The organism is Pseudomonadota bacterium, assembly GCA_039028935.1.
GTDB lineage: Bacteria > Pseudomonadota > Gammaproteobacteria > Steroidobacterales > SZUA-146 > SZUA-146.
In genome coordinates this window covers 115,343-171,550 of sequence record JBCCHD010000005.1, presented here as the reverse complement: position 1 = coordinate 171,550, position 56,208 = coordinate 115,343, and the positions used below count along the sequence as shown (strand labels likewise).

General features: G+C 53.4%; 50 protein-coding genes (1 of these 50 running past the window's edge). 37 read left to right on the top strand and 13 right to left on the bottom strand.

Annotated elements, in window-relative coordinates:
* The first annotated feature begins 103 nt into the window (after positions 1-103).
* From AAF465_04325 to AAF465_04200, 26 genes are all read left to right on the top strand, one after another.
* A complete protein-coding gene (locus AAF465_04325) occupies positions 104-631 on the top strand; it encodes a L,D-transpeptidase family protein (protein ID MEM7081936.1) in 528 nt (175 codons plus the stop codon).
* Between the two features lie 116 nt (positions 632-747).
* Complete coding sequence (locus AAF465_04320) at positions 748-1,260, top strand: hypothetical protein (protein MEM7081935.1); 513 nt, start codon at positions 748-750, stop codon at positions 1,258-1,260.
* 102 nt (positions 1,261-1,362) lie between these two features.
* A complete protein-coding gene (locus AAF465_04315) occupies positions 1,363-1,884 on the top strand; it encodes an O-acetyl-ADP-ribose deacetylase (GenBank protein ID MEM7081934.1) in 522 nt (173 codons plus the stop codon).
* 82 nt (positions 1,885-1,966) lie between these two features.
* Positions 1,967-2,542 carry a hypothetical protein gene (locus tag AAF465_04310; GenBank protein ID MEM7081933.1) on the top strand — a complete coding sequence of 192 codons (576 nt, stop codon included), beginning with the start codon at positions 1,967-1,969 and terminating at the stop codon, positions 2,540-2,542.
* An 86-nt stretch (positions 2,543-2,628) separates the two neighbouring features.
* Positions 2,629-3,054 carry a hypothetical protein gene (locus AAF465_04305; GenBank protein MEM7081932.1) on the top strand — a complete coding sequence of 142 codons (426 nt, stop codon included), beginning with the start codon at positions 2,629-2,631 and terminating at the stop codon, positions 3,052-3,054.
* Positions 3,055-3,731: 677 nt separating this feature from the next.
* Entirely contained in the window at positions 3,732-4,046 is a 315-nt protein-coding gene (locus AAF465_04300) for a hypothetical protein (GenBank protein ID MEM7081931.1), read from the top strand.
* 867 nt (positions 4,047-4,913) lie between these two features.
* Positions 4,914-5,465: a hypothetical protein gene (locus AAF465_04295; GenBank protein ID MEM7081930.1), complete on the top strand. Its 552-nt coding sequence runs from the start codon at positions 4,914-4,916 to the stop codon at positions 5,463-5,465.
* Positions 5,466-5,668: 203 nt separating this feature from the next.
* The gene (locus AAF465_04290) at positions 5,669-6,238 is read left to right on the top strand and encodes a hypothetical protein (GenBank protein MEM7081929.1); all 570 of its coding nucleotides are present in this window, start codon (positions 5,669-5,671) and stop codon (positions 6,236-6,238) included.
* 76 nt (positions 6,239-6,314) lie between these two features.
* Complete coding sequence (locus AAF465_04285; GenBank protein MEM7081928.1) at positions 6,315-6,803, top strand: hypothetical protein; 489 nt, start codon at positions 6,315-6,317, stop codon at positions 6,801-6,803.
* Positions 6,804-7,061: 258 nt separating this feature from the next.
* Positions 7,062-8,561 carry a tetratricopeptide repeat protein gene (locus AAF465_04280; GenBank protein MEM7081927.1) on the top strand — a complete coding sequence of 500 codons (1,500 nt, stop codon included), beginning with the start codon at positions 7,062-7,064 and terminating at the stop codon, positions 8,559-8,561.
* A 164-nt stretch (positions 8,562-8,725) separates the two neighbouring features.
* Entirely contained in the window at positions 8,726-9,136 is a 411-nt protein-coding gene (locus AAF465_04275) for a hypothetical protein (GenBank protein MEM7081926.1), read from the top strand.
* Between the two features lie 372 nt (positions 9,137-9,508).
* Positions 9,509-11,515: a DUF1800 family protein gene (locus AAF465_04270; protein MEM7081925.1), complete on the top strand. Its 2,007-nt coding sequence runs from the start codon at positions 9,509-9,511 to the stop codon at positions 11,513-11,515.
* 17 nt (positions 11,516-11,532) lie between these two features.
* A complete protein-coding gene (locus AAF465_04265; protein ID MEM7081924.1) occupies positions 11,533-12,924 on the top strand; it encodes a DUF1501 domain-containing protein in 1,392 nt (463 codons plus the stop codon).
* A gap of 300 nt (positions 12,925-13,224) precedes the next feature.
* Positions 13,225-14,019, top strand: coding sequence for a dockerin type I domain-containing protein (locus AAF465_04260; GenBank protein ID MEM7081923.1), 795 nt, complete (start codon positions 13,225-13,227; stop codon positions 14,017-14,019).
* Between the two features lie 319 nt (positions 14,020-14,338).
* On the top strand, positions 14,339-15,478 hold the full coding sequence (locus AAF465_04255; GenBank protein ID MEM7081922.1) for a serine hydrolase domain-containing protein: 1,140 nt from the start codon (positions 14,339-14,341) through the stop codon (positions 15,476-15,478).
* A 49-nt stretch (positions 15,479-15,527) separates the two neighbouring features.
* The gene (locus tag AAF465_04250; GenBank protein MEM7081921.1) at positions 15,528-16,136 is read left to right on the top strand and encodes a hypothetical protein; all 609 of its coding nucleotides are present in this window, start codon (positions 15,528-15,530) and stop codon (positions 16,134-16,136) included.
* A 142-nt stretch (positions 16,137-16,278) separates the two neighbouring features.
* Entirely contained in the window at positions 16,279-16,809 is a 531-nt protein-coding gene (locus tag AAF465_04245; GenBank protein MEM7081920.1) for a sel1 repeat family protein, read from the top strand.
* A 640-nt stretch (positions 16,810-17,449) separates the two neighbouring features.
* Entirely contained in the window at positions 17,450-22,897 is a 5,448-nt protein-coding gene (locus AAF465_04240) for a PKD domain-containing protein (protein ID MEM7081919.1), read from the top strand.
* Positions 22,898-22,992: 95 nt separating this feature from the next.
* Positions 22,993-23,340, top strand: coding sequence for a helix-turn-helix transcriptional regulator (locus AAF465_04235; protein ID MEM7081918.1), 348 nt, complete (start codon positions 22,993-22,995; stop codon positions 23,338-23,340).
* Positions 23,337-23,876 carry an SRPBCC domain-containing protein gene (locus tag AAF465_04230; protein ID MEM7081917.1) on the top strand — a complete coding sequence of 180 codons (540 nt, stop codon included), beginning with the start codon at positions 23,337-23,339 and terminating at the stop codon, positions 23,874-23,876. The genes AAF465_04235 and AAF465_04230 overlap by 4 nt, the downstream gene beginning before the upstream one ends.
* 12 nt (positions 23,877-23,888) lie before the next feature.
* Positions 23,889-24,434, top strand: a complete 546-nt coding sequence (locus AAF465_04225) for a DUF5655 domain-containing protein (GenBank protein ID MEM7081916.1) — start codon at positions 23,889-23,891, stop codon at positions 24,432-24,434.
* 68 nt (positions 24,435-24,502) lie between these two features.
* Positions 24,503-24,799 (top strand): hypothetical protein, encoded by a 297-nt coding sequence (locus AAF465_04220; protein ID MEM7081915.1) that lies wholly within the window; start codon positions 24,503-24,505, stop codon positions 24,797-24,799.
* Between the two features lie 38 nt (positions 24,800-24,837).
* Positions 24,838-25,527, top strand: coding sequence for a hypothetical protein (locus tag AAF465_04215; protein ID MEM7081914.1), 690 nt, complete (start codon positions 24,838-24,840; stop codon positions 25,525-25,527).
* 150 nt (positions 25,528-25,677) lie between these two features.
* Positions 25,678-26,649, top strand: coding sequence for a hypothetical protein (locus tag AAF465_04210; protein MEM7081913.1), 972 nt, complete (start codon positions 25,678-25,680; stop codon positions 26,647-26,649).
* A 92-nt stretch (positions 26,650-26,741) separates the two neighbouring features.
* Positions 26,742-27,152 (top strand): hypothetical protein, encoded by a 411-nt coding sequence (locus AAF465_04205; GenBank protein MEM7081912.1) that lies wholly within the window; start codon positions 26,742-26,744, stop codon positions 27,150-27,152.
* A gap of 190 nt (positions 27,153-27,342) precedes the next feature.
* Positions 27,343-27,924, top strand: coding sequence for a potassium channel family protein (locus tag AAF465_04200; protein MEM7081911.1), 582 nt, complete (start codon positions 27,343-27,345; stop codon positions 27,922-27,924).
* A gap of 105 nt (positions 27,925-28,029) precedes the next feature.
* On the opposite strand, the gene AAF465_04195 is transcribed toward AAF465_04200, so the two are convergent.
* Positions 28,030-28,794: an SDR family oxidoreductase gene (locus AAF465_04195; protein MEM7081910.1), complete on the bottom strand. Its 765-nt coding sequence runs from the start codon at positions 28,792-28,794 to the stop codon at positions 28,030-28,032.
* Positions 28,795-28,899: 105 nt separating this feature from the next.
* Between AAF465_04195 and AAF465_04190 the strand changes: the two genes are divergently transcribed.
* Together AAF465_04190 and AAF465_04185 are read left to right on the top strand one after the other, a co-directional pair.
* Positions 28,900-29,241 carry a helix-turn-helix domain-containing protein gene (locus tag AAF465_04190; GenBank protein MEM7081909.1) on the top strand — a complete coding sequence of 114 codons (342 nt, stop codon included), beginning with the start codon at positions 28,900-28,902 and terminating at the stop codon, positions 29,239-29,241.
* 300 nt (positions 29,242-29,541) lie between these two features.
* On the top strand, positions 29,542-30,999 hold the full coding sequence (locus AAF465_04185) for a DUF4397 domain-containing protein (GenBank protein ID MEM7081908.1): 1,458 nt from the start codon (positions 29,542-29,544) through the stop codon (positions 30,997-30,999).
* Between the two features lie 163 nt (positions 31,000-31,162).
* On the opposite strand, the gene AAF465_04180 is transcribed toward AAF465_04185, so the two are convergent.
* Genes AAF465_04180 through AAF465_04155 form a run of 6 tightly spaced genes read right to left on the bottom strand, consistent with a single transcriptional unit; the run spans position 31,163 to position 39,695 of the window.
* Positions 31,163-32,338 (bottom strand): glycosyltransferase family 1 protein, encoded by a 1,176-nt coding sequence (locus AAF465_04180; GenBank protein ID MEM7081907.1) that lies wholly within the window; start codon positions 32,336-32,338, stop codon positions 31,163-31,165.
* The gene (locus AAF465_04175) at positions 32,328-33,626 is read right to left on the bottom strand and encodes a hypothetical protein (protein ID MEM7081906.1); all 1,299 of its coding nucleotides are present in this window, start codon (positions 33,624-33,626) and stop codon (positions 32,328-32,330) included. Before AAF465_04175 ends, AAF465_04180 begins: the two co-directional genes overlap by 11 nt.
* A complete protein-coding gene (locus AAF465_04170; GenBank protein ID MEM7081905.1) occupies positions 33,623-34,867 on the bottom strand; it encodes a glycosyltransferase family 4 protein in 1,245 nt (414 codons plus the stop codon). Before AAF465_04170 ends, AAF465_04175 begins: the two co-directional genes overlap by 4 nt.
* Entirely contained in the window at positions 34,854-36,152 is a 1,299-nt protein-coding gene (locus tag AAF465_04165; protein MEM7081904.1) for a flippase, read from the bottom strand. Before AAF465_04165 ends, AAF465_04170 begins: the two co-directional genes overlap by 14 nt.
* Positions 36,149-37,369, bottom strand: coding sequence for a Wzz/FepE/Etk N-terminal domain-containing protein (locus AAF465_04160; GenBank protein ID MEM7081903.1), 1,221 nt, complete (start codon positions 37,367-37,369; stop codon positions 36,149-36,151). The genes AAF465_04165 and AAF465_04160 overlap by 4 nt, the downstream gene beginning before the upstream one ends.
* A 1-nt stretch (position 37,370) precedes the next feature.
* Positions 37,371-39,695: an SLBB domain-containing protein gene (locus AAF465_04155; protein ID MEM7081902.1), complete on the bottom strand. Its 2,325-nt coding sequence runs from the start codon at positions 39,693-39,695 to the stop codon at positions 37,371-37,373.
* A 209-nt stretch (positions 39,696-39,904) separates the two neighbouring features.
* Between AAF465_04155 and AAF465_04150 the strand changes: the two genes are divergently transcribed.
* The 6 genes from AAF465_04150 to AAF465_04125 all read left to right on the top strand — a co-directional run bounded on the left by AAF465_04150 (position 39,905) and on the right by AAF465_04125 (position 46,454).
* The gene (locus tag AAF465_04150) at positions 39,905-40,180 is read left to right on the top strand and encodes a hypothetical protein (GenBank protein MEM7081901.1); all 276 of its coding nucleotides are present in this window, start codon (positions 39,905-39,907) and stop codon (positions 40,178-40,180) included.
* A gap of 36 nt (positions 40,181-40,216) precedes the next feature.
* Positions 40,217-40,804: a response regulator gene (locus tag AAF465_04145; protein ID MEM7081900.1), complete on the top strand. Its 588-nt coding sequence runs from the start codon at positions 40,217-40,219 to the stop codon at positions 40,802-40,804.
* Entirely contained in the window at positions 40,801-41,349 is a 549-nt protein-coding gene (locus tag AAF465_04140; protein ID MEM7081899.1) for a heme NO-binding domain-containing protein, read from the top strand. The genes AAF465_04145 and AAF465_04140 overlap by 4 nt, the downstream gene beginning before the upstream one ends.
* Positions 41,346-43,241: an ATP-binding protein gene (locus AAF465_04135; protein MEM7081898.1), complete on the top strand. Its 1,896-nt coding sequence runs from the start codon at positions 41,346-41,348 to the stop codon at positions 43,239-43,241. The genes AAF465_04140 and AAF465_04135 overlap by 4 nt, the downstream gene beginning before the upstream one ends.
* A gap of 142 nt (positions 43,242-43,383) precedes the next feature.
* Positions 43,384-44,124 carry a sugar transferase gene (locus AAF465_04130; GenBank protein MEM7081897.1) on the top strand — a complete coding sequence of 247 codons (741 nt, stop codon included), beginning with the start codon at positions 43,384-43,386 and terminating at the stop codon, positions 44,122-44,124.
* Complete coding sequence (locus AAF465_04125; GenBank protein ID MEM7081896.1) at positions 44,124-46,454, top strand: glycosyltransferase; 2,331 nt, start codon at positions 44,124-44,126, stop codon at positions 46,452-46,454. The genes AAF465_04130 and AAF465_04125 overlap by 1 nt, the downstream gene beginning before the upstream one ends.
* 73 nt (positions 46,455-46,527) lie before the next feature.
* On the opposite strand, the gene AAF465_04120 is transcribed toward AAF465_04125, so the two are convergent.
* Together AAF465_04120 and AAF465_04115 are read right to left on the bottom strand one after the other, a co-directional pair.
* The gene (locus AAF465_04120; GenBank protein ID MEM7081895.1) at positions 46,528-47,472 is read right to left on the bottom strand and encodes an HD domain-containing phosphohydrolase; all 945 of its coding nucleotides are present in this window, start codon (positions 47,470-47,472) and stop codon (positions 46,528-46,530) included.
* 3 nt (positions 47,473-47,475) lie between these two features.
* Positions 47,476-48,015 carry a heme NO-binding domain-containing protein gene (locus tag AAF465_04115; GenBank protein ID MEM7081894.1) on the bottom strand — a complete coding sequence of 180 codons (540 nt, stop codon included), beginning with the start codon at positions 48,013-48,015 and terminating at the stop codon, positions 47,476-47,478.
* A gap of 231 nt (positions 48,016-48,246) precedes the next feature.
* On the opposite strand from AAF465_04115, the gene AAF465_04110 reads away from it, so the two are divergent.
* The gene (locus AAF465_04110) at positions 48,247-51,234 is read left to right on the top strand and encodes a diguanylate cyclase (GenBank protein MEM7081893.1); all 2,988 of its coding nucleotides are present in this window, start codon (positions 48,247-48,249) and stop codon (positions 51,232-51,234) included.
* 79 nt (positions 51,235-51,313) lie between these two features.
* Complete coding sequence (locus AAF465_04105; protein MEM7081892.1) at positions 51,314-51,685, top strand: VOC family protein; 372 nt, start codon at positions 51,314-51,316, stop codon at positions 51,683-51,685.
* Between the two features lie 155 nt (positions 51,686-51,840).
* Here AAF465_04105 and AAF465_04100 read toward each other — a convergent pair whose 3' ends face one another.
* Genes AAF465_04100 through kbl form a run of 4 tightly spaced genes read right to left on the bottom strand, consistent with a single transcriptional unit; the run spans position 51,841 to position 56,131 of the window.
* Positions 51,841-52,257, bottom strand: a complete 417-nt coding sequence (locus AAF465_04100) for a hypothetical protein (protein ID MEM7081891.1) — start codon at positions 52,255-52,257, stop codon at positions 51,841-51,843.
* 46 nt (positions 52,258-52,303) lie between these two features.
* Positions 52,304-53,857, bottom strand: coding sequence for a M48 family metalloprotease (locus AAF465_04095; GenBank protein ID MEM7081890.1), 1,554 nt, complete (start codon positions 53,855-53,857; stop codon positions 52,304-52,306).
* Positions 53,858-53,878: 21 nt separating this feature from the next.
* Positions 53,879-54,904 (bottom strand): L-threonine 3-dehydrogenase, encoded by a 1,026-nt coding sequence (tdh, locus tag AAF465_04090; GenBank protein MEM7081889.1) that lies wholly within the window; start codon positions 54,902-54,904, stop codon positions 53,879-53,881.
* A 36-nt stretch (positions 54,905-54,940) separates the two neighbouring features.
* Complete coding sequence (gene kbl / locus AAF465_04085) at positions 54,941-56,131, bottom strand: glycine C-acetyltransferase (protein ID MEM7081888.1); 1,191 nt, start codon at positions 56,129-56,131, stop codon at positions 54,941-54,943.
* 60 nt (positions 56,132-56,191) lie between these two features.
* On the opposite strand from kbl, the gene AAF465_04080 reads away from it, so the two are divergent.
* Positions 56,192-56,208: the beginning of a S4 domain-containing protein gene (locus AAF465_04080; GenBank protein ID MEM7081887.1), read on the top strand. The gene runs 388 nt beyond the window's last position; 17 of the gene's 405 nt are visible here — the first part of the coding sequence; its start codon is at positions 56,192-56,194; the stop codon falls past the right edge of the window.

The following is a 56,208-nucleotide window of genomic DNA, read 5'->3' as shown; positions in this document are numbered from 1 at the left end:
GCGCTGCAACGGACCTTTGGCACGCCCACGCATTTTGCTACCGCAAAATACACGAGCGCGCTAATGGCCGCTGAGCTTAATAGTTAGATTGTTTGGCAAGTGAATGCGGAAATTTGTACTTATCGCCTCAGGAATTATCCTTCTTCCAATCGCTGCAGTCGTATTTTTAGGCTACGCGTACTTCGAGGCTTCGCCAAGAGACTTAGGACAAGCTACAAGAGTAGAGGTTTATAAAGAGAATCGTGAGCTTGTCCTTTTGGATGGATCCAAGGAACTGGCTCGATACTCGATCGCCCTGGGAGGGGATCCGATAGGCCATAAAGTCAAAGAGGGTGATTCCAGAACGCCAGAAGGTAGCTATGTACTCGATTGGAGAAACAACAAGAGTTCGTTCTACCGCTCCATACATATTTCGTACCCGAACGCTAAAGATATTGAAAACGCAAAGAAACTTGGTGTCTCTGCTGGCGGTGATATCATGATTCATGGCCAACCCAATGGGTATGGAATGCTTGCTCCATTTACTCAGTTAAAGGATTGGACAGATGGATGTATTGCAGTCTCAGACTTAGAAATGGAAGAAATATGGAGAGCAGTTCCAAATGGTACGCCGATTGAGATTAAGCCTTAGGGTAGAACAATCTAACAAATCACTGCAACGGACCCTCGGCACGCCCGCGCATTTTGCTGCCGCAAAACGCACGAGCGCGCTAAGGGCCGCTGAGTTTAATAGTTAGCTCGATAATTATGAGTCCACATCAAACGGTAGCCTTACTTGTTCGTCTCTTTTGTGTCGGACTTGTTGTACATTCTTTTCAGACGGCCTTTTTCTCACTTGAAATGTCGGACCCTGTCTATACTAGAATTGCGATTGCCTATTTTGGAATAGCCCTGATATTTTCTGCAATATTATGGAAGTTCCCCTTGCTTATTGCTCGGAGCATGATTAAGCCTGATAGCGAGAGCGAGGAGCCTAGTGATTGGTCTAAAAACGAGTTCTACTGCTTCGGATTTGTCGTAGTTGGCCTGCTATGGCTGGTATTGGCCTTGTCCGATCTCGTTTATTGGTTTTCGTTCGCAATCTACGGATCACATTTTGACAGCTATTCGAACCAACTAGATGCGGATCAAAAGGCAGCGATCGTTTCAACTTTGTTTGAGGTGATAATTGCGCTTACTCTGATTTTCGGTGCAAAAGGCTGGTTCAGACTGGTTTCTTTTCTTAGGTTCGGAATTAAGAATAGTGGAAAATCAAGCTAACAAATCACTGCAACGGACCCTCGGCACGCCCGCGCATTTTGCTGCCGCAAAACGCCCGAGCGCGCTAATGGCCGCTGAGTTTAATAGTTAGACGGATAAGAAATGTCAGCGAAACTTGACGCCCTACAGGCTGATATTACCACCTTGCAGGTCGACGCGATCGTTAACGCTGCAAACTCTTCCCTCCTTGGGGGAGGTGGAGTAGACGGGGCCATACACAGGGCGGCGGGGTCCGAGCTCTACCACGAATGTAGACTACTTGGAGGCTGTAAAACTGGAGAGGCCAAAACGACCAAAGGCTACGATCTGCTCGCCAGCTACGTTATTCATACAGTTGGTCCCGTCTGGAGAGACGGGAAAAACTCAGAAGAGCAACTGCTAGAGTCATGCTACAGAAATTCTATTGCGCAAGCGCGAGAATATTCGGTTAAGACAATCGCGTTTCCAAGCATTAGCACTGGAATATTTGGCTTTCCTATTTCTCTTGCGTCTCGAATCGCGGTTGAGACGGTTTTAGATGAACTAAATTGGAAACCAGGCGAGATTGAAAAGGTCGTTTTTTGCTGTTTTTCCAATGAGGATCTGGAAGTATATAAGGATGTGTTTGTTGAGTTATCCGTCTAACAAGTCAATGCAACCGCCGAGAGAGGCTATGGTAATGCCCTTATTGTCATCAACGGCGGCTGATCTTAATAGTTAGAGTGCTATGAAACGTCTACTATTAATTATAACGCTCTCAATAATTTGCTCCTGCGCATCCCACAAATCAGTCGTTGTTGAGAACGAGTTACTGGTTGCACGTGTCATCTGGGTTAAGCTATTTAATAAGGAATTCGACCCCGAACGACAATTTGAGAACAATGCGGGCGAGCTTGTAAGTGTGTCTAATGCTTGCGGTAAGGCTGAAGTGCGATTTCGTAGTGCAGGTCGACCCGATTTTACTGTTTGGATGGAAATGGGTGAGTGGTGTACGACCCCGTTTAGCTCGAGACACTCCGAGCAACTGATTCTCATTGGCGATGACAGTAAATTAATCGAATATCATGGCATTGAGAAAGACTCAGATGGTAGGTCATATATTGATGTTGAGAATTGGTCCCGGTTTGCAGACCTTCGTTCGCCTTTGGCGCAGCCAAAGTTGATTGAGCAATTCGATACTTCTGAAGAAGCTCAATTATATTTCGAAGGTTTTGAGGAAGAGCTCATAAAGATTGATGGTCGGAAAGTATTTTTGCTAAAAGGAGTGTTTTTGTCTAATGCGTTTAAAGCCTTCACACACTAACAAATCAATGCAACCGCCGAGAGAGGTTGTCGTTATGAGCTTATTGTCATCAGCGTCGACTGATCTTAATAGTTAGACCGCAGAAGATGATAAAGAGTGCTGCTGCGTTTTTGCTAGGATTGGCGGCAGGAGCCGTCTATCTCATGTTGGGTGCCAAGTATATTGGCTGGAACGCATTGTATGGTTACGGCCCAAGGCTGATTGAGTGGACGCTGTTGCTACAAGCGGAAGAAAACCTGCTCGGCGGCCTCATTTATGTGCACGACGTGTTGATATTTTTGGTTCTAGCGATAGTTCTGAGTGTTCTCGCGGTCAAGTTGCTAGCGTCTAGACTCGTGCCTTTGTTTACGGTTGGTGTTGTTCTGGCGACGCTTACTGGTTCGTCTGGGTTGCTAGTATCAGCTGAGCTTTCGATAAGCTGGGTATCTGCGGTAGTTATTGTGCTAATTCCATTGCCAGTTCTGATAACGATTCGTAAGCTCTTTGTTGAGGGCGCCGTTAATGCGGCCTAACAAATCACTGCAACGGACCCTCGGCACGCCCGCGCATTCTGCTACCGCAAAATACACGGCCGCGCTAATGGCCGCTGAGTATAATAGTTATGCCTTTATCGCAAAAAACCAGATCATTGCTATCGTCCTACGATGAAGACGGCGTGTATGAATTCCCACGGGATTTCGATGAATCTGACGTAGAAAAACGGGCGCGGTCAGTATTGTGTTCATTGTCCAGCCAAGGTCTCGACGTTAAGTTTGAAGATTGGGTGCATAATCAAGATGCTAGCTTCGGTTTGGCAATTCTCTTGGAAGATTTTAAGAGGGAGGAAGGCCAATGCGTATACATTCCATGCCTCAGGTTTAGTAATTTCGGTAACCTAGTATCTTTAACTTGGATAGATATGGTTCCGAAAGCCGTCATTGATGAGGTCATAAAGTTGGTTGGCCAAAACAACTTCGTTTACGTTTCGCGTGAGGAGTTAGATTGTCCTTACGATGGTGTAATGGAGGGCCGGGAGAATCTCCCCACTTGGTGGATAAGATATTTTGATTGGATATAAGATCCAAAGGCATAACAAATCACTGCAACGGGCCCTCGGCACGCCCGCGCATTTTGCTGCCGCAGAATACACGAGCGCGCTAATAGCCTCTGAGTTTAAGAGTCATATTGACTTCTACAAAGGAAGTGCCACATGAAGTTGACCGTCATCCTTTTCATTCTTTTAGTCAGTTCAATAGGTTGTGCGACAACGGATAGCCCAGACAGCCAAGCAAAAAACCAATCTGAAAAGATCTACTTCACCGGGGCTCAAGCAAAAGTTTGGAGAAGTTTTGAAGACGCAGTTTATGAGTTTAATGCGGTACGTCAAAATCCGGACAGAGTAATTTGTACGCCCCGCAAGAGGGATGGCGGTAGATTTGCCTATATTCACTGTGAATTTCACAAAGAACTGAATGAATGGAATAAACCGGAGAGGGGGCTGGAGAGAATGCAGCGGGGTTTTTAGATGAATCAATCTCGAAAAGAGATATGCCATGTCCGATTGATACCGATGTTAATTAGATCCAGCAATATAACAAATCATGCAACGGACCTTCGGCACGTCCGTGTGTTTGATTACCACAAAATTCACGAGCGCGCTGATGACCGCCGATCTTTGTAGTTATGGGTAGTTTATGGAATATCGAGTAGCCAAATGGGTCACACATGTTGTTGGCGGTTCGTATATTGCCGCGGCAACGCTATTCGCATTGATCTGGTTGGTTGTGGCGGTAGCGCACGGAGACGTTGAGATTCTCCTGAGTAGTATGACAAGGAAGTGGCTTGTCTGGGGGGCGCTATATGTTTTCTCAATCTACTTGGTGTACTCACTTAAAGAAAAGAGCATTAGGCGCCGCTTATTGAGCTGGTCATTTTCCATTTTGTTTCATGTGTGTTTGCTGTCGTATATAGCCATAGTGCTGGACGCGGGTATTGGTGCGTTCATAATTGGCATTCCGGAAACAGTCATTATTGCTCTGAGCGTTATTGGGTTAGTAAGTTGCATAACATCACGCAATGCGCGTGACGGATGACCAATTAACGCGACCGCCGATAAGGAGTGCTGTGATGAGCGTACCGTCTTCCGCGTCGGCTTAACTCATAGGTTAGCAGGCGCGTTCAGATGTTTCCTTTCCATGGGAATATGAGCGCGGATTCGGAGTCCAGAGCGATTCGAATAGGCTATTTTGCTGTGGTTCGTGACAGTGATCAGTGCTTTTTCTCTAGAGAGGGCACAAACCGTGTGAGAAATCGCGGTACTATATTTATATAGAAGAGTGGCCAGTCAAACGGGTGGCTTGCAGATCAACATTAGGATGAGGTTATAGTAAAGATGGACGAGACGATTCGCACTATTCACGTTGGTTACCGCCGAGTTCTGAGGTTTTCGCTTTATGCGACGCTTGTGTTTTTGACGGGCTGTGCGTCGGTGGGCAATGCAAAGGAGGCTGCCCAAAGATGGGCCGAACTGCCCGGCGAACCGGCAACCGTTTATTTGATTCGCGGCAAAACGATTCCGTATGCCCGAGTTGCGACGATCCGCGTGGATAACCACGAATTGGCGAAACTAAAGTCGAAGTCATTCGTGGTGCTTGATGTGCCGCCGGGTAGCCGTGAATTTTTCATCGACTGGTCCTGGGATGTCGATCTTTATGGCGATATGGACCTCAAATTCAATCACGATGTTAAGCCTGGAGAGACGCTGTATTTTGAGTATGGGAGTGTTGAATCAAAAGGCAGTGGCGTTCGAATGGCCTCTGCAGGGAGTGTCAGCTATCCGGTCTCTACGCCGAGAACAAACTCCGCTTATTATTTATACGTGGTCGATGCCGAACGATTCGAGCAGCTAAAACGCGAAGGCTATGTAGCTCTGCCAGTCGAATAACTCAAACGAATGGTGGAGCACTGACGGTCGAGTTGTCTTAGTGTTTGGCAGATCGCTCTCCGTAAGCAATACCAGACTGTGCGATGAGAGGGGATACCTCATTCGGAAAGAGGAAGACAAGTCCATTTTCCACTTGCCGGTGTTGTCTCCAACGTGGAAATGTTGCGTTCCTTGGCGCCAATAGATGATAAGACAGTGACTGCATGAGTTTTACAATCAAGGTTGACGCCAATGGCTACCCCGTTGTCGATCAGTTCAGTGAGGAGGGTTTTATCGATTTCGTCTTTCGAATCGAAAACCTGATCGAAGAGCGCGACAAATATCGCTTCAACATGCGGGCAAGCTACGATCAACAGATTTTGGGTGTCGATGTGTCAGTCGTGAAACCGATCGGGCCAGGATTTGACGATAACATGAAGCTTATCAAGGACCACGTTTATCCGCGTGGCGTGGTGTTTACGAGATCGGGTCCTGAAAGTGATCGCTTGATTCAGACGATTGCGGTGCTATACGACAGTGACTGTAGACCCAAGCAGATGATAGAGCACGAAGCGTATACGGCAATTGCGCTCCACCAAGGTCACAAAGACATGGCGAACGAGGCGATGAAGATAAAGCTGTTTGGGTGCGATTCAGAAGAGTACGACGAAAACGACTACTACGAGTCGTTTTTCAATTTGGATTTGGCAAATGGCAACGTGTTCTGGAACGAGAAGGATCAAGCGTACAGAGAGCCGCTTGTCAGGGCGCTCGGACGCACTGGTCAAAGATAGACGTTCTAGTTGCGTGATGGGATGATAAATTTTCTTTTGTCCTGAATTAATCATCGTGTAGGAGAGTGAGAGCCCCATGTATTTTATGTGCTTTCAGGGCGAGCTCCTTAGGCGCTATTTGAACTGTCGACGTGCACTTGTCTGCCTGGCGGTTTTTACTTTTCCCGTCTTCGGTTCAGCGCTGAGTCCGTTAACGCTCGACCAGTCAGGTCAGTTCGGTTTGGACAGGGGTGCTTATCAGCTTAAAGTCGAGCTTAACGCCGATAATTATCGGCTATCGCATTTTGAGCTCTACGTCGATCAAAAGAAAATCCCAATAGGGGTGGTGAGCTTTTCGCACATTGCCCATCTTAGGCTTTCGTCGGTTAACGCCAGTTTGGGTCGAGGAGAGTGGTTGGTTGCCGAGAACGGAGAGACGCTGATTCCAGGGTTTGGTGTGCTGACGCTTTCTTTTGGTGCGGCCTCTGAAGACTGTGCACAATCCGATGCGGTAGTCGAGATCACAGTGAATACGTTCGAGGAATACGCATGGGCGGTGTCAAGTTATTGCCGTGATGTCGAGTAGAATGCCTCAGCCTGACGCTTGCGATATGGTCGGAGTGCGGGATGAGAGCACTGGGCGGAGAACGTGTGTCTTCCATAGTGTGTCTGTTAATGCGAACCGCCAAAATGCCAGTGAGTGAGCGGGACGTGAGTTCGTTTAACAGCAGTCATTCGTCACTGATTCGGAATGTAATATAGAGTCTCCGAGTAAATCATAATGAGAATTATCCTTTCAAGACTCGGCCAACTTTCTGTTCTGTGGTGTGTTGCGCTTCAAGCGTTGGGCGCCAATTTCGAGCCATATGAGCAGGAGTCTTGGATTGAACTCAAATCCGACAATTTTATTCTTCATACGTCGTTGAACCATGACAGAGCATTGGAGCGCCTGCATCAGTTTGAATTGATCCATCATCTGGTTTCACAGCTGTCGACAATCGACGTCGGAAACGGGGCAAAACCGACCCGAATTCTCCTGCTGGAGGACAAAACCGGGCTCAGACAGCTGGGCGTAGATTCCCGCTACGGTGGTGTGTTTTTAGAGAGTCTGAGAGAGAATTTGATTGTCATCAGAGACGCCAGGCTTCGCTATATGCATGAGGAGGTGCACTACCTCTATATTAAGCATCTACTCACCGCAGCAAGTTCAGAACCCATTCCAACGTGGATCACAGAGGGCATCGCTCATTATCTGCGTACGTTGACGGTCAATCACGCCGACAAAACAATCAGAATGGGTATGTTTTCTAGATTTGATGATAACTGGGCAAACTCGGTTTGCGGCTGGGCGTCAGTCCGTGAACTGCTAAACAGTTCGACGAACTTAACCTGTGATTCGGCTATCCAAGCGGATTGGCCGTTCCGAGAGATACTTCAGATACCAAAGTTACGTCGTAAGCTCGGTGATTATCTCACGCGATTGAGAAATGGCGAGAGTTCGGTGGCCTCCTTTTCCACTGCCTTTGACATTGATATTGATGGATTCGAATCTCAATTGGCGAAGTATTCGAATAAGAAGTCCATCGACACTTGGTTGTTGGATGTCAGTGACTTTCTGACACGGCTGAAAATCCAGTCTACAAAAATGAAAAAGTCACATGTTGCACTGATGCTGGGGAAAGTGGCATTGCAAACCCGCCAAGTGAATGCCGCTCGCCACTGGTCATCGATGGCGCTGAGTGATGCCGAACTGCGCGGTGAGGCGCTTGCTGTCCTCGGCATGAGCAGCCTGTATGAAAAAGACGTTGATGCCGCCGACACACATTTCAGTGAAGCGCTTGAAATCGATCCTGAGAACGTACCGGTCTTGCTCGACACGGCAAAACTGTGGCTACGCAGAGGCTTCGATGAGCGTGACACAGAAATTCGGCAGCAACACCTCGCTCGAGCACGTTCAATAATCGGGCGCGCATGGAAGATAGATGACACCGAGCCGGAAGTCTATGCACTGTATGGACGGAGTTTTATACTACAAAAAGACTATAAGCAGGCGTTGGACTCGCTTGAAGCAGCTGTTCGAATGCAGCCGTCCCACGCGGGTGTCATTTTAGACCTCGCCCATAGTTATCATAAGCTAAATCGTGAATCGGATGCCGAGCAATTGTTTGATACGGTGGCGAGAATGGCGCACTTTGATTTTACACAGCGCTCACCGTTTAATGATCGTAATTCGTATGTTTCAAAAAACCTGGGTGATCCGGGCTGGAAATTACGAAAGCGAAGCGCGGTCCCTTACTATTCCGAACGCAGCGCCTATCAGGACAGAATTGAATTTTGGTACTAATGTGCGCGCTCACTAATCACAAGAAGTGTTGGGCCATGGATGTTGAATGATTGCAGTGTGTTGGTGAAGTACGTGGTTGTGTTATGCGATTTCTCAATCAGACCAAGAAACGGATCGAGCCACAGTGCTCAATGGGAAGATGGAATCGTAACGGGAGCGAAACAATGAAATTACAATACAGTGTCTTAATCATGGCGTTTTTTCTGATGCCACTTACCGTTGCGGATCAGGCCGACGCCGAGCGTGCGCTTGCCGCTATGTTGACGGATGCAGTTAGGGAGGTGAACGCCACGACGCCACAGCTCATCGATGAGGAAACGCGATTGGATTCGGCGGCTACCTTTCGTAACTACATCATTTATACCAACACGATGGTGAACTACAGCGCCGATCAACTCGATCCGGCGCTCTTCAAGCCTATTATCCAAGGAACGGTGATTGACACTTTGTGTGGCAATAAGCAGTTGGTGGGCTTTGTCGATTTGAAGGTCGTTATGGTTTACCGCTATTTAGGTAAGGACGGAAAATTTATTGCCGAATTGTCCAAGGACATGGGGACGTGTGCGAGGTCATAAGCGACTAACCCGACATCGGGAAACGAGGCGAGCACGTGCGACTGGCGCGGTTCCGCGACGCGTAACGATAGAGGTTTGACGACTGTTCCTGCCTCGAGGCAATAACGAATCGGCGCGTCCGCGGCGGTGAACGCCGCGAATTGTCTTTGTCGGCACCGCTTTGGTGAGAACACAAATAATAATTCAGATGGTGCAAATAATTGACGCCACTGGAAAAGTTCATTGAACACTTGGATGCAGCGTCGCCGTTTGGAAACACGAGATGGCATCGCCGCATGTCTGAGCGCAGTTCTTATGCAAGGATAGTGAGGCACAACGCTGTGATCGACGCCCGATTGAGCTTAGCAGTCGGGTTCTTTGGGGGAACATACTATGACCGGTCTTCGCGCCGTCAATCCATACCTGTGCGTCGCGCTGGTGTGCGTACTTTCTGTCTGGGCACCGCGCGTGCTTGCCGTGGATACCGACTCGGATGGCATCGACAATGCCACCGATAATTGCCTGCTTATTGTCAACGCCAATCAGCGCGATACCGACGCCGATGGATACGGCAACTGGTGCGACGCGGATTACAATCAAGACGGCACGACCAATTTTCTGGATTTGTCGTTACTCCGATCCGTGTTCGCGGACGCGGAACCATTTGCGGATCCGCTTGCTGAGCATGTGGATATGAATGGCGACGGCGTGGTCAATTTTCTCGACTTAGCGCTGTATCGCGATTACTTTCTGCAGCCTCCTGGGCCCGCCGCCAGCGCTGAGCCCTTTAATGCCAACGACGCGGCGCGGTTCTTGGCCCAAGCCACGTTTGGGCCGAAGCAGTCAGAAATTGATGCACTGGCCGCCAGTGGTGATATCGAAGGTTGGATTGATCAGCAAATGATTATTCCAGCCAGTAATCACGAGGCGGTCACTCGCGCGGCTGTGCCGCCCATGTGTTTTGGCTTGTCGCTCAATCTAGGTATGGACGGGTTTTTTGTCGTGCCACGGGAAGTGGCGTGGTGGCAGATTGTCATCGAGAACGATGATCAACTTCGTCAACGCGTCGCGTTTGCGCTAAGCCAAATTCTGGTGGTCGGCGATAGTAGTGATCTGATCGCCGGCTCGCAGTATGGCATGGCGAGTTACTACGACATGTTGGCCAGCCACGCGTTCGGCAACTATCGCGACTTACTCGAGGACGTAACGCTTCATCCGATTATGGGCATTTTCTTGAGCATGGTACGCAATCAGCGTCCCAACCCGGCGCTCAATATTCGTCCTGACGAAAACTACGCCCGCGAGCTGCTTCAGCTTTTTACGATAGGGGTGCACGAACTCAATCTGGATGGCACCAAGGTACTCGACGGCGAGGGCAATCCAATCGCCACCTATGACCAGACGGACATTGAGAACTTAGCGCGCGTCTTCACCGGTTGGAATTTTGAACGCATTGGCTGGACAGAATGGTTTGGCTTTTCCGATCGCACCAAGCCCATGGAGCCCTGGGAGGTTTACCACGACACGGATGAAAAGACGCTGTTGAACGGGGTGGTTTTGCCGGCGGGTCAAGACACCCAGACCGATCTGGATGGCGCGCTCGACAACGTGTTTATGCACCCCAATGTCGGCCCGTTTATTGGCCGACAACTGATTCAGCGCTTAGTCACCAGTAACCCAACGCCTGGGTATGTCGAGCGCGTTGCGTCGGCGTTTAATGATAACGGCGCCGGTGTGCGCGGTGATCTGGGGGCAGTGGTGCGCGCGATCTTGCTCGACCCAGAGGCGAGATTGGGTCATACCTACTTGCCCGACTCCTATGGAAAATTGCGCGAACCCTTGTTGAGACTGTCGCATTTGCGGCGTTCAATGTCCTCGATTCCGCGTCAGCTCATCGGCAACTTTTTTACGGGGGTTGAGTGTGGCGAGCCGGCCTACAACGTGTATTACTCGCAATTTGGCTCCATGATTCAGAATCTCGGTCAGCAAGCGCTGCGGTCGCCATCGGTGTTTAATTTTTATCAGCCGGACTACTCGCCGCCGGGACTCGTCCGAGAAGCGGGCCTCGTGGCGCCTGAGTTTCAGCTGTTTGTGGCAAGCATCGCGCAGTCCACCGGCAAGATTATTGCCTTTGAAGCGCAGAATAACGGTTTTTGGGGGCCAGGTAGCATGGAGCTGGATATGACCATCCCCATCGGTTTAGCGGCCGATCCCAATGTGCTGCTCGATTATTACGACACGATTCTGATGGGCGGCAGCATGAGCATCGGCATGCGCGACACGCTGATGCAGCATATGACCGATGCCAGCTTGCCGGCGGACAGTTCGCTTAACGAAACGAGAGCACGTGATGCACTGATGCTCATTGTCATGTCACCCGAATATTTAATTCAGCGCTAAGGCACAAGGAGAACGATATGGCACAGTCAAAACGCTATTCTCGTCGTCGCTTCTTGCGCAATATGGCGCTGGCTTCCGGCGGCGCAACGCTGACGGCGACCCACGGCAAACTGGGGCTTATGCGGTCGGCGCTCGCCGCGACCGGTAACTACTCCAACCTGACCGACTACAAGAGCTTGGTGTGTGTCTATTTGTTTGGCGGTAATGATGGGTTCAATATGTTTGTGCCCAATACCACAGACGAATACGACCAGTACGCCGCGATTCGCGGCAGCTTGAGCATTCCTCGAGCATCGCTGCTCACGACCACCGGTGATCAGTTTGGCTTTCATCCTGCGATGCCGAACGTGCGTGATCTGTACAACAGTGGCCGCATGGCTGTGTTGGCGAACGTGGGCACGATGCTTGAGCCGACCACACGCGAAGGCATTCAAAATGGCAGCGCGGTGTTGCCGCCAGATTTGTTTTCGCATAGCCACCAAACGGAAATGTGGCATACCAATAAACCGCCCATCGATGGCATTACGCAAGACGGGTGGGGCGGTCGTATGGCCGATCTACTCGAAGAGGCCAATTCAAATCCGCTCGTGCCACCGACGTTTACGGTGTTCGGTCAAAATAATTGGCAGGCCGGGAGTTTTACCGAACAGTTTGCGCTCAACACGTTCAATGGCGCCGAACCGTTTCTGTTTTTGACCGACAGTGGCACACTGCCTTGGGAGGCCAGTCGTGCTCAAGCGTGGAATCAACTATTGAGTGCCTATGACAGCAACATACTCGTTCGTGAGGTGGGGTCATCGTTCTCACGAGCCCGAGACCAAATCGCCGAAGTGACCGCCGCGCTGGATCAAGCACCTGCGATTACCACTGCCTATCCGGCGAATAACTTCTTTGCGGCGCAGATGAAGGTCGTCGCAGAAATGATCGCGGTGCGCGAGATCTTGGGCATGAAGCGCCAGTTGTTTTTCGTTGGAATTGGCAATTGGGACACACACGGTAGTCAACTCGTGGTGCACGATCGCAATCTTGAAACGCTCGACGCAGGACTAAAGAGCTTTAATGACACGATGGACGAACTGAACGTGGCGGACTCGGTCGTGAGCTTTACCATGTCAGAGTTTGGTCGAACGCTGACTGTCAATGGCGACGGCACCGACCATGCCTGGGGATCCCATGCGCTGATGATGGGGGGACCGGTCATCGGTAATGCTGTCTACGGCACCATGCCGCAGTTCGTGTTGAATGGTCCCGACGACGTTGGCGATGACGGGCGCCTGATTCCCACCACGTCGCTCGATCAGTATGCCGCCACATTGTCCAAGTGGATGGGCATTGAGCCCTCAGACATCGCTCAGCTCTATCCAAATGTGGCCAACTTTGGCACATCAGACCTGGGCTTTTTGACCTGACCGAAAGTCGTTAGTGATTTGGCGCTGCCGCTTGATTTGTCGCGTGTTACGCCAGGGTCTGCCGCACCAAAAACCGGCGATACTGTCGGCCGCGTTGTATCCTGGCGCGTCTTTATCTGGCGCCGGTTGAGTACGAGGCGGCGCTCTGACGCCGGTAAAAATCAGTCATCAAAACCGTCGTGCGCGTCGTATCGACCTGACTGAATAGAGTCGAGACATCAATCCATCTTGACTTCCGAAATGAGAATCATTAGCGTTTAACAGACTGATTCTAACCAGACGCTTGTTGAGGCCTTCACCATGATCTTTCGACGCACACGCATCCTTGTAACACTGGGATTTTTCGCCTGGCTCATGCCAGCAACGTTTGCTCAGACCGTTTGGGACAGCGGCACATTCTTCTTTGAGAAACCCAACAACGTACCGACAACCGTACGCGATGTGATTATCCCAGAGTCGGTCGAACTTACTCGAGATATTGTGCAAGGTCTTTACAACGCAGCTCAAGAAGATGGCTATGTATTCGATGTGTCGCCTGCCAACACCGAATGGGCCTTTGATAACCTCAACGGCAATGGCGATGTGTCCATCGAGAACTTTGCCACACTCAATTACGCCGATTGGCGCAGCGCGACGCGGTTTGTGCCAAGCGCTCCGCCATTCCCACCGGCCACCGTCGACATCGATGGCGTGTTGCGCCTCGTTGATGAGAATATTTATATCGCGATTACGTTCACCTCTTGGAATGTCGGTTCCGGCGGTGGTTTTGCGTATGTGCGCGCCGCCGGTCCTAGCGGTGGGGTCGATTCTGATGGTGACGGCGTTGGGGACGCAAGCGACAACTGCGTGGACGTGGCCAATGCCGATCAACTCGATGTCAACATGGACAATATTGGCAACGCGTGCGATCCGGATCTGGATGACAACGGTGTGGTGAACTTTCTAGATGTGAGTCTGTTTGCGAGCGCATTTGGCGCAACCGGCCAACAGGCGGCGGATTTCAATGGTGACGGTGTCGTTAATTTCCTTGATTTTGCCATTGTGTCTGGCTTTATTTTTGGTCCGCCAGGGCCGAGTGGACTCGTTGGCCCCTGATGCCAGTGGTGCAAACCCGCGTTAGTGCGTCGTGCCAAACGCAAAGGCGTGCAAACCGCGCAGGCGTGCAGGGTGGGGAGCGTTGTAGGCCGTTGAACGCGCGGTATCGTGTTGCAATCTGAAACGCGCATGTCTGCACCGATGACGCTGCGTATTTGATCGCGCGAAGGATTACGCAGTAAGATCAGGCCTATCAAATAGTTCGTCCGTTGCGGGTCAGATCTCTCACCGATGCCAATTTTCGTTGCCGTGTGTGAGACATTAGGTGCCAGTATCGCAGCGTCCGAGCACCATCGATGCCAGGCAGGAGGCCACAATCGTGAAACGTATTCCGATGCTTGCGTTACTGTGGGTCGTGGCGGGGTGTGGGACTGCCCTACACACTGACCAGAACGCGCCGGTGTCGACCACACCCGAATCACGCGCCTTTGCAGAAACGCTAAAGTCGCTACGTACTACCCACCGTTTACCTGGCTTAGCCGTTGCCGTGGTGCAAGATCAGACAGTGATTTTGGCCGACGGATATGGTTTTGCCGACAGCGATCGCACCGTGCCGATCACGGCAGACACGCCGTTTTGGACAGCATCGGTGACAAAAACATTCGTGGGACTGGCGTTTTTGCATCTCGAGGTAGAGGGCCGTATCGATCTGGACGATCTGGCGGCGGAAACGCCCAACTTTTTGCGCCTGTGCAAATGGCTGGCCAGCACGGCGCTGCCGTTCGGTGACGACCTTAAGTGTGATGCCCCGATCACGATTCGCCATATTCTCAATCATCAAGTGCAAGGAGAACCGGGTACGGCGTTTTTATACAACCCAATTATGTACTCGCGATTGTCACGCTATTTGGAAGACAAATTCGGCGAGGGCGTTGATGCCGTGGAAGGACGTCACAATATGCTCGCGCAAACCATTGATCGCACGATTCTCGATCCGGCGAACATGACCAACACGATGGCCAGTCAATGGGATGAGCGCAAGCCAATGGTGTATTTTCGAATGGCCAGAGGGTTTGGCGTGAACGATCAAGGCCGCCTCATTCGACGCCCGTCGCCCGGACGCCATATTCCAGGCGGTGCGGGTCTGGTTTCGTCGGTGTCAGATTTAGCGAAATACGATATTGCTATCGATAAAGGAATCATTGCTCCACCTACTATAAAAGCCAAACTGTTTGCGCCCGCACCGCTCAACGATGGCACAAGCAGCCCCTATGGGTTTGGCTGGTATGTGCAAGACTATCGCGGTGTGCGGCTCAACTGGCACTCGGGTTGGGATGAAGAGGCCGGATACTCGGCGTTGTATTTAAAAGTGCCGGAGCGCAACGTGACGTTGATCTTGTTGGCAAATGGTGAAGGTTTATGGTGGGGTAACCCGCTGGATAGTGCCGAAGTGGAGAAGTCGCCCTTTGCGCAGGCGTTTTTACAACGATTTGTTTTTGATCAATCGGTAACGCGGTAATGAAGAGCGTGTCGTTTAAGTATTGGTGTTGCGGGCCGAGCGTGACACGATGAAGGCGTTTGTATCGGTTGCCGCTGGCGTTGTTCTGTTTGCGTTGTCGTTGATACAAACAGGAAGCTGGGCGCAAGTTGATCCAGCGTGGCTGGCCAGCTGGAACGCCGCACAGGCCAGTCGTCCACTCACCGTGTTGCCGCAGGCGCGCATCGCCTCTGACGAAGAGCCCGGCGTGCCACTTGTCATCTCTGGCCAAGTGTTTACGCCTGACGGCCGCCCGGCGAGTGGGGTTGTGGTGCACGCCTATCATCGTGACAGTCAGGGGTTAGAGTTTGACCCGCAAGTGGACCTGCCGGCGGCTTGGCGACTCCACGGTTGGGCAAAAACCAATGCTGAGGGTCGATTTGAGTTTGCGACTATCCGACCCGCGCCGGACACACAGGGTCGTGAGGGTGCCCATGTGCACTTCACATTGGCGTCAGTCGCGCATGGACGTCAATGGGCATCCAAACTGTTTTTTTCGGACGACCCTCTGGTGTCGCCGCGCGAGCGAGATCGATCGCGGCAAGCCGGTGAGTTTGGTTGGGTACGTGATGTTCAGACGATTGATGGTGTGCAACTGGTCACCATCCATCTTAAGCTCAAAGAGCGTGCCGACTTCTGAGTATCGACGCACACAAGCCGTAGGCTGCGTCAGACGTGTTAGTCGTCTTGGCGTCGAATGATCACCGATCAAAGCGGTTGCGATGCTAACCACACGCCGTGTTGTTTGCGGCAAACAAGCTTTAGCAACAAGGGGAAAATCAATGAGCAAAACACTACTGGTGTGCATGATGTTCGCGCTCAGCTCGGTCAGCGTATGGGCTAAAGAAGACTGCGGACCTGAGGCCATCGGCGTGACAGAAGAGGCCCTGGCCCAGAAGTATTTCTACACGGGAACCTGTCATTTTCGAAACAACGATTACGCCGAGGCCGCGCAGTCTTGGACGAAGCTTGCGAACTTAGAGAGCGTGAATGCGGATGATCAAAGTTTGCAAATCGATGTGCTCAACAATTTGGGTTACCTGTTGTTCTTCGGCTATGGGGTTGAGGCGGATCAACGCGAGGCACTCAACTACTGGCACAAAGCGGTGGGGCTCGGTCACGATGAGTCGGAATATCATCTGTGCCATGCGTATGGTGATGCGGATGAAGCGACGTTTGATAAAGCAAAAGCGCAGACACACTGTGACAACGCGTTTTCACTTTATAGCAACATGACGGACATGAATGACGACCACAAGACGATTCTCAAGCAGATCACATTTTATCGAAACCAGGTCAATGAGCCGAAGTGACACGCGCAAGGGTGTATGAGAATTGGTCTTAACCGTGCGTTAGCAATACGAGGCGCGGCTGAAACGCCAAAGCGATCCGGCAGGGCATGAAGCATTGCAAATAATACCGTTTAGATTCGGACACCTACGAATATTCGCAGTGGCTGCATTGGCCGCACACAACGAAAAACCGCACCAAGAAGCTGCGTGACGTATCCAGTGCGAGCTAGACTGTTTCTTAATTGTCCGTACATAATTTGACGCAAGCACCAGGCATCTGCTTAGATGGGGGTCGGTGCTAGCGCCATTTGAGTGCTGCTATTGCGCTGGATCGAATGATAATAAAGGGTGAATCCTTCTCTTCACGAATGGGAGTTGACGCAGGTATCGCGTCGTATCGCCGACCGACACATCGGACGGCACACAGTCATAACGGGCTCTGACAGCCCGGTCACACTGAAGCAAGAACGGATTCGACAATTTGAGCCAGGGAACGACAGGTCAAACCGCCACAATCGTGCGCGGTTCGCCCCGCAAACGCAATTGCGGCAATCAATAAAGCAATCGTTGACGTGTTCGCCAACCGGGTCGGTGTGATCGCAGTGGCGACGTGCGATTCGTGTGCATGTGTTCATCCTAAATCAACCTTGGGGGGCTGAGTATGAAAGCCGTTAAACTAGCGAGCCACGCGCTCTTGATTCACTTTATCTTTCTCGTGACAGTGTCGATGGCTCAAGCCACCGTTCAAGAGAATCGCATGCCGGTAGCCAACGCCGGTGTTGATCAGGTTGCGTCAGTGGGCGATGTCGTCACGCTTGACGCCGGCGGATCCACCGACCTAGACGGTGATCGGCTTCAGTATTCATGGGTGCTGCACACACCCACCAATAGTCGGTCTGTTCTCAGCGACCCCACAGCGCTCCGCCCCTCGCTGACCATCGATACGCGAGGTCGGTACGTGGCCGAGCTTCAGGTTACGGATGGAAAAACGCGCAGCATCGCCGATCGTGTGATCATCCAGACAGGAAACGTCGCCCCGGTGGCGGTCATCGACCACATGACGGATGGCGCGACCGGTAATGTGATTGAGCTCAGCGGCGATCATTCCTTTGACGCGAATGGCGACGCATTAACGTATTCCTGGCGCCTGCTGGATGCGCCGGCCTCAAGTCGATCCGCGCTAACCTCAACAAACGACGCGAAGGTGTTCTTTGTGGCGGATATCAGCGGTGCTTACGCCGTTGAGCTCACCGTCAACGATGGGCGACTGCACAGTGAATCCACCGTACTGCGCCTCCATACGAACGGCGTCGCGCTCATTGCCAATGCTGGGAAGAACCGGAGTGTGTACGCAGGCACCCCAATGCAACTGATTGCGCATCATGAGGACTCCGCCACTACCGATCTGAAGTATGACTGGTCGCTACTGCATGCGCCGGCGGGCAGTGCGCTGACCTTGACTCGCGCCAGTCACGCTGAGTTGCGTTTTCAGACGGACATGCCTGGGCACTATGTGTTTCAGCTTATCGTGCGTGATGCGACCGGTATGAGTGAGCCGACCACCGTTGTCGTCACCGCGCACCCAGTGCCTGCCCAGGCTGGGCCAGCGTTGCGAGGTGGTGCCGATGTGGACGGCGATGGCGTGCCGGATGACGTGGATAACTGCGCCGAAACACCTAACCCCAGCCAGCTCGATACCAATGGCGATGGTTTCGGCAACGCGTGTGATGCGGATATCGATAACGACGGTTTTATTACCAACTTTGGCGATCTTGTGCTGTGGGCGGCGGCGTTTAACTCATCGCCAGGGCAGCCGAACTGGAACCCGGATGCCGACTTCAACGGCGACAACTCAGTGAACTTTATTGACCTGTTTATCTTCCAAGGCTTCTTCTTGACCGCACCCGGTCCGGTTGTGAACCGCTTTACGAATCCGCTAGGTGGCTCGTGGCATGACCCGGCCAACTGGTCGCTGGGTATTGTGCCCGACGCGCGGCACTCCGCGCGTATCGAGATTGGTGCTGGTGTGTTGGTTACCTACGACACGGGCGCGTCGGAAGTCGATACGCTGCGCGGCGATACCGAACTGAGTTTTGAAGGTGGTGATCTAACGATCAACGGCGCGATGCAAGTTGATGCTCCGGTGACGCTGTCTGGCGGTGGCTCGATCCGAGGAGCGAGTATCGGCGCGCCGACAACGGGGGACGAATGGATCGTCGCGATGTTCAATCAATTTACCTTGAGCAACGTTGACTTGGCCCCCGATATCACTATTGAGAATGGCTCGTCGCTGTTTATCGATGACGATCTTACGATGGTGGGTAACGCTCGCATCACATTGGCGAGCACCGGATCGGGTACTTTTTTGCGTTTTCGTGGGCAATCTGGCCCGTCATCGACGGTGGATGGACAAGGTGAATTCGTATTCGGTGGCACAGTCTCCTTTGATACGGGCAATCAGATCGAGGTCTTCAACAGTGGCGATAACCTTATTCTGGGGTCGGACATCACGATACGCACCGACACCGTGGGTGGTCGGTTAGACCACCGGTTCAATAATGGCGGAATCACGATCGACGGCACGGTGACGTCGAATGTGTTGAATCGAACGTTCTCGATCGATGCGGCGCCGCTGGTGATGTCCGGTGCGCTCAATGCAGCCAACTCGGCGGTGCTGGAGGTGTTTTTCCGTGATACTGGAGGCGAGTTAACGTCCACCGCTGTCGCATCGGTGGAGTCAGACGGTGAGCTCAGGCTGCGGGGTGACTGGGACAATAACGGCACCGTCACCTTAAACACCGGCGTACTGAGTGTTGATGACGACTACACCCTCGCGGACTTTGGCTCTGTCTCAGGCGTCGGAACATTAGAGCTCAACGGTACGCTCGACAACGCTGGTATGTCGCTGGATTTTGGCAGCGATTTCCCGCCTGTTGACGTGACGCTAAACTCGAACCTGACGATCATCAGTGACAGTATTATTTCGACGCCCGTCACCATTCCGATGTTTACGTCAATCACCTTCGATATCAATACGCTCGAAGCGGATGTGACCATTGAGAACGGCGGCGCGCTGTTTCTCGACGGCGATCTGACGATGGTGGGGGGGGCGTCGATCACGGTGGCCAGTACCGGGTCGGGTACCTTTTTGCGCTTTAGAAGTGAATCGGGTGTGTCCTCGACATTGGATGGCACTGGCGAGCTGGTGTTCGGAGGTACGGTAACGTTCGATAGCGGCAATATTATCGAGGTGTTCAATAGTACCGAAGCGTTAGTGTTAGGCCCGAACATCGGTGTACGCAGCGGCACGGCAGGTGGTCGTTTGGATCATCGCTTCAATAATGGCGCGATCGCTGTGCAAGGTAACGTGACGTCTAACTTACCTGGTCGAACCGTGAGTGTGGATGCCTCACCACTGACCGTTTCGGGATCCTTGGAAGCCTCCAACGACGGGATCCTGGATGTGTTCTTCCGCGGGGTAGGCGGCGAACTTACATCGACTTCCACGACCTTGGTAGAAACGGGCGGTGAGCTTCGGCTGCGCGGTGACTGGGATAACAACGGCGCGATAACGCTCAATGATGGCACGTTGACGCTCCAAGATACGTACTCGCTCGCTGATATCGGCAACGTGTCGGGCACCGGCACGCTCGAACTGTTTGGTACGCTGGACAATATGGGCATGCCGCTCGATTTCGGCAGTGATTTGCCATCGGTAAACGTCGTCTTTGGTAACAACGTAACGATTGTGAGCGACAGCATCACAACAACGCCGGTAACGATTCCCACCTTCACGTCGGTGACCTGGGATATCAATACGCTCGAGACCAACGTGACCATCGATAACGGCGGATCGCTCTTCATTGAGGATGATCTCACCTTGGTCGGCAACCCCAGTATCACCATGGCCAGCACCGGCACCGGCACATTTTTGCGTTTTGTCGGTGACGCAGGGCCTACCTCGACCATTGATGGTACGGGAGAGATCGTGCTCGGAGGTACCGTGACCTTTGACTCCGGTAACCAAATTGAGGTGTTCAACAGCGGCGATAACTTAGTGCTTGGACCCGACATCACGCTTCGCAGCGGCACAGTGGGTGGTCGCCTTGATCATCGTTTCAATAACGGTGGCATTACCGTGCAAGGCAGTATTGTCTCGAACGTGTTGAATCGCACTGTCGCGATCGATGCGTCACCGCTGATTGTATCCGGCGCGCTTGAGGCATCGAATGAGGGAGTACTGGATGTTTTCTTCCGCAGTACTGGCGGTGAGCTGACGTCAGTCTCGACGGCTCAGGTTGAGACCAATAGCGAGCTTCGGCTGCGAGGTGACTGGGACAATAACGGCGCAATCGTGCTCGATACCGGTACGCTCACGGTGCAGGACAGTTATTCGGTGGCGGATATCGGTAATGTGTCGGGTATCGGTACGCTTGCGCTCTTTGGCACCGTCGAAAACACTGGCATGTCGCTCGATTTCGGCAGTGATTTCCCACCAGTAACCATCATGTTGGGTAACAACCTTCGGATCGAGAGCGGCAGTATTGTTAACACGCCCGTCACGATTCCAACGTTCACGTCCGTCACGTTTGACATCGATACGCTTGAGGCGGACGCGACGGTGGAAAACGGCGGATCGTTGTTCATTGACGACGACTTGACGCTGGTGGGGAACCCCGCCATTACCGTCGCTAGCACCGGCAGCAGCACGTTCCTACGCTTTCGGGGCGATGCCGGTCCGAGTTCCACAATTGACGGTACTGGCGAGATTGTTTTGGCCGGTAGCGTCACGTTCGACACCGGTAACCAGGTCGAAGTATTTAATAGCGGGGATGAGCTGGTTCTCGGGCCAAACGTTACGCTACGCACCGATACAGTGGGCGGTCGTATTGATCATCGCTTTAACAATGGCGGCATAACGATTCAAGGCAATGTTGTTTCCAACGTCATGAATCGCACAATGACCTTTGAGGCAGCGCCGCTGGTCATTTCGGGACCGATGGAAGCCTCAAACTCGGCCGTGCTGGATCTGCGTTTCAACAATACCGGTGGTGAACTCACGTCCACCTCTACCGCTTCGGTTGAAACCGGTGGCGAACTTCGATTGAGAGGCGACTGGGATAATAACGGGGCGATCACGCTGAATTCCGGCACGCTGAGTCTTCAAGATACGTATACCGTCGCGGACATTGGTACGGTTTCGGGTACGGGCGCACTGGCGTTGCTTGGTACGCTGGATAACACAGGTTTGACGCTCGATTTGGGCTCGGATCTGCCGCCGGTTGATATTGAGTTAGGCAATAATCTGCGCATAATCAGCGGCAGTATTACCACGACGCCGATCACCATTCCTTCGTTTGTCTCTGTGACCTTTGAGATCAACACGCTGGAGACAGACGTGACGGTTGAAAATGGCGGGTCGCTGTTTATCGACGATGACCTGACGTTGGTGGGCAACCCGAGTATTCGGCTCGAAAGCACAGGCACCGGAACCTTTTTGCGTTTCAGAGGGGAGTCCGGACCGACCTCCACGGTCAGCGGCACTGGTGAAATTGCGTTTGGCGGCACCGCCTCGTTTGATTCCGCCAATCAGATTGATGTGTTTAACAGCGGCGACGATCTCATTTTAGGGCCAAACGTCACATTACGGACCGATACGATTGGCGGCCGATTGTTCCATCGCTTTAACAATGGTGGCATCACTATTCAAGGGAATGTTATTTCCAATGTCGCTACCCGAACCGTTAATTTGACGGCGGCACCGCTCACCGTAGAAGGCAGTATTGCGATAGGTGCGGGCAGTGTGGTTAACGCAACATCCGATTACACACTGGCCGCTTCAGCGGCGATTGATATTGACGTCGGAGGAACCGCAACGAGTGACTACGGTCGCTTCACCGCGCCCGGTCGAGCCGCGACGTTGGATGGCGCATTGAATCTGTCGTTAGTCAATGCGTTTTCACCCGTGCTCGGTGATGCCTTTGAAATTCTGACGTTTGGTTCCGCGAGCGGCACGTTCGCAACCGAAACGGGCACTGGCTTGGGAGGTGGGCTGATGTTTGATGTGAACTACAACCCACAAGACGTGACGCTAGATGTAATCAACTAAGCGTATCGTGTGTGATCGAGTGTACGGAGGCAGGGTAACTTGCCTCCGTATTTTTTTGCCTTGACAGTGGGCATATGATGTAATAATGTAATTACATGATTACAGAAAAAGAGATGGATGCACTTTTTCATGCATTGGCGCATGAAACTCGCCGCGTCATTCTCGATTTGCTGCAAAAAGCGCCTGGTCAAACAGTCGGCAAGCTGGCTTCTCACTTCGATGTCAGTCGTATCGCCATCATGAATCACTTGGCTGTCCTTGAAAACGCGCATTTGGTCGTGAGTGAAAAAGACGGTCGGTCCCGCAAGCTCTATCTAAATTTGGTGCCGATTCAACTGATTTACGATCGTTGGAGTGATACCTATAGCCAACACTGGGCTGGCAAACTCACCGCCATCAAACACGCGGCGGAGCTCGCTGCAAGAAAAGAGGAGTCAAAATGAGTGACGATAAGTCGGTATACAAAGTCATCATTAATGCGCCGATCGACAAAGTGTGGGCGGAGCTTGTCAAAACCGATGAGGTGCTGCCGTTCTTCTTTGGCGCGGTGTGCAAATCAACCGGGGATCTGACGGTGGGCGCGCCGATCGCTATGCAAACAAAAAGCGGCAAATACCGCAGCGTGGTTGGCAAGGTGCTTGCATTTGATCCGCCCTATCGCTACGCGCATACGTTTAAGTTCACCGGCTATGATGACCCGCCCTGCACCGTGACCTACGAGCTCAAAGAGGTCGAGGAGGGGGTGGAATTTTCGCTTATCACGACCAATGTGCCAACGGATACCAAAACCGAAAAGGGTATGGCGCAAGGTGGCAAATTCATTGTCGACACATTCAAGTCGGTAGTGGAAAACGGCCAGCCCTCTTTCGGAGGCCGGATGATGCTGAGTGTGATGGGACTGTTTGAACCCTTTACACCCAAGGTCTCACGATCGGAAAACTGGGATTTTTCAACCATTCTTAAACTCAACTCGGATTAAGGGAGAGTCGCTATGGCTGTTTCACCCTCGGACCAGCTGAACACCATGCTTAAAAATATTCCGGAGAAGACCGGTAAGACGCTCAAGCAGTGGAAGGGTTTGATCGCAAAGGCCGATGTGATGAAGCACGGTCAAATTGTGAAATGGTTGAAGACCGAGCATCAGGTGACGCATGGGTTTGCTAATCTCATCACCAGTGAGTACCTCAAGTCCGATGAAGAAGGCGATCTGGTCGCCGCTCAATATGCGGGCGCAAAAGCCGGGCTAAAGCCCCTGCATGATGCGATTGTCAAGTATGCCGAATCGCTTGGAAAGGACGTTGAGCTGGCGCCAAAGAAAACCTCCCATAGTCTTAGGCGGAAAAAACAGTTTGCTTTAATTACGCCCGCAACCAAAACGCGCATCGACTTGGGGTTGGCACTCAAAGGAGATGAGCCGACCGATCGATTGGAGTCGTATAATGCCATGTGCTCGCATCGCGTTCGCCTCGAGTCGTCTAAGGACTTTGACAAGCAGGTGAAAGGATGGATGAAAGAGGCATACCAACGCGCTGGGTAACGGGCTCGCGGTGCTTCGCGTGGTAATATCCCACGATCATGCATCAAAAGAGTGTTGTTCGAGTCATCGTGGTTGCATTTTTACTGCTCGCCTCGTACTTTGGGTGGGTGGCGATGGATCGATATCAATCTAATCAAGAGACCATGCCGCTGCCGCTCATGTCGAATGAGTCGGGGATGAAAGAGAACGAACTGGAGACCACGTTACGGCTAGAAGTGGTGTTCATCAGTGCGGTGGCGATCGTTTACTCCGTTTTTGCACTGGCGCTGTGGCTGAGGGCCCCAATCCGCCCGGCTCGTCGAGACCGTCGACGGGCGCTTGAGACGGCCGACTGTGTGAATGATAAGAACGACAAACAAAACTGAATGGATCAAGGAGTGACGTCATTGTTGGAGTCGGACGGATGATGTGGCGCGTGGTCGGTTTCGCAGCCCTAATTTGTGCTCTGCAGGGGTGTGCCACCACCCAAAACGGCACAGGCAAAGATGGGCCAGCGCGTGATGACACCGCGATACGATTGCCGGTCGAATACTATGCGGATGAGTCCTTTGACGAGGTTTATCAAGGCGTTGTTCCTCCACAAAAAGTGGCGGTGTTGCCGGTTGTGCCTGGTGCGCTGGTGGGCGTACCAACCAAAAATATTGACCTGAATGGACCGATCGATGATCAGGATGTGCTGAAGCTGTCGCTGGCAGCCGCTGTTGATCGCGCTCGATCGGCCTCCATCCCCAAGCTCGAATCGCCATTAACGTCAGGTATGTTGATCACACCGTCCGACACGCGGTTCGCCCGGATGGGATCCTTTCTGTTTGACGCTGTATCGGGTGAGCAGCTTGGGGGCGCGGGCTTTATCGATATTGCGTCTCAGCACTTCTTGCTGCTTACCTACTTTGATCAGTCCTGCATTATCACCGGCGAATCACGGTATCCAAACGGCACTGTATGGCGATACAACGTCAAGATTCCCGCCGCCGGATTCCACTGGATTGAGATAGACACTACATCGTCGTCATATGTGTCCGTTCTGCGCACGGTAACGGGCAAGGTCTCGCCCAAATATGTTGCGGTGATCCAAGGCCAGGTGGAGTTGTAGCGTGAGCGCGCTGTACACCCACGCATGCAGCCGAGTACCTCTAAGCCGGTGTATTCCGACAGGCGAACAGGGGGCTTGCGTCCGTGCACGCGACAAAGTGCTCATTGATTTTGCGCTTAGATAAGCACGCGTTCATAGTGGGAGTTGGTTGTGAAGATCGACGCACTTTCTGAGCTGATGCCAACTGACGGGCGTTTTCCAAGGCCCGACTGGCAGTCTATTGAACAAGCGTTAGACGACGTCGCAGACGATGCCGTTCATGAGGCCTGGTGCGAAGTCGGGCGTGTTTGGCTTCGGCAGGTGGCGCAGGCGTGTGGTCCGGACTATTCGGTTTTTGAGACCGAGAATTTTTTGATTTTGAACTGCCTAGACGATCGTCCATCCGCGTCGATTGGCGCGTTTATGGAGCGTTCGCGAGCCGGTGTTCTGTCCATGCTTGACGGTATTGGGCTTGACGGGGGGGCGGGGAAGAACGTGGTTCTGCTGTTTGGCAATGATGAGCTGTATTACGATTACATCGCGTACTTTTATTCGGAGGGTGAGCACCCCATGAGTTCGGGTGTCTTTATCAGTCATTACTATTCGCATATGGCGATTCCGCATTTTGATATGTATGAAACCGAAGCTACCTTCGCTCATGAATTTACGCATCGGTGCTTGAGTCATCTACCGATTCCACTTTGGCTTAACGAAGGGTTGGCGGTGACGCTGGAAGACGAGCTGTGCGGCAGTCGACCGATTCGAATGGATAGTAAGCAGCTTGAAAGACACAAACAGTTTTGGGATGCGCAGACCATCCAGGAGTTTTGGAACGGCCTGTCGTTTGGTCGCATCGACGAGGGCAATGAACTGAGTTACGAACTGGCACGATTTTGCATCAAAGCGCTGGCGCAAGACGCCCACCGGTTTACGGGCTTTGCCAATAATTCGACTTATGAGGATGGCGGAGAGGCGGCCGCGTTCGCGTTTTTTGAGGGCAGTTTAGGCGGACTGCCGTATCAGTTTTTTGGCGACGGTGATTGGAGCCCGAAGCCGGATGAGTGGTCGTCCGCCGAGGCGGAGTCCGATCAGTCAGTTCATCGCTCGGGAAGTACTGGTCGCGATGCGAGGGACGATGGGTAGTACTGTTTCGTCCGCTGCCACTCCTCAGGTATCGGGGGGGCGGTTATCATTGAGTGGCGTGCGGAACCGTTTGAAGGGCGGAGAAGGCAGTGTTGAAAGGAATTAAAAGCGTACTGGCAGTGCTTGTCGGGATCGCGATCGCGGCGGGGCTTTTTATGGCGGTTGAAGCGCTGAGTGCTGTGCTGCATCCGTGGCCGGACGATTTTAGCGGATCGTTTGAAGAAGTGGCGCGACAGGTTGAATCCTATCCAGCCTGGGTGCTCGTGCTACTCGGCGGTGTGTGTTACGGCGCGATCATGCTGATCTGCACCTTTGTGGCCGCTCGCCTGGGGCCTGACCGGCATCCAGGGCATGGCTACGCGGTGGCTATCGTGCTGTTTGGATTAGTCGTTTTTAATCTCACGATGCTCCCCTATCCGACGTGGTTTTGGGTGTTGTCGATGATCGTGCTGCCCCTTACTGCGTTGGTGGGTACACGGCTTGGGAGTGGTGCGGCCTATTGACGGTGCGATTTGTTTCTCGGTGGCACGCGCCAATTGGCGCAATGGACGATTTATGACTGTAGTGGGATTCGTGCACATTGCGGTGAGCTCGGCCAGATGAGCTAGGCCTGATGAGCTAGACGAATGAGTATAGAGACAGGTTGTTCAAAACGGATGGCTGGAAGCAGGTCGAGCTCGCTCAGGAGATAACATGCCTAGAAGAATTGCACACAGCAGGATGTTTCTGTTGTTTTCTATTGTGATGATCGCTGTTCTGCTGGTGTTTGCTGTGGCGGTCATGCAATCGTCCAAACCGGGCCTCACAATGGATGTAGACCGGCCCGTTGTGCCGCTGCTATTGGCCTCCCTGCTTGTGAGTGTCGCAACCGCACTGATTATGTTTGCATTCCATTTCTATTTCTGCCGCTTAGTGTTCGTGGATTACCTGCAGCGTTCGAATGTGACCTCCTTTCGGATTGCGTTGGCAATGATGGTGATGTTTACGATTCACTTACTCGAAATGCAGATCTATGGATTGATCATGTTTGGCCTAGCGCACGGCTGGCAGGTAGGTAGCCTCGAGGGGTTTAGCACCGGATCATTGGCGGATTTCATCTATTTTTCAATCGCGTGCTACACATCACTCGGGTTCGGTGATATCTATCCAACGGGTGGACTTCGCTTGTTTGCTGGCTTGGAGACGCTCTCAGGACTGCTCATGATCGGATGGACGACTGCGCTCTTTATCGTCACCCTGCATCCAATTTGGCTCGAATCGGTTGATAGAGACTAATAGCGGGTGCTTCTGATCTCCTTAATGGCCGCTTGATCAGAAGCACCGCTCGCTTAGCGCACAGTGTGCACACCCTCACGACATGCCAGGATGCCGGTAGCGGCGTTAGGCATTGCGCCCGGCAATGACCCCGCCGTCGACATCCCAGATCGCGCCGGTGACCCAGCTCGCTGAATCTTGCAACAAGAACACGATGGTGTTGGCAACATCCTCAGGTGTTCCGATTCGACCGATTGGATGAAAACCATCAAAACCCGATAGCGCCTCATCGAGATCGGTGGGATCAATGAACGTCTCGTAGATCGGTGTTTTGACCACGGCTGGCGATACGGCGTTGACGCGTATGTTGTGTTCGGCGAGTTCCATCGCCATGTGTTGCGTTAGCGCGTGTAGTCCGGCTTTGGCCATTGAATAAGCCGATGATGGCGTCGCCTTAATCGCTTGCTTGGCCCACATAGAGCCGATATGAACGATCGACCCACCGCCGTGCTCGACCATGTTCTTAGCAACCGCTTGAGAGATAAAGAATGCGGACTCATTGAGTTTGGCGTACGTCGTGTAGTCATCGGACGTATGCGTCAGAAACGGTTTCGGATTGAAGTAGCCGGCGGCGTTAACGAAGTAGCGAATTGGCCGATCCAGGTGGTTGATCGCGGCGATAACGCGACTAACATCCTCCGTGTTGTAAAGATCGGCCTGAAGCGTCTCGACAGCGGCGTGGGTAGTCAGTTCATGACGCACTCGATCCAACTTATCGACGCGGTTACCCAAAATCAGCGTGTCGATGCCGAGTTCATTGAGTTGCTTGGCCGTGGCGTGGCCCATGCCGCTGGTGCCACCGAGAATAAAAGCGAGAGGGGATTGACTCATCACAGAGCTCCGTTTACGTTGGTGTGAGCCGGTAATCTAATGTAGTCTTAAGTTATTAAAAAGTAAGCACAAAATGGTGCTATAGGTACTTTTTGGTCTATCTTTATGAAATCCAGTGAAAAAACTATGACGCGAAAGAGTGCGCCGGCAAGAAGTGCGCGTATGCTCGAGACGATTTACGGTTGCAAGTGGTCGCTCACTGTCTATCAACTGCTTGCAAGCGGCATTAACCGGCCGGGGCAGATGGTGCGACAGGTGGAGGGCTTGACGACCAAAGTGCTGAACGAGTGCCTCAGAAAAAATATTCAGTTCGGCATATTGCGAAAACAACAATTCAATGAGCTGCCGCCGCGCGTGGAGTACAGCGTGACACCATTCGGAGAGAAATTCCTGAGAGTGCTCGATCAATTGGAAGCACTTCAAGCCGAAATAGCCGAAGAGTTGTAGGACGGTTTTCCTGAGTGTGTGGTTAATCGATCGCAACCGACTAAATCGATGATAAAACGGGTGAGAGAATTTGCGCACCGTCTTCTGCGCGATCGCTTAAGTCGGCCGCTACTGCGTTCTATGTGCCACAGTCTGGAGGCGTGATTCACTTTAACCTCACTTTGAATTAACTCAGAATTCACGCGCACGCTCATTTATCACCATTCGTTTATGCTTTCACCTGTGTATCACTACACAGTCACTGGTGTTTCACTTTTGAGTTTCTACTCTCATCGCTCCTAAAAATGAGGAGCGTAACTCATGTTGCCATCACACTTTCTTGTTGTTTCAAAACGCCTCGCGTTTCTATCCCTTCTTTCATTCGCTTTTGCGTGCAGTGACAGTGATGATGATCCGGTCACGCCGGAGATCATTGTGCAACCTGCGGCAATGAGCAAAGTACGCGTTATTCACGCGTCGCCGGATGCCCCAGCGGTCAACGTGTCACTGAGCGGGACAGAGGCAATTGCCGCGCTCGATTTTGGCCAAAGCTCCGGTTTTGCGGACGTGGAAGCGGGTGACTACGATATTACCGTTGACGGTATTTTGCCGGGTGATACGACGACGACCGTGATCACCGTAAACGCCTTTAATTTACCTGAAGATGGACGCACGACCATCGTCGCGGCGGGTGATGTGGCGACTATTGCACCGCTGGTCGTGGATGAGAGCGCCAGTGACCCAGCAGCGGATCAAGTATCCATTGCGGTATTGCACGCGGCGCCAGCGGCGCCGGCTGTCGATCTGTTTGTGACCGACCCAACCACCGATATCACCGGCATGATGCCCCTGACCACACTCGCGTTTCAGGAAAGCGCCGATGCTGGTGCGTTAACGGCGGGTGACGTACGCATTCGTGCGGTTGTTTCGGGCGGCGTTGTGTACGATTCAGGCACTGTGGATCTCACGCCGTTTGCCGGTCAACGACTGTTTATCGCGGCGATTGCAAGCACCAACGAGGCGGAGAATGCCGCATCGCCCATCAAGTTGTTAGTGAGCACCGACGACGCAGCGCTGGTGCTGCTGGATTCGGCCACCACCGTGTCGGCAAAGGTGGTGCACGCATCGCCGGACGCCACCAATGCCGCTGGTGGCCCGGTTGAGGTCTTTGCAACGAGTGCCGCGTTGGGTGCAGACCCGGTCGAACTGATTGCAACGTTTGCCTACACCGATGCCTTCCCGGCTGCGGATGCCTACGCTCAAGTTCCGGCGGGCGACTACGTGTTTGATGTCGCCCCCGATTCCGACACGATCGGCGATAGTGTGTTTCAATCCGACACCCTGGCACTCACAGCGGGATCTGAATTTACGGTCGTGGCCTTTGGGCGTGTGGCTAGCACTCCGGCGTTCAATTTATTGGTCACTGAGGACAATAATCGAAGTGTTGCGACAGAAGCGCGCGTCAAAGTCATCCATGCGGCGCCAGCGGCGGGCACGGTCAATGTCTACGTGACCGTGGCGGGCGAAACATCGGTCGCCGATATTGAGGGCGGCACCGTGACGCCACTGCTTGAGAATTTCGAAGTGGGTGTGATCACTGACTACGTTTCCGTTGCGCCGGGGGATTATGATGTTCGGGTCGAAGCCGGCGGCATGGTTGCGATTAATGCTGAGGGTGTTCCGCTTGCGGGCGGTGACGTAGTGAATGTCATTGCGCGAGGGCCTCAGGAGCCTTCCGGTACGCCGAATGATTTCGGTTTAGTATTAACCACCAATTGATCGTCGGGTCATCACATCCGACCGGCTCAGCGCGTTTCTTCGCGCTGAGCCGGTTGCGACGCGGGTTTTTTTGGATGAGTCGGGGACGGATGATCGATCGACGGTTCCGCTCGTTGGTGTCCGCTGATCGCACGGTCGGCATCCGAGTCGTGGTGAGAGTGAGTCAGTCTGATGGAATGCGGATCGACTCGGGTAGAGGCGATCGAACACCAGCGCGATAGTCGCTATCGGTTCGCGCGATGGTCTCGATCAGTGTGTTAGCGCTTGCTCTCCACGAAAAGAGCGCACTGCGAGCGAGACCTTTTTGGATCTGAGCGGCTCTGAGCTCGTCGTTGCTGGCCAATTGATGAACGCAATCGGCGATCGTCGTAGGGTCATTCGGGTCGCAGTACAACGCCGCGTCGGCTGATATCTCCGGCAGGGAGCTGGTTTTGGAGACAATAACCGGACAGCCGGCTGTTATCGCCTCAAGAGGAGGCAGTCCAAACCCCTCGTAAAACGAGGGGAACACCAAGCACAACGCGCGGCGGTAAAGCGCATTGAGCTGTTGATCGGTGACATAGCCAAGATGGGTAGTTTTGCCCCAGTCAATTTCGGTACCTGAAAAGTGATCGTGGTGTCGTGCGCCCACGAACACAACGGGCGGGCTGTCTGAACCCAGATGATCAAGTGCCTTCAATACGCCCGCAAAATTCTTGTTGGGGTTTGCGCTGCTCACGGCCAAAACGAACGGTTTACTTGGTACGTTCATATCCGCAAGACAGTCCGCGTTGTCCGACGGTGTATCCAGATCGGCCGCCAAATAGAGGCGGGTGACTTTATTCAGATCGAGATCGACGTATCGAGCGAGTTCATTCTGCGTAAAGTCTGAGTTCACGAAAATATGCCGCGCACGTCTGACCAGCAGATAGAACATCACTCGGTACCAAGATCGAAAGCCCAAAGAGAAATTCTTAGGGATAGCAAATGGCTGGGCATCGTGAAGGTATACAAGGTGATTCCGCTTCAGCACAGGTCCGGTATTACACAGACTGATCAGCAGTCCCTGGCGGGTCAATCGAGGTAGGTCGATCTGCTCCCACAGGTGTCCCTTGAAGCGACCACCCGTCTCCAGTGGTATGTTCGACCAAGGGGAGTCGCCGTCGTAGGCGGTCGGCGCGATGAGGCGTAGCGCATACCGTACCCCGCGCCGCGTAAACGTGCCGTGTGAATCCAGTATATGCCTCGACGCGGCGGCGAGAAGTTCGGTCGCAACGCGTTCTACGCCGGTCAGCGTGCGCCCGAGGAAACGGGCATTTATCCACACGACTCGTGTCGAAAGGTTAGGATTATCCTGCATGATGCGCGAGTCTCCCCGATGCGATTGAAGGTGGAATCCACTGGTCGGAGCGCGACGCGACGACCGTCGTGGGCGATGAGCAAAGCCAGCGTACGAGCAAGCCGCAGACCAGGGCAAAAACACTGTTTTCCACAATATTGGTCATGCTGCCGTAAACCATGAGCGCCATAAATAGGCAGTAGATGCGCATTTGTGCGGGGCTTTCGTTGGGCTTTAATCGCAAACTACGCAGAAGAATCAATAGAAAGCCCAACAGCCCAGACCAGCCCAGCACAACAAACCAGTACATAAATAGATTGTCACCGGCATTAAACAAACTGGGTTCAAAGTACGTCTGGGAGGTGCCAATACCGCCGATTCCGCGTCCCATCAGCCAATGGCCTTCCTCGTGTAGCAGTAACCACGCCCGCGGCCACATATCGTTTAAGCGGTCGTAAAACGAATACGTCGCGTTGGCCAGCGTCGGATTACTAAATTGCGAGTGAAATTCAAACAGAAGCGTCGACAGGGGGAGTAGCATGGCCAGGGCTGCGAAAAACGCAAGCTGAAAGGTCATAAACGAACGCGGCAGTTTTTCACGTAACAAAATAACGGGGGTCAGTACGACGACGACCAGTAGCATGCCTTTGCTGTTTGTGGGGACGGCAGCAACAAAGGTCAGAACCCAGACCGTCATGCGCAGCAGGGGGTTACGGATTGTTAGCGCAAAGAGAATACCGAATAAAATGATGTGCACAGCCGCGTCAAACGAGGCCCTGGACAGGCCAGCTAGGCGCTTAACGCCGCCGGAGGCGTACCACTGTCGGGAGCCTTCCACATCGAGATTGCCGACGTTGTAACCGAATCCCTCCCATGGATACGTAACCACGTAGTTAATCAGTACACCACTGGTCGCAACGATGTAGAGCACAGGGATGAAACGAGCGACACGATCCCAGTTTTTAAAGAGCACAGGGCAGCAGGCTAGTCCAAACCAAAATGGAAGAAGAACATAGACGCCCATCGCGGTTTGAATAACGCCGCCAAATTGAAAACCGACGATGATCAGGTAGACGGGAATTAATACGCCAATCAACTGAAGCGGCGTGATACCTCGATACGCCTGATCCGCGATTTGCCAGGCAATCGCCATCAGGAGCATGAGGTTGGGCACATAGATTAAAGGGGATAGGCCGGCCATTGATAAATACATGCGCATTGGTCCGGCAAGAATACTCATGGCAACAAACGCCAGTGCGGTAAGCAAGATAAACCGTTCTCGCCACGAAATGTCCGGCAGCGCATTCATGCGGCGTTGTAGTGTTTTGCCGACGTGACTTGATCGAGAAAATCCAGATACTCACTTGCGCGGGACTCGGGTTTATACTCACGAGACTTGTACAGAGCAGCCTGACTCATCGATTCGTATCGATCGGGTTCCATCAGAAGTGAATACATGAAACCGGCTAACTCATTCTCGTTTCCGGGCGTAAAGACGAACCCGGTCTTGTCATGAGTCAGTGATTCAACGATGCCGCCCGTATTAGAACCGATCACCGGTATTCCTTTCGAAAACGCTTCGAACACGCTATTGCCGAGTGCTTCAACCGATTCGGTAGGAAAGACTAAACAGTCGATGTCCTCTAAGAAAGAATTGGCTTCGACATAGCCTAAATAACGAATATTCCTCTGAGGCCACTTAAGCTTGAGCATTTCGAGGTACTCGGGTTCGCCGCGACCGGCAAAATGTAGGTCGGCGTGTATGCCGTGTCGTTCAAGCGCGCTGAACGCCTTGAGCAGCGTTTCAACGCCTTTCGATTGCTCCACGCGTCCCATGAACCCGAACGTAAAACGTGCGGGTCGACGTCGATCTGTCAGTGATTTAATCGGCTTGATATTCGGCTTCAGCGCGTTATAGATAACGCGGTTGCGAATGCCGGTGAACAGCCCGTGTTGGAGATGGGCGTCTAGCACCGCTTTACTCACACCAATGACACCGTCGACGGCTGTCAGGTGGGACCGTCGCGGTGCGGTAAGCGCCCGACACCCAAAGCACCGCTCGGACAGCATGCCGCACGCTTTACCGTTGCGAAACATGGTGGTGCGAGGGCATATGAGTGAGTAGTCATGGAGAACGTGAACCAGCGGTTTGCCCGTACGCTTGATTGCCGGTATCACTGCCGTTGAGAAGCCTTGAATATTACGGGTCAGAACGATATCTGGATCGATCTCATTGACGATGGCCTGAACGCGCTTGGCCATAATGTGATTGGCCGTGTCGATCCCATGCCACAGAATACGGGTGATGGAGTTTGGCCGCAGGTCAGCCGCCTTGAATGGCCAATAGAGATTGGCAAGCGGTACTTCAGTAACCTGCACCGAGCCGCGTCGCTCTCGGCCGATCACCGGATCGACGCCTTCCGGCTGCAACGTGACGACGTGCAGTTCATGTCCAAATTGCGACATCGCTTCTGAAATGGTGCGTAAGCCCACTTCGGCACCGCCGACGACATTAGGCGGATAAAGAGACGAGATGTTAAGTATTTTCATGCTGTATTCCGTTCACGACCCGATGTTTGGCATAAAGAAAGGCGACGAGTCGGCAAAATTCCGATGCGATGAGCGCCGCGACGACGCCGATTACACCCCACTGAAACGCGCCGTAGACACACAGCGCGACCTGAATAAGACCGCCCGCGAGCAGACAGTATGCGTAGACGGACTGATGGCCTCTCGCCAGCAGACTGAACTGTCCTACGGCGCTGGCACACACAAATAGAAAGACCCAAATCGCGAGGCCTTGTAGCGCACGACCATGGCTGTGCCATTCGGGACCGAACAATAAGACGAGTACGAACGATGACAGCACGATCAGGCCGGTCGCCATGACGGCAGCGCTGGAGATGATGCGTAATGTCCAGGTTTTGCTCTTAGCCGTCGCGGAGGCAGGGTCCGTCGCACTCAAATTGGCGATGATCGGAAATACCGCACGAAGTAGAGGTTGAAACGCGTTTGCAACGGCTTGAGCGATCTTCGATACGGCCGCGAAGATACCCACGGCCGTTTCGTTGGCGAACAGACCCAAAATAAAGACACCTGCGTTGTTGGTGGCGTTCACCAAATACTCAGAAAAGCAGAGACTGAAGCCGTTGCGGACGGTTGAGCGCAACGACTTTCCAAGCGTAGAGAGCGGGAGCCAGAGAGACAATCCCAGTTTCTTAAACACGATGGGTAGTGAGAGCAGTCCAGATAACAATGTCGCAGAGGATTGCAAGGCCGCCGCTATGACTAAGTCGGACGGACTCTTTACCAATAGAAAGATACCCGCCGTCGCCAGTACCCGTCCGCCAACACTGCACACTGTCGTGTAGTGCATAATTTGGAGCCCCTGAAACAACCAGGTCGGAAACAACAATGAGCCAAGGACAATGCCAAACGTGACGAGATATACATTGGCGTGCTCGCGAACAGCGGGTACGTAAGCAACAGCTGCAACAAGCAGCCCGAAAGCGATCAGCGTTTGGATAACTTTAAGCCACACGTTGGTTGCAAAAAGTGTGCTGATGTCACGATGGGTCAGGTCTTCACGCGAAAGAAGGCGCACTGCACGCGTGTTGTATCCCGCGTCGATAAACAGTACGAGAAAAAAGACGGTGGCATACGCCATCGCCATAATGCCGTAGTGATGTGCACCCAAGACACGAATCAGATACGGTAGCGTGAGAAGCGGAATCAGGTAGTTGGCGGCTTGCAGCGCATACAGCGCCGTAATGTTTGACGCCAGAGACGATCGCTTGATGTGTGCCGGTTGATCGGCATTGCCGGCCACGCTCATGAGGCTGATCGCTTACGAAAAGGGATGAGTTGCGCCAACAACTCTTGCCACTGAGCATCAAAAGCGACCGAGGCATCGCGGCGCTGGCGGATATAGTCGCTGACCAACACCCACATCAAACACACAAATCCGGTGCCCAGCGTGGCCAAAATAGCGTTAACGGCGGTTCTCGGTGCCGACTTATCGTGAGGCGGGATCGCATGGTCGAGCACCTGAAATAGCGACATGTCGCGTGTTTCGTCGATCTTACCCAGCTCGCTGAAGCGACCCAAAAGCATGACAATCTGCTCCCAGTACTCGACCTGACGTTTTCCTTGCGCATGAACCAACATCGCCTCTGGAGCGCTACCCAATCCGACCAGCGGAGTAATCGCGTCGTTTTGCTGCCGATTTTGGTGCTCGGCGAGTTCGCGTTTGAGGTTGCTCAACTCCCGACGTAGCAAGCGCACGTCTGGATTGGTTGCCGTCGCGTAGCTGCTCATGGTTTCCAGCTGAATCTCGCGGCTGGCGATCTGGCCCTGGAGCTCCGCCACCGACTGGACAATGGCGCCTTGCTGTCCGTTTAATCGAGTAAAACCGGTTTCCTTTTCGGTTTCAGCAAGCTCACGATCCGCGTTGTAGAGTTTGGTCCATGCTGAGTCGAGTGCCGTGTCGTAGAATGACGAACGTTGCTGGGCTTGCTGCCGGGCTAGCGCTCGCGAGAAGGCATAAAACTCTTCAACATAGGCGTTGGCGAGCACCGCCGCCATTTCCGGATCGGTGTCCTCAACGGCAATGGACACGATGCCATTCTTGGCGGCTCGAATTACGGTGGCGCCGCTCAATGTGCGGCGGACCTCTCCGATTTCTTCCTCATCAAAATAGTCGAGCAACGCATGACGCTCAATGACGGCATCAACGATGGTGCGGCTGGTCAGAATACCCACAAAGAGATCGGTTGGGTTTTTCAGCGTGAGTGCGCTGTTTCCGAGTTGACTTTCACCGCCGGGCTGATTTTGCATGCCCAAGACCGTGTTCTCATTGTACTGAGGGGGCAGGATGCGAGCGGTGGCCGTGAAGATTGGATCAACAGACTTGCTGTAAATAATGGCCAGGATTCCGGCGGCTAACGGTACGAAGATTAAGAATTTGAGTCGGCGCGCCAATATGAGCAACAGCGGTAAAGCACTGTGACTCGCCTGATCGCGATTCTCCGCGGTTTGGATTTGCTCGCTCAAGTTAAAATACCTCAAGCAGATTCAAACCGGCCGCACCAAGCCCAAATTGATACAGTACCTGCGTCCAGTCTTTTACACGACGGACCATTCGTTGCCGATCGACTTTTTCCGGCACGATAATGGTGTCGCCGGGCTTGATGCGAAAGCGCCGATCCGCCAGCGAGAATGAACCATCGGGTCGCACCACATATATTCGCCGTTTGTCGGCCGTGGGTAGTAGACCCGCATTGGCGATGTAATCGCGTGGTGCGGTGTGGTTGTAGATAAAAGACCCCTGACGATACACAGCGCCAACCACTTCAATTGTGGCAGGAATTGGCGGCACAAAAATCTGATCTCCGTCGTTCAGTTTCAATGTCGGTAACTGATGCGTGGTGCGAATGTCGGCGCTGAGCTCCATCACGATGCGACCGGAGGGTTCCGCTTCGCGCAATCGAGAGATTAGTCGATCGATGGCGTGCGCCTCTGGATTGATGGCAAGCGTCATATCACCGGTCAACACATTACGAGATCGATCAATTAGATGACGCTGGTATTCCTGTTCAAGTTGATCGATCGACTCACCAATCCGCAGCTTCTGCTGCCGTCTAACTGACTCTCGCTTGAGTTCAATACCAAACAAATAGGCGTGTCGCGTGAGTCCTCCGGCACGCGCCACGACGTCCTCAAGAGTTTCGTCTGGGCTCACCTCATAGAATCCGGCACGCTCCACTTCGCCTTCCACTTTCACAAAGTGCGCTCGCTGCGCCTTTCGGGTTCGAAAGTCTCTTAGGGCGAAGACGGTGATTTGATCACCTGGCTGTAATTCAAGATTGTGCTCCGGATCGCGCATGTTAATGGCTTTGTGCAAGTGAAACGGTACCAGTTGTGTCGACAGGGAGTCGGGATCGATACGTTCAATGACAGCGTATTCCCAGTTGATGTCTGGAAAGTCCTTGTCGATCTTAACTTTGGGCCCGTTTTTTAATAGTCGTACGACCGTGTTGTTCGAATACTTTGTGATCCAATAGCTCGGTGACACGAGGGCTTCAGTAGTCGGCAATAAGTCGGCGATACGAAGGCCGGATTTCCACTTATGACGCAATGGCTGAGCCACATGGCCTCGTAGTGTTATGGCGTTTTCGAACTGCGGTGAAATGGGCTGAATCAGAACAATGTCACCATTTCGGATATCGACATTCTTGCCTAATTGATCAAGCGTGAACTCTTCGACTAATCGCTCTCGATTAACGCCGATCCGTTCGATAACCACACGGTGCGTGGCGGCTGCGGTACCTAACCCGCCGGCAAAGTCGATGAGATCTTTCAGTGTTTCACTGCGCCGCATTCGATAGATGCCGGGTCGATGAACCGCACCCGCGATAGCGGCTTCTGCGTGCACCGACGGAACATGAATGACATCTTCGGGCATGAGTCGAAAGGAACTATCGTGTACGCCGCGCTGTAGAAAGGCGTACAAATCGACCTTCGCCACCCGTTGTCCAGCACGCTGAATTTCAATGTGGCGAAGATCGCCCGCGATGGCAGGACCTCCGGCATAGAACAAGGCGTTAACCGGCGTGGACAGTGCATTGAGTGTATACGTGCCAGGGGCGGCCGCGAAACCGGTTACGTAGACTCGAATCGAACGCAACTGACCCATGCTGACGCTGAGTTCAAAGCCGTGAAAACTGCGCGATATGACACCTCTGATATGTTGACGAACGTCGCCGAAGCGCACGCCCGACAAAGGAATCTCACCGACTTTGGGAATGGAAATGGTGCCGGCGCGATCGATTATTGCGTGATAATCGATGTCCACCGATCCCCAGGCACGCAAATAGAGTTCGTCACCGGGGCCTAAGACGTAGTCCGCCGGCACGTTGACTTGATCGATCGGATCGAATTCCCGTTTGTTCTTTGAAAATAAATCACGGCCGTAAATGGGCAACACGGTGCCGATCGTTTGGCGTGCCATGATTTGAAAGTTACTGAGCATCGCGTCGCTGTCTACCGGCTTGGGTGCTGGCTTGGGGGCCGGTTGCGCCTGTAGCACAAAGGAGGGCGGCGCGGCTGGTTTTGGCGGCGTCGCTTGTGGCGTACGTATGTCACGTTTATCGAGTCGAAGTTGTGGATAGGTCGGGAACGATCGGTTGCTGCCCATCGATAGTGTGTTGGTTTCTTGACCGATCGGTAGATCCGTGTGCGTTGGCGCAGAACGTAGCGTGCTGAATTTCTCACCGGGTGAGGCGAGCGCGGAGGTCCCTATCACTAGGCACACCAAACCGGCGATCAGTCGGAACATGGCGAGAGTGCGCGTGAATTGAGTGGCGGATGGCTGATTCATGAGAGTTGGCATTTCATTTGACTTAGTAAGGGTTGGTCGACTGGGCGCATTCCGAGTACTCGTCCTGGAGCGGGTGACGCGTCGCGTAAACCGCGCTTTCATCGCTCAATCGCCGGGGACGCCGATGAATCAACCACCAGATCGTTGCCCACTCGCCCGATTTGTCGGGTGGTCGGTTCATTATGGTTAGCGTCCGCAATGGGTGTTCCGTGAGCGCCGGATGGCATTTGACCAACAAGAATGAGGGTGCTCGTGAGCAAAATGAGAGGTGCTCTGGACTGAACGGGTGGTTGGGGCATTCGTTTTCCTCAGTGCGTATCAATATGGTCATTATTGATAGCCGCTCGCTTGTTTTCCGTGATCAAATCCGCAAAAATGATAAAAACGAACACAAAATGACGCTTATTGTTAAAATAACTCTGTTAAAAATGATTAATACCAAAAATGTGAAACTGAGCACGGGGCTCAAACCCGACATCGGGTAGGCTTATTTTGAAAGAAATGAAATCTGAGGAAGAGAGATGGATGACAGTCAGGTGATTGGAACGCGCGAGGCCGCACAGCAATTGGGTGTGTCGGTACGAACGGTGCAACTGTGGGTGGAGAAGGGTGAATTAGAGGCCTGGAAGACACCGGGTGGCCACCGTCGAGTCCTGCGTTCGTCGGTGGAAAGAGTGCTGCAGCAGCGCGCCGGGCAACTGCCCACCGACGATGGCGAGCCGATTCGCATACTGATCGTGGAAGACGACGTCACGATGCAGAGCTACTACACCGCGCTCCTGAACATACTTTTACCTCAAGCTCAGCTGATTCTGGCCGAAAACGGATATGAAGGGCTCGTCGCGTTAGGGCGCGTCGAACCGAAGCTGATGTTGGTGGATGTTGATATGCCCGGCATGGATGGGATCAGCATGTTGCGGAGTCTCGAGGAGAAAGGTCTTGGCGGCGCCGCGACAGTTGCCGTTGTGACGGGGCTGGATGAAGAGCAACTCGCAGCGCGAGGTGGCGTGCCGCGATCGATTCCGGTTTTCTCAAAGCCGATTGGCATTGACGATCTGAGGCGGCTGACCGATGCGCTGACAGACGACGTGGTGGAAACGGTTAAGTGATCGGCACGATCTTTGTTGAGTTCCTCGAGTTTGTTGAGGAGAAATATGGTCTGGATACCGTGGATGTCATCGTTGAGCACGCGCGCGATTCGTTAAGTACCAACGGTTCGTATACGGCGGTTGGGAACTACGCGCATGATGAGTTACTCGCGCTGGCGGTGGCCATTCACGAGGTGGAATCGACGAGTATTAACACTATCATCCATGATTTTGCGCGACATCTCATGGACTATTTTGTAGACAAACACGGTCTGTATTTTGCGGCGAGCAACGACGTTTACGAATTCTTGCTCTCCGTGGGCAACATAATCCATGCCGACGTTCGAAAGCTCTATCCCAAAGCGCAGCCCCCTGAAATTACGGGGTCTTTGAATGAGGAAAGCGAATTGCTCATTACCTATCGTTCGAAACGACCACTGGCTGAACTGGCGTTGGCGCTGACAGGTTTTGCAGGTGATGTGTTCGACCAGCCCCTATCGATCGATGTGCTCGAACGCGATGAGGACGGCCGGCGGATTGTGATGAAGGTGAGGAAAGCGGCATGAACGAGTCAAACGTCTGGGAAAAACGGTTTTCACGGGAGCGTTCGGCCCGTAAGCAGGCTGAGGCGATTCTCGAAAAAAAGAGTGCGGCACTGTATCACTCAAACGAATCCCTCAAGGCCGCCCAGACAGATCTTGAAATGCAGGTGCATCAACGCACGCAGGCATTGGAAACCGCCATCGAGCAAATGCAGCGCGAAGTCGTGCTTCGGCGAGAAGCTGAGAATCGACTGAGGGAATCGCGTGATTCAGCGCTTGAGCTTTCGGAGTTGAAAACGCAGTTTCTTGCTCGAATGAGTCATGAAATGCGCACGCCGCTCAATGCCGTGATCGGGTTGACCGGTATTTTGTTGGATTCGACGACATCGCCCGAACAGGAGAACCACTTGCGGACGGTTCGATCTAGCGGCGAAATGTTGTTGCGAATAATTAACGACATTCTTGATTTATCTAAAATCGATGCAGACAAGTTGGAGCTAGAATACGCACCTGTCTTGATCGAAAACATTCTCGAGCAGACGATTTCGCTGGTGATGCTCGATGCGTCGAAAAAGAACATTACATTCAAATACGATAAGAATCTTGGCACCCATTGTGAGTTGGTTTTGGATGGTGGGCGAGTCCAACAACTGGTGCTCAATTTATTGAGCAATGCCGTCAAGTATTCGCACCGTGGGCGTATCACACTTACGGCAGAACTGATCCAAGACGACACAATTAGTCCGCCCGCAGAACTGATTGAATTTGCTCCCCGAGGCGAGAACCAGTTGCTATCAATTACCATCAGTGACGAAGGTATTGGTATTGCGCCGGACGATATGGAGCAGTTGTTTCAGCCGTTTACTCAGTTTGCGGAGGGTGTTGCCGCGGGAGGAACGGGGCTGGGACTGACCATTTGTAAACGGTTGTGCGAGCTGATGGGCGGCGACGTGCACGCTGAAAGTGAGCTTGGCAAAGGTTCTACGTTTGGTTTCACCATCCCTTGTAGAATTCCAGAAACGACCGACGACGAAGCGGTCCAAGGTTCCTCGTCCACCGTGTTCCCGTCCACATCTGAAACCGGTGCGTGGTTGCTTTCTGGGAGGATGAATGAGCACATGATTGCGCGTCATGCCGAGGACTCGTATAAGAAGCCGCTATCGATTCTGTTGGCGGACGATTATGAAGTTAACCGCATGGTTCAGCATGCCCAACTTGAGCAGCTTGGTTATCGCGCGGACGCCGTCGCCAACGGCGAAGAAGCACTCCGTGCGTTGCATGCACGCGACTACGACCTGATTTTAATGGATATTCGTATGCCTGTGATGGACGGATTGGAGGCCACGCGTTTGATCCGAAATCGTCAATCTGAACATCAACCCTTCATTGTGGCTGTTACCGCCAGTGCGATCGATGGTGATCGAGAAAAGTTCGTCGCAGTCGGCATGGACGACTATATTAGCAAACCCGTTGACATGGGCGCCTTGGCGGCAGTGTTGTCGCGGGCCTATGACAATAAGGTGAAAGCACGCACGACCATGGATGCTGAGAACATGACGCCGCTTGATTTGGACTTTAGCGAATTGCAGAGTCGGCTCGGACACGCGACCGACGAACTACTGCGCAAGGTTATTCCAGTGTATTTGCGTGAGCTGCCGGCTCGACAACAAAGTCTCAGTCAATCGTTTGCCGAAAAGGATGTTCAGGTATTCGCCCAGGTATGTCACGGGCTTAAGGGATCCAGTCGCAGCATTGGTGCCAATGAATTGGCGCGTCGTTGTGAAGCGGCCGAAAGACAGGGGTTTGAGGGCGAGCTTCCGACCCAAAACGAAATCAATGATCTTCTGCAGCTAACCGCTCGCACAGCCAAAGCGCTCGAAGCAAAACTTCAGAGCCTGAACGGCGAAACGGCGTAATCTCGCGCGCTTAACAATAATGATATGGTTTCATAATTAGGTATCATTAGTATCATAATGTGAAGATAATCACGCTAAAACAACCGAAACAGCGCTAGTATCACCTTATATTGAAAAAAATGAAATATAAGGATCGTTTCTTATGCGCGCGATAACTCCCTCCGATCGTGATGTCCGTTTACTGACTCCGGACGAGTTTGCGCGTCGCATCCAGGCACGCAGTCCGCGGAAGAAGATCGCCGCCTACCTAGCGCTGTTGTTTTGGTTGGGCGTTCTGGCGTCGAAGCCATTTCTCAAGCGCGTTCTGGATTTGGGTGGCGCAATCATCGGAATGTTATTGCTGTCGCCGCTGCTGCTGATCACGGCGTTGATCATCAAGCTTGAATCACCGGGGCCGGTGTTCTACACACAAATTCGTGTGGGTAAACGCGGTAAGCCTTTTACGATCTACAAATTTCGCTCGATGGGCGTCACGGCCGACGCGGAACGCGAAGCGCTGTTAGATCAAAACGACAGTAGTGACGGCGTGCTCTTTAAAGCCAAAGCAGATCCTCGCATTACTCGATTCGGCAAGATTATCCGCCGACTGTCTATCGATGAACTTCCTCAGTTGCTCAACGTGGTGATCGGCGACATGTCGTTGGTCGGTCCGCGGCCGGCGCTTCCAGAGGAAGTGGCGCAGTACGACGCGCAGGCGCGTAAACGGCTTCAAACCAAGCCGGGCCTCACCTGTATCTGGCAAATCAGCGGTCGGTCGGATATTCCGTTTCGCCAACAAGTGGAACTGGACGTGCGCTATTTGTCGGCAAAGTCTGTTGTAAAAGATCTATCGATTATTTTTAAAACCGTGCCGGCCGTGCTTTCGGGCAAAGGAGCCTATTGATGATCAGGTCCCAGGATCGTCCACCAATCGTTGTGATTGGCTTTAGCGATGAGCCATCGCCATTAGCACCCGCGTGGCCTTCCACGCATCTGGCGCTTGTGCCGATTGGCGGTAAATCGTTAATTGTTCATACCATTGAGCAATTGGTATCGGCAGGATTTCGCCACGTTCGCGTGGCCGGCTCTGCACGGCAATGGCCGGTTCGGTCGAGATTAGGCGATGGTGCCGAGTGGGGCATTAAAGTTCGCTATTCTGACATTCACGGCGCTGATCTTTGCACGCAGACTTTGATGGAACACGGCGAGTGTCTGTATCTCTCCGCCGACCACCTGCATGTTTTCGATCCGTCTATTTTCGAAGAGCGTCCTACATTTATAAAGGGTGATCCTTCTGAGCGGGATAATACAGCGATTTATTGGTCGCTGGAATCGGGCTCTGCACGTCGCGCCAATTTGGGAGCTATGGCTGGCTATCAGTGCCGGCGTCCGCTTGAGTCCGTGCAGGCCTATCATGAGGTCAATCTCGAAGCGGTTACCGGCGGGATTGAGTCGCTTACTTTGCCCGGGAGTGAGGTGGAGAACCGCGTCACGGTGGACTGGGATAGTTCGATCTCGTTAGATGCCGCGGTCGGGCGCGACTCGTTAATCGGCAAACACTGTCAGATCGGCGCAAAGGTCACATTGGAAGAGCGGTGCGTACTGGGCAATGGTGTCGTGATTGGTCCAAACAGTCATCTGCGGAATGTGTCGGTATTACCAAACACCTATGTCGGTGCCAATACGCGACTCAAGGACGCGGTTATCGCCCCGTATGGTGTGTTTTCACTGAATGGTGAATTTTCTAAGGTGAGCGACCCAACGGCACTGGGGCGTGTGAGAAGCAACAACGAGGAACGGACCGGATTACCCGAAGAGGGGTTGTCGGTCTTGGAGAACGCCGCGGTGATGCAAAAACAAACATTCTTTCAACGCATCCGGCGCCGCGTGCGGCGGTCCTTGGTCGACAAAGATGTAAGCCAGCCGGGGGCGACTGTCCAACTGATGAAGAAACCCGAATTGAACGAGGACGTGAGCGTGGCCAAAACGAAGACGAGCGGTAAAAAAGTGGCCATTGTCCACGACTGGTGTGTGGTATATGGCGGTGCAGAGCGCGTGCTGGAACACATCATCGACTGCTATCCTGATGCCGACGTGTTTAGTTTGATCGACCATGTGCCTGAGGACCAGCGTGGTTTTCTTCGCGGAAAGAAACCGAAAACCAGCTTCTTACAATCGATTCCATTTATCGACCGGATCTATCGCAAGCTGCTTTTCTTGCTGCCGTTTGCGATTGAACAATTCGATTTGAGTGAGTATGACCTGGTGATTAGCAGCACGTATTGCGTCGCCAAAGGCGTGTTAACCGGGCCGAACCAGGTTCATGTGAGTTACTGTCATTCGCCGATGCGTTATGCCTGGGATCACTATCACGAGTATCTGCGCGAGTCGAATCTCGAAAGAGGACCACTCTCTTGGTTTGCGCGACGGGTGCTACATCGTATTCGTAATTGGGACGTACGATCATCCAACACCGTGGATCACTTTGTGGCCAATTCACGTTTCGTGCAGGCACGCATCAATAAGTTTTATCGTCGATCCTCGGCACTGGTATTTCCACCCGTGGAGACAGAGCTATTTAAGCTCAACGAAGACAAGCAGGCGTTTTACGTCGCGGCGGGTCGTTTTGTACCGTTCAAGCGACTCGATCTGGCGGTTGAGGCGTTTACACAAATGCCCGATAAAAAGTTGATTATGGTTGGTGATGGCCCTGATATGGCCAAGCTCGCGACGAAGGCCGGACCCAATATTGAGTTCGTTGGGTTTCAACCACCAGAGGTTATGAACGACTATTTGTCAAAAGCCAAAGCACTGATTTTCCCGTCCGAGGAGGACTTTGGTATTCTGCCGGTTGAAGCGCAGGCATGCGGCACACCGGTCGTGGCCTTTGGCTCTGGCGGCGCGCTGGAAACAGTGAAAGGGCTCGATGTGTCGGGTCAAGACACGGCATCCCCAACGGGCATCTTCTTTGGCCGGCAGGAAGCCGATTCGTTGATTGAAGCCGTCCAGGCGTTCGAGAACCATTATTCTGCTTTCTCGGCGGCCGACATCAGCGCACACGCCGCCGAGTTTGGGCCTGAACGATTCAAGCGAGAATTTCGTGAGCAAGTGGTGAACGCAATGGAGGCCCGCAGCTATGCGCCGGAACGCCGCTCATGGAATAGCGAAGAGTGTGGATCATCGCCGCAATCACCGGATCGAAGTAACGTAGCCCCCATTCGCCAGGTATCGTAGCGTTTGCTATTCGCACTGCGCTTGGACCCGGATTTCCGTCACCAAAAAAATGGCGCGTGAAATAGGAACGGCGCTAACGGTTGATCGCTGATTGCAATCTGGGCAATGTGTCCTCATCCGACGCCGACCGCGTCACGTACGGGAATAGACTTCTGTCCCGTGTATCCGACATTGCCCGTAGTTTTTCAATAACCGCTTCGTCTAACACATACTCTGCGGGTAGGATCAACACGCCTTGTGTGTTCGTCAAGTCACGCGATAGAGTCATGCCCGGCCGGAGGCTCCGCGCCGCAAGGCGAAGCTCATCGTGCGAGCGCGTGCCCTGGTTGTTTGCCCGAATCATCGCCACAAATTCGTCCACTAGCGAGCGCTCGTAGCGCTTGTCGCGATGGCTCAGTAAGAATTCGATGGCTTCGAGCTCCGTCAACGATTCATCGACGAGCAGGCCGCGTTTGAGGGCATCAAAATCTTTGATCACACAGAGAATCTTCGATTCAATCGTAATTTCGTCCCATGTCCGCTTATTGGGATAGCCCTGGCCATCGTAAAGCTCACAGTGGTCTTTGATCACTGCGGCAACATGCTCTAGGGGCTTAAGGGCAATCAGGGCATCAAACGCCAGTTTGGGGTGACTATGAAAATGCTCGCGTTCGTGAAGGTTGAAAGACGACACAGGGCGTTCAAGCAGCGAGTCAGGCAGCGCGAGTTTCCCCATATCGCACAGAAGCGCTGACAAATACAGAACGCGAATACGTTCGGCGTCGAGATTTAAAATTCGTCCCAGGCTTCGGGCATCGCGGGCGATAGCACGCAGATCGCTGGGCGAGCGTCGGCTCTTCCCCCCGATCAAACTAGCAAACACTTCGACAGTCGCGGCGTAGGAGGCTTCCAGTGCTTTCTTTGAATCGTAGAGTTCGCGCGAACGATTCTCGAGAAGTTCTTCAGCACGTTTGCGCGCGAGTCGCTCGCGCTTCAGCGCGCGTTCCATGCGCGATGTCGAGTCCGACGGTGTGCTCATCGGCTACTTGAACGTGAGCTCAATCCGGCAGTGATCGGCGCCGTCGTGCATGCATACCGGATGGTGAAACTGCACGGGGGTTCCAAAGTGTTCGGAGGCGCCGCTGATCAGCCCTTCGGCCAAGGCGCAGAGCTGTCGAGGCGAGCGATACAGAACGGTGAGCGTATCGGCCGATTCATCGACATAGTCAAAATGTGGCAGGACAGCATCGGGATGCAGTTTCTTGACCTCGACGTGAATCACATCATGAACCGATTGAATGAACGATTTGAGCGTGTGATTGTGGAAGTATTCTGGGTGAATATCAGCGAATCGCCCCAACATGTAATGGCCAAAATTGAACACAATCTTCGTCGGTGAAAGACTGGTTTTCTCAGATATTGCGCCGACGTAGGCGATCAGCTCCTCGTGAGGATAGACCGCAGAAGCCACATATATACCCTCCGAATCGGGTTCTGTTTGCTCAATCAGCTCGTCCCAGGTTTCATAGCCGAAGCGCTCTTCAATCATTTCACTGAGCATTGTAAAGACCATACCTTTCATCACGTCATCCTTTTCTTCGCACCTAATTAATATGTCGGTAATAGAGGAACGTTCTTTAGATGCTCCGAGCACAAATTCCCGTTCGCCCTCCACGTAGCGCACGGGCGGTCTTTGTGATTCAGCCAAACGCTAAAGATTGCGTCGAACCGGTCGCTTACAGGGCGTAAGGTCTATATTTAGGGTTCCGTGTTGCGAGTTGGCGAGTATCAGTCGAGCAGAAAATGTGTCCGCGTGGCCAGCATCCGTGCAGCCACCGCAATCGTATTCGCGTTTTGGATCTCGGCGATCGACGTTTCCGCTCTCGATGGTTCCCGGCAGCCGTCCCAATTTATTCACTCGTCTTGGAGCCGTGCTGACGGTTTGCCCGCCGAGTCAGTGTGGGATGTATTCGAAGACCAGGATGGCTATCTTTGGATCGGTACAGAAGGTGGCTTGGTCCGCTTTGACGGCATCAAGTTCAAAGTATTCAATAGCAACACGCATGCGGCGTTTCGTGCCGACGATGTTCGATCCGTGGCGCAGGGCCCGAGCGGAGAGATTTGGGCGTCCACGTATGGCGGTGGGCTGATTCGACTGGTTGACGACATACCCAGTCGTATCGACAAGAACGACGGTCTGCTCAGCGATGTGGTGTATTCCGTAACGGTCACCTCGAATGGAGACGTATGGGCAGGAACCGCCATTGGCGTGTGTCGGCTCCGCGACGATCTGATTGACTGTTGGGATAAGAAAGACGGCGTTGCTGGCGGACGCATCTTTCGAATAGCTGAAGACGCGCAAGGACGCGTGTGGATGGGGGCGATCGACGGCGGTCTGAGCTCTTTCGACGGCGTGCAGTTCAAAACGTACGGCCCGGAAAACGGGCTCACCAGTCAGCAGATTTTTCTCGTTCGTAGCGACCCCGTTTATAACGTATTGGTGGGTGCGTACGATGGTAGCTACTACCGCGTCACCCCCGAGGGATTGGTGCGACTCGACACGGGTGCGCTACCTGAGAAGCTCGCGCCGTTGAGCGCGCTTCGCGATCGTCATGAGAATCTATGGGTGGGCATGAATGGTGGAGGTGGGCTTTGGCGCATGAAGCCGGAGGTCCAGCGGCTTGATAACCCGGAACACAAAATCACGCATATCTTTGGTCTGACCGAAGACCGTTATGGTGGTCTGTGGGTGGCTACGTCGGCGGGCCTACATCATTATCGCGAAGGGGCGTTTATGCCCTGGGGTGCTCAAGAAGGCGTGGCGGATGGGTCGTTTGTGGTCGAACCATCTGCTGACGCCAACAGCGTGTGGGTCGGCACAGAGGGGACCGGTCTGTTCCATGTGTCGTCTGACTCTGTGACGCGCTTTGGCACAGAGGATGGCTTGCCCTCGTCCAGTGTATCGGCGCTGTATCTCGATTCGGATGACTCCGTGTGGGTGGGGACGTTCGGAGGCGGGTTTGTGCGCATGAAGAATGGTCAGTTGGGCGACGTAATCGACAACACCTCGGGACTGCCCGATAACCAAGTAACCGCTTTTCATCGCGATAGCACCGGCGCAATGTGGATCGGAACGTCCAGCGGCTTAGCGCGATGGCATCAAGGTGCCTTTACTCACACGCTATCAACCGAACATGGATTGCTGTCGGATTTAGTTCGTCATCTGGCTGAGGACCGTATGCAACGCCTGCTTATCGCCAGCGACAGCGGCCTGACGCGCTTATCACTGAACGATCTGCAGGTCATCGACACGTTTGATCGCCGCGATGGTTTGGTTACTGATGTCGTTGCAACCACTTATGTGGATCGCGCAGGTGTCACGTGGCTTGGCCACCGCAGTGGCGGGCTGGCGCGTTTGTCCGGTAGTGAGTTGTTTGTGTTTGAACGCCATCATGAGCTCGGCATCGATTCGATCATGACCATTGTTGAGGATTACGAAGGCTATTTATGGCTGGGTGGCCGTCGTGGAATCGTGCGAGTGAATAAAGATGAGCTTGAGGATGTGGCGGCGGGGCGCACTGATAGAGTGATCTCGAGCGTGTATTCCGAAAATGACGGGCTTCGCTCGGTACGTGTGCCGGGCGGTTTTAAATCGGCGAGTACCCGCACGCGTGACGGTCGTGTTTGGTTTGCAACCGCGCGTGGTCTTGCCGTGGTCGATCCTCGACACTTACCAACGATGAGTGAACCACTCGACATCGTTATCGAGAGTATTGAGGCGGATGGCATAAAGATTCAGGGTGATGGCGTCTACCGTATTCCGGCCAATACACAGACGGTGCAAATCGACTACACGGTACCGCGCCTTCACGACGCCGAATCGTTGCAATTTCGCTATCGGCTAAACAATGGAGAGGATCGTTGGCTAGACGCAGGCAAGCGCCGAACGGCGTTTTTTACGTCGTTGCCACCGAGGCTGAGCACGTTTGAAGTGGCGGTCGCTCGAGAGGGTCAACCGTTTGAAATGAAGGACGCCCAGAATCAGTCGGTTGTACTTTTCGTCGAGCCACTGTGGTACCAAACGTACATTGCGCGGGTTGGGGCAATATTCGCGCTGATGATGCTCACTGGTTTGATTTACCTGTTGGCGTTACGACGATATCGGCATCGACAGCGACGTCTCGAAGAGTTGGTGAATGAACGAACCGAGGCGCTGCAAGAGGCGTTGGGCGCGGTAGAGAGGATTTCTCGTACCGATGTGCTGACGCAAGTGGCAAACCGACGTCACTTCAGAGAGCGATTTGAAGAGGAGTGGCAGCGTTCCATTGCGCAAAGCTCAACGCTCGGATTAATGATGATCGATATCGATTTCTTTAAAGACTATAACGATATCGCCGGCCACCAAGCTGGAGATGAATGTCTCAAGGCGGTAGCCCAGGCTTTGTCTAGCAAACTGCGTAGCAACGATTTTGTGGCTCGCTATGGTGGTGAGGAATTTGTGGTTCTGTTATCCGATTCCAATACCATGATGATGCGTCGAATTTGTCGTCGGTTGCAGTCAAGCGTACGCGAGCTAAAGCGGCCGCATCCTGCGCGACCGGGAACGGTGTTAACGGTGAGTGCTGGGTTTGCCACGTCTGACGGTGGCAGCGTGGGCAGTCGCGAAGCGCTTATTCGGCTTGCTGACGAAGCGCTGTATATGGCGAAAAACCGAGGTCGCGACTGCCTGGTCGTTAACGGTGACTGGGTGCGAGCAACGGATGCACCGACCCGGTTCGACACCTCCGATCCCAGCGCCTAAGTGGATGCGATGGCCGACCCGGCCTTCGGGTCGTCCGTTTGTTACACTGTCGGGCCACACTGGAATAAGGGGAATTGCGATGGAGCTTGGTGCGTTTTCAATTAGCTTGGCGGTGAAGGATATTTCAGCATCAAAGGCGTTTTACGAGAAGCTGGGATTTTCGGTGTTTGGCGGGGATGCCGAGCAAGGGTGGCTAATCTTGCAAAATGGCAGTCATACGATTGGTCTGTTTCAGGGCATGTTTGAGAAGAATATGTTGACGTTTAATCCCGGCTGGAATTCAGACACGTCAAAAATGGATGACTTTATGGATGTCCGCGACATTCAGCAAGCGCTAAAAGAACACGGTGTCGAGATTGTCAATGAAGCCGATACGACGACCACGGGGCCAGCTAGTTTCTTAGTGATGGATCCCGACGACAATCCCATTTTGATCGATCAGCACGTCTAAGCTCAGTGTAAGGCCACCCTTGTGGCGTGGCCGACATTGACCCGTGCGCGCAGTGCGCTGTGGATCGCGTGACGTTCACGAGCGCGCGGCATCTTCCCGAACGTGACGTACCGATGTTCGGGCGAGGGGTGTGTGAGCCCATTCGGTGAACCCCGTCATTGGGAGGATTCGGCTTTTCCAAGGATAAACGCGGCGAGTACCGCGATTGTACAGGCCGCCGCACACCAAAGAGGCGCGTGTTCCAACCAAGGTGGTTGTTGGTCTGACGCCCAGTGGACGATGGCAAACGAGAGTTCGCCGGCGATCACGAGCGAGTTGATTGACCAAAATACAAACCACATCCAGCCGTCGACGTGCTCCCGGTAGAGGCGCCGCAGTGAAGACTCGCCGGCAATCTGCCGAGTGCGCAGCGTGTAAAAGACAGCCACCACCACCACAAGCGGTGTAAAGACCGCCTGAACAAGAAGCGCCACGCCGAGCGTGCGCGACTGGTGCCCCAGGAACACGGCCATGAGCGTGACCAGACACGAACACGTCAGCATCGCACAAAGACTGATGAATGCTGGGCGCAACGTGGTCTCGTTATGCGGAGCGATCCGTCACGGCAGCCAACCCACGCTATTGAGCGATTTGTGCGGATTCAACCACAACGCGCATAGAACGAAGCTGATTCTGATCATTGATCGGACCGAGGCGTGTGCTGAGGTTGCGAACCTGTTGGGCCGGGAGCGTATCGCGAACCGACAATGGTTCTCGCTGCACAATCTGGCCTTGTGCATTCAGCACGACAATTGCGATTTGCACGTCCCGAACGGCAAGAGGGGCGGAATTTTGTAGCTGCACCATGAGGTAACCGCGCTGATCGAGTCCCAGTCGCCCCTGAATATAACGTCCAGGATTGCTTTCAAGCTGTAGTCTCGCCAGTGTCGCTCCCGCTTCGCGCCCAACGTCGGAATTGGAGGTCGCCGCTTGCTCGAGATAGCTAACCGCTTCTTGATTACGGCCGGTTTGCAACGCGATGAGGCCGAGCTGATGATACGCCGTGGCCGTTGGCAAGAGTTGTATACTGCGCTGCAGATCCTTTTCGGCAACCTGCCAGCTGCCAAGCTGCAGGTTTGCCAGTCCTCGGGTGAGGTGCGGCTGGAAAAAATTGCTGTTTCGCTCAAGAGCGGTGTTGTAATACTGCACGGCGGTGGCGTGTTCGCCGCGCGCGCGATAGGTGTCACCGAGAAGGCCGTAGAACTTGGATTCACGCGGCTCGAGGTTGATGGCCTGCTGGGCGAGTTGAGCGGCCTGCGTAAAATTGCCTTCGCGCATCAATTTGACCGCGTCGTCATGTGCTTTATAAGCCGGGGCATTGCGTTTCAGACCCGCGATCATGCGCTGATACCGCTCTCGCCCGTACTCTCCGCCCTCCGGTAGCGTGGCGAGTGTTTGCCGGTTTGCATCGGCTCGATGTTGCGAGGGTGGGTGTGACGCGAACAAGCCGGACAGAAAGTCATCGCGTCGTCCCGAGCCTTTAGAAAGGTTAACGAAGGTTTGTTGCAAATCAACCGCTGCGGCGGGATTGTATCCGGCATCGGACATAAAGCGCATGCCGTAGAGATCGGATTCCAGTTCTTTGGCTCGGCTGTGCTTACTCGATAATAATTGCACACCGAGCGACGCGGCACCCACGACATACTGACCGTAATCATTGTCCTGCTGAGAAATTTGGAGTGCGATGAGTCCCGTTTGCAGCAGCATGCCACGAGTCATCGCACTGGCTCCGTGGCTGGCAGCGGAATGCACGACTTCGTGAGCGAGCACGGCGGCTAATTCGGCCTCACTATTCATCTCGGTGAGCAGCCCGCGATTGATCGCGATCTTGCCGCCTGGCATCGCCCAGGCGTTTGGTACCGAGTTGTTGAGAATCGTAAATTCATAGGGCAGCGGTACGTTGCTTGCGCGCGCTACCCGGTTGCCCACTTCTTGGATATACGCCGTCAGTTCCGGTTCAATGACGTAGTCGCCACCTTGCATTTGGCGAGATGGGCCGTACTGCTGCTCGCCGATGGCGCGCTCTTGGGCGCTACTGATGAGCTTAAGTTGGTTCTTGCCGGTGACCGGGTTGGACGCACAACCGGTCAGGGCCATGATAATCAAGGTGACGGAGAGCAGGGCGCGTTTCATGTTAGTACCTCGGTAGCGGTGTTACGACCAATTCAGTATCACTTTGCCCGATTCGCCGGAATTCATGATGTCGAATCCTCGAGCAAAGTCATCGATGGGCAAATGGTGGGTAACGATCTCTCCCACATCCAGCCCGCTTTGCAGCATGCTCGTCATTTTATACCAGGTTTCAAACATCTCACGACCGTAGACACCTTTTATTACCAATCCCTTGAAGATCACCTGATTCCAGTCGATCGCGGTGTTGTCCGGTGGGATGCCGAGCAGCGCCAGCGCGCCGCCGTGGTGCAGCATTTCGATCACGGTGCGCAGTGCATCGCCGTTGCCAGACATCTCCATGCCGACATCGAAGCCTTCTGTCATGCCCAGATCATTCATCACATCGGCCACGGAGTCCTGTAACACATTGATCGCACGCGTCGCGCCCATCTGTCGTGCGAGCTGCAATCGATAGTCGTTGACGTCAGTGATCACCACGTGCCGTGCGCCGACGTGACGCGCAATGGCGACAGCCATGATACCGATCGGGCCCGCTCCGGTGATGAGGACGTCTTCGCCGACAAGATCGAAGGACAGGGCGGTGTGCACCGCGTTGCCAAGGGGATCGAGAAGCGACGCGATGTCGTCGGTGATGCTGTCCGGCAGCAAAAACGCATTGGAGGCGGGAATGCTCAGGAATTCAGCGAAACTGCCGGGTCGATTGACCCCAACGCCTTCGGTCGCGCGACATAGATGTCGACGGCCTGCCTTGCAGTTGCGACAAAACCCGCAGGTCAAGTGCCCTTCGCCCGACACTCGATCGCCGAGGGTAAAGCCACGCACCTCCGATCCCATGTCGACGATCTCGCCGGCGTATTCATGGCCGACTGCCATCGGTACGGGAATCGTCTTCTGTGCCCATTCGTCCCAGTTGAAGATGTGCATATCCGTGCCGCAAATGGCGGTTTTACGAATTTTGATCAACACGTCGTTGGGCCCGACGCCGGGCATAGGGATGTCCTCCATCCAGATGCCGGGTTCGGCTTTGGCTTTAACCAGTGCTTTCACAACGATCTCCCTTGAGCAACGGGTGTGACGGCGGGCTTAATCGCCGAGTACGCCGAGCTCGTGACCCACTTCGGTGAATGCGGCAATGGCGGCGTCGAGATGTTCCGTCTCGTGTGCGGCCGACATCTGTGTGCGAATGCGCGCTTGTCCTTCCGGAACCACTGGATAGGAGAAACCGATGACGTAAATACCGCGCTCGAGCAATTTGTCGGCCATGTCTGACGCCAGCGCAGCGTCGCCGAGCATGACCGGAATAATGGGGTGTTCACCGGGCAGCAATGTGAACCCGGCTTTTTCCATGCCGTCGCGAAAGTAACGCGAGTTTTCGTGTAACTTCTGACGCAAATCATCGCTTTGTTCCAGCAGATCGAGTACTTTGAGCGCGGCGGTGACCAGCGGTGGCGCGACCGTGTTCGAAAACAGATACGGACGAGACCGCTGTCTGAGCCAACCGATCAACTCCTTGCGGCCGCTGGTGTAGCCGCCCGCTGCACCGCCCAGTGCCTTGCCGAGTGTGCCCGTGATCAAATCGACCTTTCCCATCACATGGTGAAACTCATGTGTGCCTTTTCCGTTCGCGCCTAGAAATCCGGTAGCGTGGCAGTCATCCATCATCACCAATGAATTCGATGACTCAGCCAACTCGCAAATGCGGTCCATTTTGGCGATCGACCCGTCCATCGAAAACACGCCATCGGTGGCAATCAGACGCATGTTGGAGCTGCTCGCGTCGGTGAGCTTTGATTCGAGATCTTCCATATTGTTATTTTGATAACGGAGGCGGCGCGCCTTACACAGGCGTATGCCGTCGATGATGCTCGCATGATTGAGGCTGTCGCTCACCACCGCGTCTTTTTCTCCCAGGAGTGTTTCGAACAGGCCGCCATTGGCGTCGAAACAAGAGGGGTACAAAATGGTGTCCTCGGTACCCAGAAACGCTGACAGTCGAGCTTCCAGCTCCTTGTGAATGGCCTGGGTGCCACAAATAAAGCGCACTGAGGCCATACCAAAGCCGTGTTCGTCTAGTCCTTTTTTGGCGGCCTCAATGACCTCGGGATGATTCGCCAGGCCGAGATAGTTGTTGGCGCAAAAATTCAGTACGTCCTGTTCGCCCACCCGTATGCGCGCACTTTGCGGTGACTCGATAAGACGTTCGGCCTTGAACAGTCCCGATTTCTTCAATTCTGCGGTTCGGCGGCGCATGCGCTGTAAAAATTCGGTGGTCACAAATCGCTCCTTTGTAGTAACGTCGAAGTGTATCAGGCCGCGCTCAAAAGGTGAGCAATTGTGAGTCAAAAACTGAC

Excerpts from the sequence above, each read along its gene's own strand:
- AAF465_04325 (MEM7081936.1), top strand. The coding sequence starts at position 104 with ATGCGGAAATTTGTACTTATCGCCTCAGGAATTATCCTTCTTCCAATC.
- AAF465_04320 (MEM7081935.1), top strand. The coding sequence starts at position 748 with ATGAGTCCACATCAAACGGTAGCCTTACTTGTTCGTCTCTTTTGTGTC.
- AAF465_04315 (MEM7081934.1), top strand. The coding sequence starts at position 1,363 with ATGTCAGCGAAACTTGACGCCCTACAGGCTGATATTACCACCTTGCAG.
- AAF465_04310 (MEM7081933.1), top strand. The coding sequence starts at position 1,967 with ATGAAACGTCTACTATTAATTATAACGCTCTCAATAATTTGCTCCTGC.
- AAF465_04305 (MEM7081932.1), top strand. The coding sequence starts at position 2,629 with ATGATAAAGAGTGCTGCTGCGTTTTTGCTAGGATTGGCGGCAGGAGCC.
- AAF465_04300 (MEM7081931.1), top strand. The coding sequence starts at position 3,732 with ATGAAGTTGACCGTCATCCTTTTCATTCTTTTAGTCAGTTCAATAGGT.
- AAF465_04295 (MEM7081930.1), top strand. The coding sequence starts at position 4,914 with ATGGACGAGACGATTCGCACTATTCACGTTGGTTACCGCCGAGTTCTG.
- AAF465_04290 (MEM7081929.1), top strand. The coding sequence starts at position 5,669 with ATGAGTTTTACAATCAAGGTTGACGCCAATGGCTACCCCGTTGTCGAT.
- AAF465_04285 (MEM7081928.1), top strand. The coding sequence starts at position 6,315 with ATGTATTTTATGTGCTTTCAGGGCGAGCTCCTTAGGCGCTATTTGAAC.
- AAF465_04275 (MEM7081926.1), top strand. The coding sequence starts at position 8,726 with ATGAAATTACAATACAGTGTCTTAATCATGGCGTTTTTTCTGATGCCA.
- AAF465_04270 (MEM7081925.1), top strand. The coding sequence starts at position 9,509 with ATGACCGGTCTTCGCGCCGTCAATCCATACCTGTGCGTCGCGCTGGTG.
- AAF465_04265 (MEM7081924.1), top strand. The coding sequence starts at position 11,533 with ATGGCACAGTCAAAACGCTATTCTCGTCGTCGCTTCTTGCGCAATATG.
- AAF465_04260 (MEM7081923.1), top strand. The coding sequence starts at position 13,225 with ATGATCTTTCGACGCACACGCATCCTTGTAACACTGGGATTTTTCGCC.
- AAF465_04250 (MEM7081921.1), top strand. The coding sequence starts at position 15,528 with ATGAAGGCGTTTGTATCGGTTGCCGCTGGCGTTGTTCTGTTTGCGTTG.
- AAF465_04245 (MEM7081920.1), top strand. The coding sequence starts at position 16,279 with ATGAGCAAAACACTACTGGTGTGCATGATGTTCGCGCTCAGCTCGGTC.
- AAF465_04240 (MEM7081919.1), top strand. The coding sequence starts at position 17,450 with ATGAAAGCCGTTAAACTAGCGAGCCACGCGCTCTTGATTCACTTTATC.
- AAF465_04235 (MEM7081918.1), top strand. The coding sequence starts at position 22,993 with ATGATTACAGAAAAAGAGATGGATGCACTTTTTCATGCATTGGCGCAT.
- AAF465_04230 (MEM7081917.1), top strand. The coding sequence starts at position 23,337 with ATGAGTGACGATAAGTCGGTATACAAAGTCATCATTAATGCGCCGATC.
- AAF465_04225 (MEM7081916.1), top strand. The coding sequence starts at position 23,889 with ATGGCTGTTTCACCCTCGGACCAGCTGAACACCATGCTTAAAAATATT.
- AAF465_04215 (MEM7081914.1), top strand. The coding sequence starts at position 24,838 with ATGATGTGGCGCGTGGTCGGTTTCGCAGCCCTAATTTGTGCTCTGCAG.
- AAF465_04200 (MEM7081911.1), top strand. The coding sequence starts at position 27,343 with ATGCCTAGAAGAATTGCACACAGCAGGATGTTTCTGTTGTTTTCTATT.
- AAF465_04195 (MEM7081910.1), bottom strand. The coding sequence starts at position 28,794 with ATGAGTCAATCCCCTCTCGCTTTTATTCTCGGTGGCACCAGCGGCATG.
- AAF465_04190 (MEM7081909.1), top strand. The coding sequence starts at position 28,900 with ATGAAATCCAGTGAAAAAACTATGACGCGAAAGAGTGCGCCGGCAAGA.
- AAF465_04185 (MEM7081908.1), top strand. The coding sequence starts at position 29,542 with ATGTTGCCATCACACTTTCTTGTTGTTTCAAAACGCCTCGCGTTTCTA.
- AAF465_04180 (MEM7081907.1), bottom strand. The coding sequence starts at position 32,338 with ATGCAGGATAATCCTAACCTTTCGACACGAGTCGTGTGGATAAATGCC.
- AAF465_04175 (MEM7081906.1), bottom strand. The coding sequence starts at position 33,626 with ATGAATGCGCTGCCGGACATTTCGTGGCGAGAACGGTTTATCTTGCTT.
- AAF465_04170 (MEM7081905.1), bottom strand. The coding sequence starts at position 34,867 with ATGAAAATACTTAACATCTCGTCTCTTTATCCGCCTAATGTCGTCGGC.
- AAF465_04165 (MEM7081904.1), bottom strand. The coding sequence starts at position 36,152 with ATGAGCGTGGCCGGCAATGCCGATCAACCGGCACACATCAAGCGATCG.
- AAF465_04155 (MEM7081902.1), bottom strand. The coding sequence starts at position 39,695 with ATGAATCAGCCATCCGCCACTCAATTCACGCGCACTCTCGCCATGTTC.
- AAF465_04145 (MEM7081900.1), top strand. The coding sequence starts at position 40,217 with ATGGATGACAGTCAGGTGATTGGAACGCGCGAGGCCGCACAGCAATTG.
- AAF465_04135 (MEM7081898.1), top strand. The coding sequence starts at position 41,346 with ATGAACGAGTCAAACGTCTGGGAAAAACGGTTTTCACGGGAGCGTTCG.
- AAF465_04130 (MEM7081897.1), top strand. The coding sequence starts at position 43,384 with ATGCGCGCGATAACTCCCTCCGATCGTGATGTCCGTTTACTGACTCCG.
- AAF465_04125 (MEM7081896.1), top strand. The coding sequence starts at position 44,124 with ATGATCAGGTCCCAGGATCGTCCACCAATCGTTGTGATTGGCTTTAGC.
- AAF465_04120 (MEM7081895.1), bottom strand. The coding sequence starts at position 47,472 with ATGAGCACACCGTCGGACTCGACATCGCGCATGGAACGCGCGCTGAAG.
- AAF465_04115 (MEM7081894.1), bottom strand. The coding sequence starts at position 48,015 with ATGAAAGGTATGGTCTTTACAATGCTCAGTGAAATGATTGAAGAGCGC.
- AAF465_04105 (MEM7081892.1), top strand. The coding sequence starts at position 51,314 with ATGGAGCTTGGTGCGTTTTCAATTAGCTTGGCGGTGAAGGATATTTCA.
- AAF465_04095 (MEM7081890.1), bottom strand. The coding sequence starts at position 53,857 with ATGAAACGCGCCCTGCTCTCCGTCACCTTGATTATCATGGCCCTGACC.